Origin of the sequence: Pseudomonas sp. CFII64 (assembly GCF_000416235.1) — a bacterium.
Lineage (GTDB): Bacteria > Pseudomonadota > Gammaproteobacteria > Pseudomonadales > Pseudomonadaceae > Aquipseudomonas.
Genome location: NZ_ATLO01000028.1, coordinates 1 through 56,422 on the forward strand (window position 1 = coordinate 1; position 56,422 = coordinate 56,422).

General features: G+C 56.6%; 56 protein-coding genes and 2 pseudogenes (1 of these 58 cut by a window edge). 22 read left to right on the forward strand and 36 right to left on the reverse strand.

The annotated features are described in order from the left end of the window. From CFII64_RS12930 to CFII64_RS12950, 5 genes and pseudogenes are all read right to left on the reverse strand, one after another. Positions 1–253 (reverse strand): annotated as a pseudogene (locus CFII64_RS12930) (electron transfer flavoprotein subunit beta/FixA family protein); the annotation flags it as partial. Positions 254–313: 60 nt separating this feature from the next. Beyond that, positions 314–1,552 carry a CaiB/BaiF CoA-transferase family protein gene (locus CFII64_RS12935; RefSeq protein ID WP_020291229.1) on the reverse strand — a complete coding sequence of 413 codons (1,239 nt, stop codon included), beginning with the start codon at positions 1,550–1,552 and terminating at the stop codon, positions 314–316. Positions 1,553–1,577: 25 nt separating this feature from the next. Further along, positions 1,578–2,780, reverse strand: a complete 1,203-nt coding sequence (locus CFII64_RS12940; protein ID WP_020291230.1) for a 3-oxoadipyl-CoA thiolase — start codon at positions 2,778–2,780, stop codon at positions 1,578–1,580. A gap of 23 nt (positions 2,781–2,803) precedes the next feature. Beyond that, positions 2,804–4,333 (reverse strand): 3-hydroxyacyl-CoA dehydrogenase, encoded by a 1,530-nt coding sequence (locus tag CFII64_RS12945; RefSeq protein ID WP_020291231.1) that lies wholly within the window; start codon positions 4,331–4,333, stop codon positions 2,804–2,806. A gap of 3 nt (positions 4,334–4,336) precedes the next feature. Further along, the gene (locus CFII64_RS12950; protein ID WP_020291232.1) at positions 4,337–5,122 is read right to left on the reverse strand and encodes an enoyl-CoA hydratase; all 786 of its coding nucleotides are present in this window, start codon (positions 5,120–5,122) and stop codon (positions 4,337–4,339) included. 239 nt (positions 5,123–5,361) lie between these two features. Here CFII64_RS12950 and CFII64_RS12955 point away from each other — a divergent pair, with 239 nt between their 5' ends. The 5 genes from CFII64_RS12955 (at position 5,362) to CFII64_RS12975 (ending at position 12,054) form a co-directional block, all read left to right on the forward strand. Then, on the forward strand, positions 5,362–6,225 hold the full coding sequence (locus tag CFII64_RS12955) for an IclR family transcriptional regulator (protein WP_020291233.1): 864 nt from the start codon (positions 5,362–5,364) through the stop codon (positions 6,223–6,225). 56 nt (positions 6,226–6,281) lie between these two features. Further along, entirely contained in the window at positions 6,282–7,436 is a 1,155-nt protein-coding gene (locus CFII64_RS12960) for an acyl-CoA dehydrogenase family protein (RefSeq protein WP_020291234.1), read from the forward strand. Between the two features lie 50 nt (positions 7,437–7,486). Next, complete coding sequence (locus CFII64_RS12965) at positions 7,487–8,761, forward strand: MFS transporter (protein WP_020291235.1); 1,275 nt, start codon at positions 7,487–7,489, stop codon at positions 8,759–8,761. Positions 8,762–9,038: 277 nt separating this feature from the next. Next, positions 9,039–11,438: a membrane-bound PQQ-dependent dehydrogenase, glucose/quinate/shikimate family gene (locus tag CFII64_RS12970; RefSeq protein ID WP_156883171.1), complete on the forward strand. Its 2,400-nt coding sequence runs from the start codon at positions 9,039–9,041 to the stop codon at positions 11,436–11,438. A gap of 151 nt (positions 11,439–11,589) precedes the next feature. Beyond that, positions 11,590–12,054: a DUF411 domain-containing protein gene (locus CFII64_RS12975; protein WP_020291237.1), complete on the forward strand. Its 465-nt coding sequence runs from the start codon at positions 11,590–11,592 to the stop codon at positions 12,052–12,054. 98 nt (positions 12,055–12,152) lie between these two features. Here CFII64_RS12975 and dmeF read toward each other — a convergent pair whose 3' ends face one another. From dmeF to CFII64_RS13080, 21 genes and pseudogenes are all read right to left on the reverse strand, one after another. Continuing rightward, a complete protein-coding gene (dmeF, locus tag CFII64_RS12980; RefSeq protein WP_020291238.1) occupies positions 12,153–13,079 on the reverse strand; it encodes a CDF family Co(II)/Ni(II) efflux transporter DmeF in 927 nt (308 codons plus the stop codon). Between the two features lie 18 nt (positions 13,080–13,097). Then, positions 13,098–13,373, reverse strand: a complete 276-nt coding sequence (locus tag CFII64_RS12985; RefSeq protein WP_020291239.1) for a metal/formaldehyde-sensitive transcriptional repressor — start codon at positions 13,371–13,373, stop codon at positions 13,098–13,100. A gap of 107 nt (positions 13,374–13,480) precedes the next feature. Beyond that, positions 13,481–14,103, reverse strand: a pseudogene (locus CFII64_RS12990) (NIPSNAP family protein). 138 nt (positions 14,104–14,241) lie between these two features. After that, on the reverse strand, positions 14,242–14,763 hold the full coding sequence (locus CFII64_RS12995; RefSeq protein ID WP_020291240.1) for a flavin reductase: 522 nt from the start codon (positions 14,761–14,763) through the stop codon (positions 14,242–14,244). 18 nt (positions 14,764–14,781) lie between these two features. Then, entirely contained in the window at positions 14,782–15,741 is a 960-nt protein-coding gene (locus tag CFII64_RS13000; RefSeq protein WP_020291241.1) for a PDR/VanB family oxidoreductase, read from the reverse strand. A gap of 100 nt (positions 15,742–15,841) precedes the next feature. Further along, a complete protein-coding gene (locus CFII64_RS13005) occupies positions 15,842–16,582 on the reverse strand; it encodes an SDR family NAD(P)-dependent oxidoreductase (protein WP_020291242.1) in 741 nt (246 codons plus the stop codon). Positions 16,583–16,592: 10 nt separating this feature from the next. Further along, positions 16,593–17,069, reverse strand: coding sequence for an aromatic-ring-hydroxylating dioxygenase subunit beta (locus CFII64_RS13010; protein WP_020291243.1), 477 nt, complete (start codon positions 17,067–17,069; stop codon positions 16,593–16,595). Then, positions 17,070–18,353: a Rieske 2Fe-2S domain-containing protein gene (locus tag CFII64_RS13015; protein WP_020291244.1), complete on the reverse strand. Its 1,284-nt coding sequence runs from the start codon at positions 18,351–18,353 to the stop codon at positions 17,070–17,072. A 48-nt stretch (positions 18,354–18,401) separates the two neighbouring features. Further along, positions 18,402–18,938 (reverse strand): nuclear transport factor 2 family protein, encoded by a 537-nt coding sequence (locus CFII64_RS13020; RefSeq protein WP_020291245.1) that lies wholly within the window; start codon positions 18,936–18,938, stop codon positions 18,402–18,404. Between the two features lie 28 nt (positions 18,939–18,966). Further along, positions 18,967–19,326, reverse strand: coding sequence for a hypothetical protein (locus CFII64_RS13025; protein ID WP_020291246.1), 360 nt, complete (start codon positions 19,324–19,326; stop codon positions 18,967–18,969). Positions 19,327–19,348: 22 nt separating this feature from the next. Then, positions 19,349–20,521 carry an indole-3-acetate monooxygenase gene (gene iacA, locus CFII64_RS13030; protein WP_020291247.1) on the reverse strand — a complete coding sequence of 391 codons (1,173 nt, stop codon included), beginning with the start codon at positions 20,519–20,521 and terminating at the stop codon, positions 19,349–19,351. Beyond that, the gene (locus tag CFII64_RS13035) at positions 20,518–21,651 is read right to left on the reverse strand and encodes an amidase (RefSeq protein ID WP_020291248.1); all 1,134 of its coding nucleotides are present in this window, start codon (positions 21,649–21,651) and stop codon (positions 20,518–20,520) included. Before CFII64_RS13035 ends, iacA begins: the two co-directional genes overlap by 4 nt. Continuing rightward, entirely contained in the window at positions 21,648–22,424 is a 777-nt protein-coding gene (locus CFII64_RS13040; protein ID WP_020291249.1) for a class II aldolase/adducin family protein, read from the reverse strand. The genes CFII64_RS13035 and CFII64_RS13040 overlap by 4 nt, the downstream gene beginning before the upstream one ends. A 16-nt stretch (positions 22,425–22,440) precedes the next feature. Further along, positions 22,441–23,436, reverse strand: a complete 996-nt coding sequence (locus tag CFII64_RS13045) for a ketopantoate reductase family protein (RefSeq protein ID WP_020291250.1) — start codon at positions 23,434–23,436, stop codon at positions 22,441–22,443. A gap of 29 nt (positions 23,437–23,465) precedes the next feature. Continuing rightward, positions 23,466–24,650 (reverse strand): aromatic amino acid transaminase, encoded by a 1,185-nt coding sequence (locus CFII64_RS13050; protein WP_044901345.1) that lies wholly within the window; start codon positions 24,648–24,650, stop codon positions 23,466–23,468. Between the two features lie 130 nt (positions 24,651–24,780). Further along, positions 24,781–25,215: a Rid family hydrolase gene (locus tag CFII64_RS29010; protein WP_020291252.1), complete on the reverse strand. Its 435-nt coding sequence runs from the start codon at positions 25,213–25,215 to the stop codon at positions 24,781–24,783. Positions 25,216–25,244: 29 nt separating this feature from the next. Beyond that, positions 25,245–26,567: an NAD(P)/FAD-dependent oxidoreductase gene (locus CFII64_RS13060; protein WP_020291253.1), complete on the reverse strand. Its 1,323-nt coding sequence runs from the start codon at positions 26,565–26,567 to the stop codon at positions 25,245–25,247. Between the two features lie 7 nt (positions 26,568–26,574). Then, positions 26,575–27,996 carry an aldehyde dehydrogenase family protein gene (locus tag CFII64_RS13065; RefSeq protein ID WP_020291254.1) on the reverse strand — a complete coding sequence of 474 codons (1,422 nt, stop codon included), beginning with the start codon at positions 27,994–27,996 and terminating at the stop codon, positions 26,575–26,577. Between the two features lie 47 nt (positions 27,997–28,043). Continuing rightward, positions 28,044–28,616 (reverse strand): UbiX family flavin prenyltransferase, encoded by a 573-nt coding sequence (locus tag CFII64_RS13070; RefSeq protein ID WP_020291255.1) that lies wholly within the window; start codon positions 28,614–28,616, stop codon positions 28,044–28,046. After that, positions 28,613–29,923, reverse strand: a complete 1,311-nt coding sequence (locus CFII64_RS13075) for a UbiD family decarboxylase (protein WP_044901346.1) — start codon at positions 29,921–29,923, stop codon at positions 28,613–28,615. The genes CFII64_RS13070 and CFII64_RS13075 overlap by 4 nt, the downstream gene beginning before the upstream one ends. 151 nt (positions 29,924–30,074) lie before the next feature. Beyond that, positions 30,075–31,346 carry an OprD family porin gene (locus tag CFII64_RS13080; protein ID WP_044901347.1) on the reverse strand — a complete coding sequence of 424 codons (1,272 nt, stop codon included), beginning with the start codon at positions 31,344–31,346 and terminating at the stop codon, positions 30,075–30,077. A 549-nt stretch (positions 31,347–31,895) separates the two neighbouring features. Here CFII64_RS13080 and CFII64_RS13085 point away from each other — a divergent pair. Beyond that, on the forward strand, positions 31,896–33,260 hold the full coding sequence (locus CFII64_RS13085; protein ID WP_020291258.1) for a sodium-dependent transporter: 1,365 nt from the start codon (positions 31,896–31,898) through the stop codon (positions 33,258–33,260). 34 nt (positions 33,261–33,294) lie between these two features. Continuing rightward, positions 33,295–34,365: an AraC family transcriptional regulator gene (locus CFII64_RS13090; protein WP_177325418.1), complete on the forward strand. Its 1,071-nt coding sequence runs from the start codon at positions 33,295–33,297 to the stop codon at positions 34,363–34,365. A gap of 55 nt (positions 34,366–34,420) precedes the next feature. Here CFII64_RS13090 and CFII64_RS13095 read toward each other — a convergent pair whose 3' ends face one another. Both CFII64_RS13095 and CFII64_RS13100 read right to left on the reverse strand, forming a co-directional pair. Further along, positions 34,421–34,975 (reverse strand): cytochrome b, encoded by a 555-nt coding sequence (locus CFII64_RS13095; protein ID WP_044901361.1) that lies wholly within the window; start codon positions 34,973–34,975, stop codon positions 34,421–34,423. Between the two features lie 180 nt (positions 34,976–35,155). Further along, on the reverse strand, positions 35,156–36,058 hold the full coding sequence (locus CFII64_RS13100; protein ID WP_020291261.1) for a LysR family transcriptional regulator: 903 nt from the start codon (positions 36,056–36,058) through the stop codon (positions 35,156–35,158). Between the two features lie 141 nt (positions 36,059–36,199). Between CFII64_RS13100 and CFII64_RS13105 the strand changes: the two genes are divergently transcribed. Together CFII64_RS13105 and CFII64_RS13110 are read left to right on the forward strand one after the other, a co-directional pair. Further along, a complete protein-coding gene (locus CFII64_RS13105; protein WP_020291262.1) occupies positions 36,200–36,397 on the forward strand; it encodes a 4-oxalocrotonate tautomerase family protein in 198 nt (65 codons plus the stop codon). Between the two features lie 87 nt (positions 36,398–36,484). Next, positions 36,485–36,838: a putative quinol monooxygenase gene (locus tag CFII64_RS13110; protein ID WP_020291263.1), complete on the forward strand. Its 354-nt coding sequence runs from the start codon at positions 36,485–36,487 to the stop codon at positions 36,836–36,838. Positions 36,839–37,005: 167 nt separating this feature from the next. Here the strand turns inward: CFII64_RS13110 and CFII64_RS13115 are convergent, their stop codons facing one another. Next, a complete protein-coding gene (locus tag CFII64_RS13115; RefSeq protein WP_020291264.1) occupies positions 37,006–37,881 on the reverse strand; it encodes a LysR family transcriptional regulator in 876 nt (291 codons plus the stop codon). Positions 37,882–37,987: 106 nt separating this feature from the next. On the opposite strand from CFII64_RS13115, the gene CFII64_RS13120 reads away from it, so the two are divergent. The 3 genes from CFII64_RS13120 (at position 37,988) to CFII64_RS13130 (ending at position 42,181) form a co-directional block, all read left to right on the forward strand. Continuing rightward, positions 37,988–39,367, forward strand: coding sequence for an MFS transporter (locus CFII64_RS13120; protein ID WP_020291265.1), 1,380 nt, complete (start codon positions 37,988–37,990; stop codon positions 39,365–39,367). A gap of 48 nt (positions 39,368–39,415) precedes the next feature. Continuing rightward, a complete protein-coding gene (locus CFII64_RS13125) occupies positions 39,416–40,000 on the forward strand; it encodes a carboxymuconolactone decarboxylase family protein (RefSeq protein ID WP_020291266.1) in 585 nt (194 codons plus the stop codon). A gap of 624 nt (positions 40,001–40,624) precedes the next feature. Beyond that, a complete protein-coding gene (locus CFII64_RS13130) occupies positions 40,625–42,181 on the forward strand; it encodes a methyl-accepting chemotaxis protein (protein WP_044901348.1) in 1,557 nt (518 codons plus the stop codon). Between the two features lie 52 nt (positions 42,182–42,233). Here the strand turns inward: CFII64_RS13130 and CFII64_RS13135 are convergent, their stop codons facing one another. Further along, on the reverse strand, positions 42,234–43,136 hold the full coding sequence (locus CFII64_RS13135; RefSeq protein ID WP_020291268.1) for a LysR family transcriptional regulator: 903 nt from the start codon (positions 43,134–43,136) through the stop codon (positions 42,234–42,236). A gap of 107 nt (positions 43,137–43,243) precedes the next feature. Here CFII64_RS13135 and CFII64_RS13140 point away from each other — a divergent pair, with 107 nt between their 5' ends. The 3 genes from CFII64_RS13140 (at position 43,244) to grxB (ending at position 44,966) form a co-directional block, all read left to right on the forward strand. Further along, a complete protein-coding gene (locus CFII64_RS13140; protein WP_020291269.1) occupies positions 43,244–43,858 on the forward strand; it encodes a nitroreductase family protein in 615 nt (204 codons plus the stop codon). Positions 43,859–43,883: 25 nt separating this feature from the next. Continuing rightward, entirely contained in the window at positions 43,884–44,168 is a 285-nt protein-coding gene (locus tag CFII64_RS13145) for a putative quinol monooxygenase (RefSeq protein ID WP_020291270.1), read from the forward strand. 153 nt (positions 44,169–44,321) lie between these two features. Continuing rightward, positions 44,322–44,966 (forward strand): glutaredoxin 2, encoded by a 645-nt coding sequence (gene grxB / locus CFII64_RS13150; protein ID WP_020291271.1) that lies wholly within the window; start codon positions 44,322–44,324, stop codon positions 44,964–44,966. Positions 44,967–45,132: 166 nt separating this feature from the next. Here grxB and CFII64_RS13155 read toward each other — a convergent pair whose 3' ends face one another. From CFII64_RS13155 to CFII64_RS13165, 3 genes are all read right to left on the reverse strand, one after another. Continuing rightward, positions 45,133–45,837, reverse strand: coding sequence for a hypothetical protein (locus CFII64_RS13155; protein ID WP_020291272.1), 705 nt, complete (start codon positions 45,835–45,837; stop codon positions 45,133–45,135). A 90-nt stretch (positions 45,838–45,927) separates the two neighbouring features. After that, positions 45,928–46,722 (reverse strand): SDR family NAD(P)-dependent oxidoreductase, encoded by a 795-nt coding sequence (locus CFII64_RS13160; protein WP_020291273.1) that lies wholly within the window; start codon positions 46,720–46,722, stop codon positions 45,928–45,930. A 140-nt stretch (positions 46,723–46,862) separates the two neighbouring features. Next, positions 46,863–47,771: a LysR family transcriptional regulator gene (locus CFII64_RS13165; RefSeq protein ID WP_044901349.1), complete on the reverse strand. Its 909-nt coding sequence runs from the start codon at positions 47,769–47,771 to the stop codon at positions 46,863–46,865. 191 nt (positions 47,772–47,962) lie between these two features. Between CFII64_RS13165 and CFII64_RS13170 the strand changes: the two genes are divergently transcribed. Beyond that, positions 47,963–48,904, forward strand: coding sequence for an alpha/beta fold hydrolase (locus CFII64_RS13170; protein ID WP_020291275.1), 942 nt, complete (start codon positions 47,963–47,965; stop codon positions 48,902–48,904). 124 nt (positions 48,905–49,028) lie between these two features. On the opposite strand, the gene CFII64_RS13175 is transcribed toward CFII64_RS13170, so the two are convergent. Further along, positions 49,029–49,928: a LysR family transcriptional regulator gene (locus CFII64_RS13175; protein WP_020291276.1), complete on the reverse strand. Its 900-nt coding sequence runs from the start codon at positions 49,926–49,928 to the stop codon at positions 49,029–49,031. Positions 49,929–50,043: 115 nt separating this feature from the next. Here CFII64_RS13175 and CFII64_RS13180 point away from each other — a divergent pair, with 115 nt between their 5' ends. From CFII64_RS13180 to CFII64_RS13195, 4 genes are read left to right on the forward strand one after another with little or no spacing between them, the layout of a single operon-like run. Continuing rightward, positions 50,044–50,673 (forward strand): NADPH-dependent F420 reductase, encoded by a 630-nt coding sequence (locus CFII64_RS13180; protein ID WP_020291277.1) that lies wholly within the window; start codon positions 50,044–50,046, stop codon positions 50,671–50,673. 30 nt (positions 50,674–50,703) lie between these two features. Beyond that, on the forward strand, positions 50,704–51,537 hold the full coding sequence (locus CFII64_RS13185; RefSeq protein ID WP_020291278.1) for a class III extradiol ring-cleavage dioxygenase: 834 nt from the start codon (positions 50,704–50,706) through the stop codon (positions 51,535–51,537). Positions 51,538–51,541: 4 nt separating this feature from the next. Then, positions 51,542–52,213: an alpha/beta hydrolase gene (locus tag CFII64_RS13190; protein WP_020291279.1), complete on the forward strand. Its 672-nt coding sequence runs from the start codon at positions 51,542–51,544 to the stop codon at positions 52,211–52,213. A gap of 26 nt (positions 52,214–52,239) precedes the next feature. After that, complete coding sequence (locus tag CFII64_RS13195; protein WP_020291280.1) at positions 52,240–52,638, forward strand: DoxX family protein; 399 nt, start codon at positions 52,240–52,242, stop codon at positions 52,636–52,638. A gap of 58 nt (positions 52,639–52,696) precedes the next feature. Here the strand turns inward: CFII64_RS13195 and CFII64_RS29015 are convergent, their stop codons facing one another. Together CFII64_RS29015 and CFII64_RS13205 are read right to left on the reverse strand one after the other, a co-directional pair. Further along, positions 52,697–53,416 (reverse strand): SDR family NAD(P)-dependent oxidoreductase, encoded by a 720-nt coding sequence (locus tag CFII64_RS29015; protein WP_020291281.1) that lies wholly within the window; start codon positions 53,414–53,416, stop codon positions 52,697–52,699. A gap of 172 nt (positions 53,417–53,588) precedes the next feature. Beyond that, complete coding sequence (locus tag CFII64_RS13205) at positions 53,589–54,470, reverse strand: LysR family transcriptional regulator (protein WP_020291282.1); 882 nt, start codon at positions 54,468–54,470, stop codon at positions 53,589–53,591. A 156-nt stretch (positions 54,471–54,626) separates the two neighbouring features. Between CFII64_RS13205 and CFII64_RS13210 the strand changes: the two genes are divergently transcribed. Next, on the forward strand, positions 54,627–55,640 hold the full coding sequence (locus CFII64_RS13210) for an LLM class oxidoreductase (protein WP_044901351.1): 1,014 nt from the start codon (positions 54,627–54,629) through the stop codon (positions 55,638–55,640). After that, positions 55,637–56,422, forward strand: partial view of a TIM barrel protein gene (locus CFII64_RS13215; protein WP_020291284.1) — the 5' portion only. The gene runs 15 nt beyond the window's last position; the window shows 786 of its 801 coding nt (coding positions 1–786); its start codon is at positions 55,637–55,639; its stop codon lies beyond the right edge, outside the window. The genes CFII64_RS13210 and CFII64_RS13215 overlap by 4 nt, the downstream gene beginning before the upstream one ends.

The following is a 56,422-nucleotide window of genomic DNA, read 5'->3' on the forward strand; positions in this document are numbered from 1 at the left end:
GGATGGCGCGATCGGCACCCAGTGCCAATGCGGTACGCAGTTGCTCCTGAGCGGTGGTCGGGCCGATGGAAACGACGACGATCTCGGTCGCGACACCTTTTTCTTTCAGGCGTACGGCTTCTTCCATTGCGATTTCGCAGAAAGGGTTCATCGACATTTTGACGTTCGCGAGATCGACGCCGGAGTTGTCCGCTATGACGCGAACCTTGACGTTGTAGTCGACCACGCGCTTGATGGCTACGAGGACTTTCATGGCAGGCTCCAATGGTAAAATTGCCCTGAGAGCACCTGACGATGCTCGTGTTTTTTTAGTTCAACGGTCGCCAAGCTGCTCGATCACGCCTTTGGCTTTCAATTCGGCCAGACGTTCATCACCCAGCCCCAATTGGCGCTTGAGCACTTCATCCGTGTGCTCACCCAGCATCGGTGCCCCGCGCGGGTAGTCAACCGGTGTCCCGGACAGTTTTATTGGGCTGCCCACGGTCATGAAGTCAGGGTTGAGTGAGTGGGGAATGTTCACGAGCATGTCACGCGCTTTGACCTGCGGTTCATCCAGTGCCTGGGCGATGCTGTTGATGGCTCCAACCGGCACTCCCTGAGGGTGAATCCGCTGCACCCATTCATCGGCGCAGGCGGTCAGGAAATGCTCCGACAGAGTTTTGATGACCTCTATCCGGTTGGTCACCCGATCGGCGTTGCGGGCAAATCTAGGGTCCCTGGACAGTTCCGGCAAACCAATGGCGTTACACAGGGCGATGAATTGGCTGTCATTGCCGCATGCAATGATGAAATCCCGGTCATTGGCCCGGAACACCTGGTACGGCACGATGTTGGCGTGGGCATTGCCATAACGGCCCGGTGGTTTCCCGGAGGCCAAGTAGTTCTGACTCTGGTTGCACAACGTGGCGATTTGCACGTCAAGCAGCGCCATGTCGACGTGCTGACCCAAGCCGGTTTTTTCACGACTGAGCAGCGCAGCCTGAATGGCTACCGTCGAATAAAGCCCGGTCATCAGATCGGAAAACGCCACGCCAACTTTCTGCGGACCGCCTCCCGGCAGATCATCGCGTTCGCCAGTGATGCTCATCAGGCCGCCAATGCCCTGGATGATGAAGTCATAACCCGGCTCGGCTGCGCGAGGCCCGGTCTGGCCGAAACCCGTGACCGAGCAATAGACCAGCCGAGGATTGATTTCGGACAGGCTCGCATAGTCCAGCCCGTACTTGGCCAGTGAGCCCGCCTTGTAGTTTTCAATCAGCACATCACAGCTGGCGGCCAGCGCACGCACCATCTCCTGCCCCTCGACGGACGCAAGGTTCAGTGCAACCGATAGCTTGCCGCGATTGGTAGACTGGTAATAAGAAGCTTCCCGGGTGGGTTCATCGTTCTCGTCCCCCATCCAAGGCGGTCCCCAGCCACGGGTGTCATCACCCGCGCCAGGTCGTTCGATCTTGATCACTTCGGCCCCGAGATCAGCCAGGGTCTGGCCACACCAGGGGCCGGCCAGTACACGACTCAGGTCGAGCACACGGTATCCAGTTAAAGCACCCATTTCATTTCACCTTTCTCTACGGCGCTTATACGCGCTCGATGACCATCGCCAGCCCTTGGCCAACCCCAATGCACAGACTCACCACTGCATGGCGCTTACCGCTTTTTTGCAGCGCCCTGGCAGTGCTGAGCGCCAGGCGCGCACCTGATGCACCCAGAGGATGGCCGACCGCAATGGCGCCGCCATTGGGATTGACACGCGGATCATCGAAAGCTACATCTAGTCCTTTGAGGCAGCCCAATACCTGGGAGGCGAAGGCTTCATTGATTTCGATAATGTCCATGGCCGCCAGAGTCAAACCGGCGCGATCCAGCGCCTTGTTGATCGCCTCGACCGGGCCGACGCCCATGATCCGGGGTGCAACGCCCACGGCCGCAGCAGACAGAATACGTACCATAGGCACTAGGCCGTGACGTTCGCCAGCAGCTTTGGAGCCGATGAGCAACGCGGCCGCACCGTCGTTGACGCCCGATGCGTTACCGGCAGTGACCACGCCGCCCTCGGACAACGGCTTGAGCCGAGCGAGGGCCGCCAGATCAGATTGCGGGCGCGGATGCTCGTCCTGATCAACAAGAGTCGGCGGCGTCTTGTGACCCGTAGGGACGCTCACAGCGAGCAGTTCGTCAGTGAAGAAACCGGCCTGGCGTGCAGCTTCGTAACGGGCCTGGGAGCCCGCGGCAAAGAGGTCCGCTTGCTCACGACTTATACCAAAATCAGAAGCGACGTTATCGCCGGTCTGGGGCATGGTGTCATTGCCATACTTGGCAGTGATTTTCGGATTGGGAAAGCGCGCGCCGATGGTGCTGTCAACTACGGTGAAATCGCGACTGTAGGCAGCCTCAGCCTTGGCCATGACAAAGGGCGCCCGGGACATGCTTTCCACACCGCCTGCCACGAACAGATCACCTTCCCCGCACGTCACCGCACGCGCAGCATCAATCACTGCGGCCAGACCACTGGCACACAGGCGGTTTATCGTTTGCCCAGGGACCGTCACCGGCAAGCCTGCCAGTAGCGCCGCATGCCGGGCGATGTTACGGCTGTCCTCACCGGCCTGATTGGTGTTGCCGAGGATCACATCCTCAATGGTTTCGCCAGGGATGTCGTGGCGAGTGAGTAATTGGCGGATAACGTGGGCAGCGAGATCGTCCGGGCGAATGGGCGCGAGGGCTCCACCGTGGCGACCGAATGGCGTTCGCAGCCCCGCAAAGATATAAGCGTCAAGCATGGAAAACTCCTGGAATGCTGAGATCAGTTAAGCGCCGGTTCACTGTGGCGCAGGGATAAGCCAAGCGCCGCTCGACGACGCAACCACGGGCCCGGGCGATAGCGCGGATCCCCGGTCAGTTCGGTCATGCGCTGCATGATCGTGAGCAGACGTTCGGCACCCACCTCATCGCCCCACGCCAGAGGGCCCTGTGGGTAGCCCAGGCCGCGGCGCACGCCTTCGTCGAGATCGTCGACACTGGCGATGCCTTGTTGAACGATGTCGCCCGCCAGGTTGACGATCATTCCCAGCACGCGCTGGGCGACAAAGCCCACGCTATCGCGGATCACGCTGACTCCGACCCCGTCGCGGGCCAACAGCGCATGAGCCGCATCGCGCATATCAATGCGGGTGGCCGGTGTTGGCATCAACGTGCGATAGCGGCCTAGGTCCAGCAGCGGGTCGATGCAAACGGTGCGCGTCGGGTCAGTGGCAAACTTTCCGGCGGCAGCCGTAGCATCCAGACCATAGGGCGCAAGCAGACAGAGGGCTTCACTGGATGGCTTCGCGCCCTGCTCGACTTGCGAGCCCAGCGTCTGCAGCAAGGCCGTCAAGGCAGCACGATCCGCTTCGCTCTCAGTGCCGAGCCAGACCGGCGGCAGCGCGCTCACGGTCGGCACCACCTGGGGCTGGGCTGCATCGATCTTCTGGCCGTCGGCGTAGTGGTAAAACCCGCGTCCGACCTTGCGGCCCACGTACCCGGCGTCCAGCATCTGGCGAGTAAGCGCCGCCGGCCGGTAACGAGGTTCTTGATAAAACTGGTTATAGATCGACTCGATAACCGGGTGGGAAACGTCCAACGCCGTCAAGTCGAACAATTCCAGCGGCCCCATGCGAAAGCCCAGGCCATCGCGCAGAATGCGGTCGATCTCGGCGGGCTCGGCCACGCCCTCCTTGAGGATCTGCAGCGCTTCGGTGCTGTAAGCGCGCCCGGCATGGTTGATGATAAAGCCCGGGGTGTCCTTGGCTCGAATACCCCGGTGACCCATGCGCGACGCCAACGCCTGTAGGCAGTCGCCAATCATTGGATCAGTGGCCAGACCGTCGATGACTTCCACAACTTTCATCAGGGGCACAGGGTTGAAAAAGTGGAAGCCGGCGACACGCTCCGGGCGCCGACAGCCGCGTGCAATGCTGGTCACCGACAGTGAAGAGGTGTTGGAGGTCAGAATGCAGTCATCGGCCACAACGGCTTCCAGCTCGGCCAGCAAGGCCTGTTTGGCATCGAGACGTTCGATGATGGCCTCGACCACCAGGTCAACGCTCTTCAAGTCAGCCAGAGAAGTGGCGACTTCAAGCTGCCCGAGGATCAGTTGCGCATCGCTGCTGGTGATTTTTCCCTTGCTCACCAGTTTGCCCAAGGTCCGCTCCAGGTTATCCCTGGCCCCCTGAGCTGCGCCTTCACGATTGTCGAACAGGGTCACTCGAATACCCGCCTGGGCGGCGATCTGGGCAATACCCGTGCCCATCACGCCGGCACCGACGATGGCCATGTGATTAATCACGCGTGTCATGGGTCATTCTCCTGCGAAGCTGGCTTTACGCTTTTCCAGAAAGGCGCGAGCGCCTTCTTTCTGGTCCTTGGAATCAAACAGCAACTGGAACGCCTTGCGCTCAAGCACCAGCGCGCTGTCCAGCGGCAAATCCGCACCCGCCAACATCACTTCTTTAATCTGCGCCACGGCCAACGGTGGCAAGGCAGCGATCTGGGCAGCCAGTTCCAGTGCGCGGGAGATTGTCTGGTCGTCATTCACCACCTCGCTGACCATCCCCATGGCCAACGCCTCGGGGGCCGGAACCAGGCAACCTGTCAGGGCAATGCGCATCGCCTGGAATTTACCGACAGCGCGGACCAGACGCTGGGTTCCCCCCGCCCCGGGCATCAGGCCGAGCTTGACCTCCGGCTGTCCAAATCGAGCGGACTCACCGGCGACGATAATGTCGCAGTGCATCGCCAGCTCACAGCCACCGCCCAGCGCGAATCCGTTCACCGCTGCGATCACCGGTTTCGGGCAACGGCCAATGGCTTCCCACAGGTATTCGGTATGGCGCAGGTACATCTCGACGGGGGTCGCGTCAGCGAACTCGCGAATGTCGGCACCAGCGACAAAGCACTGCTCGCCCCCGGTCAGAACAATGGCACGCACCTTTTTATCAGCGGCCAGCGTGCGAAACTGCTCGGCGAGTTGTTCGCGTACGGCGCTGTTCAGGGCGTTTTTGGCTTCTGGGCGTGAGATACGCAAGAGTGCGACAGCGTCGTCGCCTATTTCAAGGATGACAACTGGCTCATTTGGGGAGTTCATATTTTCTCTCTTATTGTGTTTCGCTAAGCGAAACTAGATACCGAAATACTGATTTATCATAGAGACGGTCTTCAGACGCTGTAAACAGTTAATCAATAAAACTTTAGTCTTCCCGCGTAAAACAACACGATACCGACAGAAACAAGCTCTTTTTCATGTTTGATCGACAATAGGACTTTTGTTTCGCTCTGCGAAACTGTATTTTATTTTCTTGCATTTCCAAGAATTGGGGTTTTAACATGGCTCGCAACAAGGCAGATTCGTCCGCAGTGGACACCAGTGACTCAACTGATTTCGGCTTGCTGAGCATGGGCAAGCTGGATCCGGCAAGTGGGATGAATGAAGAGGAAGGCAGTGGCCAGTTTGTGACGGCCCTGGCTCGTGGCCTTGAGCTGCTGAGATGTTTCACGCCGCGGGCGAACGTATTGGGTAATCAGGACTTGGCCAGAATGACCGGGCTGCCCAAGCCGACCGTGACGCGCCTGACCAATACCTTAATGCGCCTGGGATGTCTCAAGCGCGAAGTGCACTCGGGCAAATACCAACTGGATGTCGGTGTGCTTGGCTTCGGATACTCAATGCTGTCGAATCTGTCGATTCGCGCCGTCGCCCATCCACTGATGGAAGACCTGGCCAATCACGCTCAGGCAGCGGTTGCGATGGCCGCCCGTGACCGGCTTCAGATGGTGTACCTGGATGTGGTTCAGGGTCAGGGCAACATGACCATGCGCCGCCAGATAGGCAGTTATCTGCCACTGGCACAGAGTTCGATGGGCCGGGCTTGCCTGGCGGCAATGCCGGAAACAGAGCGGGAGTTTTTGCTGGACCACATCCGCCAGCGTGAAACGGTCCAGTGGCCCGCTCTGCGCAAAGGGCTGGACCGTGCCTTCAGGGACTATGCCGATTACGGGTACTGCCTGTCGGTGGGTGAATGGCACCGGGATGTTAACTCGGTTGCCGTGCCGCTGGTGCACCCGCAGTACGGATTGCTGGCGTTCAACTGCGGTGGCCCGAGCTTTCAGTTGCCACGCGAGAAGCTTGAGGACGAGATTGCCCCACGTCTGATCGACATGGTTAACAACATTGGCGCCGCTGCTCGCTGACGCAACGGTATCGGCGCCCTAATAAATGGCCCGTTCAAGGGCCTTGAGGAGCGCACATGATCCGTGACACCGAAACCCTTCAGATCCTCCTGGATTCCCTACGCCAGTTTGTCAACGAAGCCTTGATTCCACGGGAAAACGAGGTGGCCGAGACGGACAACATCCCGGAGGATATCGTCGGCCAGTTGCAAGAGATGGGGCTGTTCGGGCTGACCATTCCCGAAGAGTTCGGCGGCATGGGCGTCACCATGGAAGAAGAGGTGAACATCGCCTTCGAACTGGGGCGCACCTCTCCGGCTTTTCGCTCCTACATTGGCACTAACAACGGCATCGGTTCGATTGGCATTCTGCTTGACGGCAGCCAGGAACAAAAACTCAAATACCTGCCAAAACTAGCCTCGGGCGAACTTCTGAGTGCCTTCTGTCTCACCGAGCCAGATTCGGGTTCAGATGCTGCGTCGCTAAAAACCACTGCGGTACGCGACGGCGATCATTACATCATCAACGGCACCAAACGCTTCATCACCAACGCGCCCCATGCCGGCATCTTCACGGTCATGGCTCGCACAAATGCCGAGATCAAGGGCTCGGGGGGTATCAGTGCCTTCATCGTAGAGCGCGACACGCCGGGCATATTCCTCGGCAAACCTGATCACAAGATGGGTCAGAAAGGCGCTCACACCAGCGATGTCATCTTCGAGAATGTCCGGGTTCCCGCCAGCCAACTCATCGGTGGTGTAGAAGGTGTCGGGTTCAAAACCGCCATGAAAGTGCTGGATAAAGGTCGCCTGCATATTGCTGCTCTGAGCGTGGGTGCCGCAGAACGCATGCTGTCTGACTCGTTGAACTACGCAATCGAGCGTAAACAGTTCGGCAAGCCGATTGCCGAGTTTCAACTGATCCAAGCAATGCTCGCCGACAGTAAGGCGGAAATCTATGCCGCGCGCTGCATGGTGCTCGATGCCGCACAAAAACGTGACCTGGGTCTGAACATAGGCACCGAGGCCTCCTGCGCCAAGATGTTCGCCACCGAGATGTGCGGCCGGGTAGCTGACCGTGGCGTACAGATCCACGGCGGTGCCGGCTATGTCAGCGAATACAGCATCGAGCGGTTCTATCGCGACGTACGACTTTTCCGGATCTACGAAGGTACGACCCAGATTCAACAGCTGGTCATTGCCCGCAACATGATTCGCGCCGCCCAGAGCTGACCGCTCGGACTCAAGCCCCCTGCTCCCTATAAATACAACAAGGTGACGTGATGGAAGCTGTAGCTCAGGTCAATGCCCAGGCATTGGCCAAAAAGAACACGTGGGTATTGGTATTCGTTTTCTGCTTTCTTGGGTTGTTGATTGATGGCGCTGATCTGATGCTTCTCTCCTACAGCCTCAGTAGCCTGAAGGCTGAATTCGGCCTGACCAACGTCGAAGCCGGTAGCCTGGGAAGTTTCACCCTGGCAGGCATGGCGATTGGCGGTATTTACGGAGGCTGGGCCTGCGATCGTTTCGGACGGGTAAAAACTGTCGTCTGGAGCATCATCCTCTTCTCCATCGGCACAGCCGTGCTCGGTCTCACGCAGAACTACTGGCAGTTTGCAATTACCCGTTTCCTGGCGTCACTGGGCATCGGTGCCTTATATGTGGCCTGCAACACCCTGATGGCGGAATACGTACCCACGCGCTTTCGCACCACAGTGTTGGGTACGTTACAAGCCGGCTGGTCGGTGGGCTATATCGTCGCGACGTTACTGGCCGGATGGATCCTGCCGATCCATGGCTGGCGCTGGCTGTTCTACATCGCGATTATTCCAGTCATCCTTGCCGTGTTCATGCAACGTTTCGTGCCGGAGCCACAAGCCTGGGTCAACGCACAGGCAGAACGTGCGAAGCAGAAAATCAACGGTGGTTTGCAGCACGCGACGGTCAAGCGCGAGAGCATGTACAAACAGATTTTCGGGGATCCCAAGGCTCGCCTAATGTTCACCTGCTGGGCGCTGACGGCGGGCTTTCTGCAGTTTGGCTACTACGGCGTGAACAACTGGATGCCAACCTATCTGGAAAGTGAATTGGGCATGAACCTCAAGTCCATGACCGGCTATATGGTTGGCACTTACACAGCCATGATCCTCGGTAAAATCATTGCCGGGTTCGCCGCCGATCGAATCGGTCGCCGCGCCGTCTTCGCTTTTGGTGCCTTGGGAACTGCGGTGTTTCTACCGATCATCGTGTTGTTCCAGAGCCCGGAAAATATCCTGTGGATGCTGGTGGTATTCGGGTTCCTGTACGGCATTCCTTACGGAGTAAATGCCACCTACATGACCGAAAGTTTCGAAGCCAAGTTTCGCGGCTCTGCCGTCGGCGGCGCTTACAACATAGGACGTCTGGGTGCGGCGATTGCTCCAGCGGCTATTGGGTTCCTGGCGTCCCATGGCTCGATCGGGGTCGGCTTCCTAGTGATGGGCGCAGCCTATTTCATCTGTGGTGTGATTCCCGCGTTGTTTATCCGTGACAAGCAGTTCGACCCCCAGAAACAATAAAACATCAATAGTTTGATGATCAAACAGCTGCCTGCCGACATTGTTATCCGGCAGGCGGTTAGCTATGAACTGAGCTAAATCACATCGGCATTGTTTCCTCCAGATCTACCCTGAGTAGACATGCGGATCGTCTATCAATTGTGCTGTAAGTGATAGCATCCCGCTATGGTGCGACATATTGTCGCCCTTTATTTCAAGCCCACCTACCTACGATCCACGCCCATGAGTTCGGGCGATTTTCAGCGGATGTAGTTCCTAAATTACGAGGATTTCCGACGTGTCATCAGATCATAAACCTGGCCCTTCAAGAGTCTCGCCCTGGCTGCGGGTCTATACGGTCACTGTTGGCGTAATACTTTTGATCACAGGTGGCTACCTGGGTTACGCCGGCGCGCAGTTGATTGGTTTGGGAGGCTCGTTTTACTACCTGCCGGCCGGCATTGCGCTAATCGTCACAGCCGTCATGCTCATGCGACTGGATCTGCGAGCGGTTTACCTCTATAGCGCTTTCTTTGCCGTGACGCTGGTGTGGTCACTGTGGGAGGCCGGGCTGCAATTTTGGCCTCTTGCTGCACGGTTGGGGATGTTCGCTGTATTAGGATTACTGATTGCACTGTGCGCGCCGGCTTTGCCGCAGGCGCGGGGCAGTAAAAAAGTACGACCCGTCTCTTATGGGATTGCGACCGTTATCTTGCTGGCGCTGGTGGCTGCCTTCGTCAATGCCTTGTATCCGATCTGGCTGGTTAAGCCGACGTCTACCCCGCAAGTGGCCTCGGACTACAACCCAGGTTCGGACAAGGCGCAATCCGTCGGTTTCGGCCGTACGCCATCGGGCGAAGGCTTTACGCCGGACGCGCAGATCACCCTGGATAACGTCAAGAATTTGCAGATCGCCTGGACCTTTCGCTCCGGCGACATCACGGCTAACGGCCGCGAAAACCAGAACACGCCCTTGCAGATCGGCAACGTTCTCTACCCTTGCACCCCGACCAACCAGGTCTTTGCCTTACGCGGCGACACTGGGGAACAGCTCTGGCATTTCAATCCGAAAGTTGACCCTGAAGCAGCGGCGAACTGGATGCGCTGCCGCTCGCTGGCCTATTACGAAGTGCCTGGCCTGGCTGACGATGCCCCCGGCAAAAAGCGCATTTACGTCACTACCGGCGACATGCGCCTGATCGCTCTGGATGCAAACACCGGTTTGCCGGTGCCAACCTTCGGGGAAAACGGCACCGTCTTCCTCGCTGCCGGCATGGGTGCGGTGATTCCAGGGTTCTACAACCCGACTTCCGGCCCGCTGCTGGCAGGCAAGAATCTCATCGTTGGCGGCTGGGTGATGGATAATCAGTCAACTGACGAGCCTTCCGGCGTTGTCCGGGCATTCGACGCGGTAACGGGTCAATTCACCTGGGCGTGGGATGTGGGTCGCCCTGGCGAGCCGAATCCACCGGCAGAAGGCAAAAGCTACACACGCAGCACCCCCAATACGTGGGCGACTCCGACCTACGATGCCGAACTGAACATGGTGTACCTGCCGACCGGCAATGGCACCCCTGACCTGTTCGGTGGCATGCGTTCAGCAGCGACTGATCGCGTCAGCACCTCGGTAGTCGCCGTGGACGCCACCACCGGCCAGGAGCGCTGGGTATTCCAGCTCGTGCATCATGATGTCTGGGATTACGACCTGCCGTCCAAGCCTGTGCTTTATGACATGCCTGACGGTAAAGGTGGGCGGATTCCTGCTCTGGTCCAGGCAAGCAAAAACGGCGAGATCTTTATGCTCGATCGCCGCACCGGGGTGCCGATCACCAAGGTCGAAGAGCGTGCGGTGCCTACCAACGGCGTCAAAGGCGAAAACCTTTCCAAGACCCAGCCTTATTCAGTCGGCATGCCGCAGATGCGTGATGCCGTCCTGAACGAAGCCATGATGTGGGGCATTACGCCGATTGACCAGTTGAACTGCCGCGTTCAGTTCAAGGGCCTTTACTACGCGGGCGACTACACGCCGCCGCAGATGGATTGGTACTTGCAGAACCCGTCCTGGTACGGCACCACCAACTGGGGTGGTCAGTCCATCGACAAGCAGCATGACCTCATGATCGTCAACGACATGCGGGTCATGATGAAGGCTCGTCTGCTGACTCGCGAAGACCAGATGGCTCGCGCCGCCCTCACTGGCAAAGGTTCTCACAGCGTGGGTGGTGTGGTGCCAATGAACAATACGCCGTACGGTGCTGAGCGCGGTATGGTCCAGTCGTTCCTTGGCGTGCCATGCACTACCCCGCCATTCGGTACGATGGCCGCCATCGACATGAAAACGCAAAAGGTGCTCTGGCACCGCTCCCTGGGTACACCAGAGCAGTTCGGCCCGCTGGGGATGCGCACGCATCTTCCAATCGAGCTGGGCATGCCTACCCTGGGTGGCTCGACGCCAACCGGTTCGGGGCTGATCTTCTTCTCCGCAACCTCTGACTACTACCTGCGGGCACTGAACAGCCTGACAGGCGAAGTAGTCTGGAAAAGTCCATTGCCAGTTGGCGCGGGCGCCACACCTCTGGTGTTCATCTCGCCCGAGGATGGACGGCAGTTTGTCGTGGTCACCGCCAACGGCGCACGTGCGGCACCAGACCATGGTGACTTCATGATTGCCTTCGCCTTGCCTAAAAAACTAAAGTAATCGTATAAGGGGCAGTCTTCTGTTGCTGCCCCTTATGCATGCCTTCAGCTCTCGCAGCCACGAGACCTAACATAACCGGAGATTAAGTCGTGTAGCCTTGCCACGAGCTGGATCAGTTCATGCGTTCCCTTAATTTCTGTGAGTACAATCAATGCGCCTGCTTTCAGCTAAACGCCAAGCTTTCATCCTCACCGCCGCGACAATAATCGGTTTCGCTTCCGTTCTACAGGCAGCGCCGCAGTTGTCCATTGATGTTCATCGGGATCCCAATTGTGGCTGCTGTAGCAAATGGATCGCCTACCTGCAGGATCACGGCTACACCGTGGTCGATCATCTCGAAGACAACATGAGCCTGGTGAAGGAAAAGCTGGGTGTGCCCGCGCAACTCGGGTCTTGTCATACCGGTGTGGTGAATGGGAAATTTGTGGAAGGTCACGTGCCTGTAGAGCAAATAGCAGAGCTCAGCAGACGAGCGGATTTGATTGGCCTCGCCGCACCCGGCATGCCCATGGGATCGCCTGGCATGGAATCCGGTGGCCGGCGCAGCGGTTACCAGATCATCGGGTTGACCACTGCTGGCACCGAGGAAGTCGTGGCAGACTTTCGCGCCCAATAACTTGCGAGTGAACGCTATAAGCAGAAAACTGTTGCAGCAAGGGCTTTGGTTGGCTGAAGAACTAATGAATCGATCGGCTCCAGAGCCCATCTTAGAAATCAGGTTACAGCAACAGCGCGAAACTCTATGGTCAAGTGGCTCACTTCGTGGACCGGCTTGAGGCGCTCGCGAATCGTATCGGCATTCGTTGTCGAGTTACCCAGAACACTCACGATAGCCGCATGAGCCTCTGGCCCCACGCGCCAGACGTGCAAATCCGTGATAGTCGCATCACCCGCCTGCTCCACCAGCTCACGAATTTCCTGCGCGACATGCTCATCAGTCTGATCCAGCAAGACGCCTGCGGTCGCCGCCATCAAAAGCCATGCCCAGCGGGCAATCACAACTGCACCAACGATACCCATCACCGGATCAAGCCAGATCCAACCCAGATAACGCCCTGCAAGCAGCGCCGCAATGGCAAGCACCGATGTCAGGGCATCAGCAACCACGTGAACGTATGCCGACCTCAAGTTGTTATCGTGGCCATGATGGCTATGCTCGTGACCCGGTTCGTGTGAGTGGCTTTGGCTGTGACCATGACCCAGCAACAATGCGCTGACAATATTGACCAGCAAACCGACAACAGCGATGAGCGTAGCGGTGCCGAACTCGACCTCGGTTGGCTGGAACAGACGGATAACCGACTCCACGCCGATTCCCAAAGAAACCAGCCCGAGTATCAAGGCCGATGCGAAGCCGCCCAGATCTCCGACCTTTCCGGTGCCGAAGCTGTAACGCTGGCTCTTGGCGTTACGCTTTGCATAGGCGTAGGCGGCAGCGGCAATGCCCAGCGCCCCTGCATGGGTGGCCATATGAAACCCATCCGCGAGCAACGCCATGGATCCGGTCATGTATCCGGCAGCTATCTCACCCACCATCATGGCGACAGTGAGCATCACCACCCAGAGAGTGCGTTTGGCATTTTCATCGTGAGCCGAGCCTAGGTAGAAGTGCTCATGGGTATAGCTATTGCTACTGTTCATAAAATCACGCCTGCGGCATCACTTGGAATAGCGTCGGATCGCCTCAAGTAGCTCTTCGACACCCTTGTTACGCTCCTCATCGCTGAGGCTCGGGTTGGCAACATGCTCTCGGGCGTGGTCTTCGATGATTTCGTCCATCAAGCCGTTGATCGCACCGCGAGTAGCTGCGACCAAGTGCAGTGTCTTGGCGCAATCGTCATCAGACTCCAAAGCCCGTTGCACCGCCTGGATCTGCCCGGCAATGCGCTTTACGCGCTTGAGCAGATCGTCTTTGTTAGCAGTCAGGTGACCCATACTATACCCCCCTACCCTATCCTTATCGGCAAACAAGGTATCACGACTTCCCGCTGATGGGGCGCTGGCTGTCTTTAATGATCAGTGCACCGCTGTGTCGACAGCCATCAATTCAGCGGAGAAAAGCCTGCCGGCAGGCAAACGGTTGAACGCATCTCCAGCAATTGAGGCCCGGAGTTTTCCGGGGGCCAAACGCCATCAGCGACCGCACGACCTCGCACATCAAGACGTTGCTCCAGCGTTGCGTACGGCCAGATATGTAGATAGCGCGGTGTGCGGCCATCAGTCGCGTAAAACGCGCCGTAAACCGGCGAGTAGGTTGAAGCCGTTCTTGGCCCTGCCGATTTCTCCCAACCCGCCAGCGTTGGTGTCAGCCCCGAGGGGATCAGGTTGTATTGACGCAACTCGTAGAATGGCCCGTACTTTCCTGGCTTCAAGGGTTTGATAAAGGGAAATATCGTGTAATTTCGACGGTCATGTCGAGCATCAATGCTTCGATTCCGAAGGCGTCAGCCGCCAGCAAATAACGCTCACGCTCGTTCTGCCTCGCGAACTCATCGCTGAAACCACGAAACACCAATACTTGATTCAACGGGCCAATCTCCGATACCCAGCAGCCCATCAATGTGCCGCCCACGCCAGGTAGCGCCAGGGTGCCTTCGAGGATGTCCAGTGCGGATGCGGGTGTACGGACACGTAAGGTGAAGGTGATCAATTCATAGAGTTTCATTTAATGCCCGGGCCTGGCTCACAGCATTAACAAGGCGCTCGCACCTTGCTTAACACTGGATAAAAAAAGCCAGGCTGAGTAGGCCTGACCAAAGGAGTTTTTGCAGATCAGCGCCGCAGCGCAAGTCGGCCTCAGGCGTTATGAGGCGACAGCCTTGTAGGCCTTCTGCGCCGAGGAGGCTTCACTCAAACGGTGATAGGCGCGATTGAAATACACCAACCCTTCTTGAGAAGCACCCATGCACAGGTCGAGAATTTCACAGTAGAAAATCGTGTGTGAACCCACTTCATGGGCCTGGGCAATCCGGCAATCGAAACTGACCAATGCCTGGTCCAGCATCGGCGCACCGCTTTCCATGGTGTGCCATTGGGCGCTGGCGAAACGTTGTTCGGCGTCCATCTCCCGGTTGGCGAACACCCCGGAAATATCTTGGTGCTCGGCAGTCAGCACATTGACGCTGAGCACGCCGTTGGTTTTGAAATGCACATTGGAATGTGACGAACGATTCATGCACACCAGCAAGGTGGGCGGCGAATCGGTGACGCTGCAGACCGCCGAAGCGGTGAACCCGAAACGGCCTGCAGGGCCGTCCGTGGTAATGACCGAAACGGCGCCGCCCAACAGCGCCATCGCGTTACGAAATCCAGTCAAATCGACCATGGTGTTGCCTCCGTTGGATCAGATATCCAAAACCAGCTTTTTTGATTTGGCCCGCGAGCAACACACCAGGATCTGGTCGTTGGCGGCCTTTTCATCGTCGGTGAGGTAAACGTCGCGGTGATCGGGCTCGCCTTCCAGTACGTCGCACAGACAAGTGCCGCAGACGCCCTGCTCACAGGAAATTTCGATTTTGATGCCCACGGCTGACAAGGCATCGACGATGCTCTGGCCTTCGGCGACCTGAACGGTCTTGCCGCTGCGCTCGGCGACCACTTCGAAACCGGCACCGGACCCATCGACTTCCACCTGGAAGTATTCGCGGTGTACATGATCGTCGGCATACCCAGCCTTCAAGGCCTCGGCGATGACCCAGTCCATGAAGCCTGCCGGACCGCAGACATACACATGCACACCAGTGGCCGGAGCGCCCAGTACGGCGGACAGATCCAGTTTTTGCGCCGCGTCTTCATCATCGAAATGGGTGAAGACGTGGCGGGCATAGTCGGCGCTTTCCAGTTCTTCAAGGAAGGCGCTACGGCTACGTGAGCGGCCACAGTAATGCAGCTCAAAATCGCTTTCGATCGACTCCAGCGCATAGGCCATGGCGATCATTGGCGTGATGCCAATCCCGCCACCGATCAGGATCGAACGAGTGGCATCGGTTGCCAGTGGAAACAGATTGCGCGGCGCGCTGATTTCTATTTCCTGACCTTCGTGCAGGAACTCATGTACAGCCAGCGAGCCACCCCGGGAAGCCGGGTCCTTGAGCACGCCCAGGCGATAAACACCCGCATTGGCCGGGTTGCCGCACAACGAGTACTGGCGCACCAGACCGGTCTTGACGTGAATATCCACGTGGGCACCGGCTTCGAAGGCCGGCAACGGATTACCAAAGGGGTCTCTCAGATCGAGGACCACCACACCGTCGCCCTGCTCTTCACGCTTGCGCACCACGACTTTCAACATTTGATCACTCATATCCGAGCATCCCGCATTGTGTTTCATTGTTTCGTTAAGTCCGGACCGCCGTGGCAGCCCGGTATTGCCAAGCCTTAAGCCTTCAGCGCATGAAGAGCCTTCAGCGCATAAACAGCCCGCCGTTCACATCCCAGGTCGCCCCGGTAGTGAAATACGCATCTTCACCGGCCAGTTGCACAACCAGTTTGCCGAGGAAACCAGCGTCCCCCAGACGCTTGACCGGGATGCCTTCGATGAGCTTTTCCAGACGCTCCGGCGGCACGGCTGCACGCACTGCGGGAGATTCGATAGGCCCCGGTGCGATGGCGTTGACGGTCACGCCGCTGGCCGCCAGTTCCTTGGCGAAAATCTTGGTCAGGGTGACGATGGCGCCTTTGGACGCCGCGTAATGCGCGCCTGTCGCGGTGCCGCCGTTCTGCCCGGCCAGTGAGGCCATGTTGATAATCCGGCCGTAACCGGCAGCGGCCATATAGGCACCGATCACCTGACAGCCGACAAATACGCTGCGCAGATTTAGACCAACCACTGCGTCGAACTCTTCCGGGCTGATCTGCATCACGGGCGTGGTTTTGGTGACCGCCGCATTGTTGACCAACACATGCAACGCTCCCCAATGGCCGAGCACCGTGTCCAACGCCATCTCGAAATCGGCCTTGATGCCGACGTCGAGTTGGACGGCCAAGGTACGCTTGCAACCGCCATCCAATGCCTGCGCAGCTGCCTGAGCAGCTTCCAGCGAACGATCGCTGATGACGACCCGATAACCCGCGCTCAGCAGGCATTCGGCGATGGCGTATCCCAACCCCTGCCCCGCGCCAGTGACCAATGCAATATGAGTCATGTTCAGCTCCTCAGAGGATGTAGCCGAGACCGGCAAGCGCATCGTCGGAGTTGATCAGGCGAACCAGCTTGCGCTGGATCTTGAAGCTTTCACCGGCACGCTCCAGTTCGTAAACGATGTCAGCGCTGTAGTGCTTGAGCGAGTCCTTGCGGAACTCACGCAGGTTCTGTGCGCAACGCACGGTGACGTGCTCATCGCTCTCGAACAGCACCCGAAAACGCGACAAGGTGCGCACGGTCCGTGGCTGCGGGCTGGTGGAGATCGACTCACCACCGGTCAGACGCTGCACCCGCAATTTGCGCATGTGATGGTCGTCATAGGCGTAGTTCAGGGTGTTCTCGAAGTCTTCTTCTTTGGGGTCGATAGGGATGATGTAGGTGCCCTTTTCGGTCCACAGGTTCATCCAGGTCTCGAACTCGCCATGGTCGAGCATGTCGCCTTCGGCCCAGATGAAAGCGGTGACTTGGTTCAGTAATTTCAGGTTCATCTACTTGGTCTCCGCCGACATCATCTTTTTCCACTGTTGGTAGGCAGCGCGCATGCCAGTCTCGGCGCTCACGTCGCTGACCAGACCGTCTTCGCTTGGCATCTCGCCAGGCAGGCCACGGTTGAGCATGATCCACAGGTCTTCGCCGGCCTTGGCGCCCTTCTGCACGCGCTCCCACGCCTCGGAATCGTCCGGTGTGCCGAAGCCCATCGGGCCCTGGAAGTGTTCGTGCAGGCGCAGGCGATAGCGGTTGGCTACCGCCGGGCCGCCGTCCATGGTGATCACCGAGTGGTGGATTTCAGTCTCGGTTACGGAGATCGGTTGCAGCACCCGGAAGAACGCCATGGAGCACGCGACGTTGGGGAACAGGTTGAGGTTGAAACCCGAACCACCCACGGCGCGGACGATGCGCCGCACTTGCTGCTCTTCGATGCCTTCATCACGCAACTCCACAGCTAGGGCTTCGAAACGCTCAGGGATCGGCTTGTCGAGATCGGCTTCCAGATCCACCAGATCAGGAATCATCACCATCACGCTGTGGCCGTTGCCCAGGTCTTCGACGTAGCCCGGGCCTTCGACAAAATCGAACAGCTTGAGGGTTTCTTCATCCACCGAAGACAGGAACGACTTGTGCACCAGCGGGAAGTGATAGGCGTCGGTGGTGTTTTCCAGCTGGATCTTCCAGTTGCCCGGGAAACGGAAACGGTGTTCGCCCGGGACCTTGATCGGGTAACCGGCGCCCTGCTTCATGAACAGGTCCATCCACTTTTTGGCCGGGCCGAGGAAATCCACCAACGGTTCGATGTCGTCCTTGAAGGTGGCGAACAACATGCCCGCGTATTCTTCGACGCGCAGGCTCACCAGTGGCAGCTCGGCTTTGTCCAGGCAATCGCCGTAGCTTTCCGGGCTTGGCACGCCGCGCAACGAACCATCCAGCGCGTAGCTCCAGCCGTGGTACGGGCAGACGAAGCTGTTGGTCTTGCCCTTCTTGTGTTCGCAGACCGTGGCGCCACGATGGCGGCAGCGGTTGAGGTGCACATGGACCTGCTTCTTGCGGTCGCGGACCACGATCACCGGCTGCTTGCCGATGTACGTGCTTTTGTAACTGCCCGAATCAGGGATTTCGCTGACGTGCGCGACCCAGACCCAAGTGCTGTAGAAAATCTTTTCCAGCTCGACGTCAAACAGCTTGGCGTCGGTGTACAGCGAGGTATGCACGCGGTCGTGCTTGATCAGCTCGGCGGGGCTGACATCCAGGTTCACGGCGTTGATCAGATGAGTCACGGTGGCTCCTCGTCGGCATTGCTCGCCGACTCTCAGAAATTGTTACTGTCACTGGCCCGACTTATCAGGCACCGGCAGGTGTGCGTTGCTGTTCCATGTGTCTACCGGCCGACTGAACAGGTTCTCGGTGACAAAGTGCGCCATGCGCCACACGCCTGTTTCGGGCTCTTGCTGGAACTCGACGCTCAGCCGGGCACTGTTCAAATGCGAAGCACCACTGGCGAAAGTCGAGGTCTGTAACATCACCCAGCTGCCGCTGGCACGATCACCTTCAACGCGGATCAGCTCGCTGGTCAGGAAGTGCACGTTGAGGGCAAAGTGCGCCGGTTCGACCATGTAGGTCGCGAACATCGCCCTGATCGAATCCCGACCCCGATAGCCACCAAAGGCGTTCTGGTACTTGGCACCCTTGCCTTCCCAGATAGCGTCTTCAGTGAACAGATCAGCCAGTTCATCAAGGGGCGAATCCACTCCCAGCTCGTCACACAGCACCATGTAGCGGTTCATGCAGGCGCGGACGGCGTTTTCGCTTTCCAGCTGCGCAAGGCGCTGTTCAAGCTGCTCGAGGCGAAGTTCGTGGTTCATGGCGACAGGCTCTTTAAACTGGCAGGAATCAGCGCTGGATAATCAGTTCGCGGCCGGTACGGGCCTCGACCTTGGCGTACTTCCAGAGTTTGTAAGGGCCCTCGCCCACCGGCGTGCTGCGGAACAGGTTGCATGCCGCGTTGACGGATTCGATGTCCGGCACATCGGCCAGCAGGTAGGTGGTCCATGGATAGCCAGTAGACGGGCCGACCATGCTCTGATCGTCGTCCATGTTGCCGAATACCTTCACACCCGGCAGGTCGTGAATGCCGTTCCACATGGCGCTAAACGCGGCCCAGACCTCCAGTTGCTCCTCACGTGGGGCGTCGAAAAAGTTCTGATTGATGCCCATGCAAAACAGCACGCGCAACGGTTTTTTATCAGTCATGAAAAACTCCTAGAGAAAGTGCTTAGAGGTAGCCTGGCAAAGGTGGCTTGCCGAAAAAGATCGCGCCGGCGTTCTGGTACGTGACGTCGCCCATGAAGGCATGCTGTGTCACCACGTTGGCATCGTTGACGCAGCGCGCCAGAGGGCTGTCGACAGACACGCCGGTCATGCCAGAAAGCATTTGCGCGGTGCGAGCAACATCGGCCGAAACGCGACTGGCGTGGGTCGAGGACAGGCGCAGAAGATTGGTCACCTCCTGCGGCACCGGGTCGCCAGCCAGCACCTGCAGCCAGGCACGATCAATGGATTCGTAAAAGAAGGCCCGGGCAGCCAACAGCGCAGCCTCGGCCTTGGCGATTTCTACCTGGGCCAGTGGACGGTCAGCCAGGGCTGGCGCGCCAGTCACTGAAATACGTCCGCTGGCCATGCCGCGGAGTTCGTCCAGCGCTGCCCGGGCAACGCCCAACCCGACCACCGAAAGCACTTGGGTCGCAAACGATAGCGAGGGATAGCGGAAGAATGGCTCGTCCAGATTGGATTTTCCGCCCCTTATGAACGTCCATTCTTCGAGAACGGTGACGTCATCAACAACCACATCATGGCTGCCGGTGCCAGCAAGGCCGACGGTGTCCCAGGTCTGCTCGATGCGTGCTGCGCTCCGGGGCATGACGGCCAGCCGTGGCAGGTCGAGTGTTTCGCCGTTACGCGGGATGATGCCGACGCCAATCAACTCGGCGCCCAGGGAGCCACTGGAGTATTTCCAGCGGCCCTTGACCTTGAAACCACCTTCAACCAGATCGGCCGGCTGTGGCGGAAAGATACCGCCCGCGAACACCACGTCTGGGCCGTTGCTGTACACCTTGGCCAAAGTGGCCACAGGCAGCGCTGCCAGATACATCGGGCTCATACCAAAACTGGCGACCCAACCCGCGGAGCCGTCCGCATGACTGATACGCTCGATCATCTGGCAGAACGCTGCCGGCGAGCATTCATTACCACCAAAGCGCTTGGGTACCAGTGCCCGGTAGATGCCTTGGGCTTTGAAGGCGTCGATTACGTCCGGCGAGATGTGTCGCTGGCGGTCAAACTCACCCTGACGGGCGCGGGTACGGATGTCTTCGAGTAACGCCGCGAAGCTCGTCTCATTAATTATTGGTGCGTCGGCCGGGGCCGAAAACGCGTTCAAAGCACTCATAACGAGCTCCATGCGGTGTTGCTGTAAAGGCGATTGATCAGCGTCTCGGCGACGGCCAGCAGGTGTTCGTCTGCACCTTTGGCCGCGACCAATTGCAGCCCGACGGGCAGGCCTTCGGCGCCGGTCAAGGGAATGGTCAGCGCCGGGTGGCCGGACAGATTGAATGGTCGTACAAACGCGGTCATGCCCAGCACCGCACGGGTGTCGCTGGCCTCGGACAGGCGTAGCGGCAAATCAGGCATCGTAGGTAGCAACAGCACTGCACCGTCAGCGACGGCCCTGTCGATCTCCGCGGTGAACAACACTCTCACTTCTTCCGCCGTAGCAAGGGCTGCATCACTGGTCTCTCCCGCAGCCATCAACCGGCCCCGGATATCGGCACCGACGGCACCGGTTTCCAGCAGATGGGCGCAGGCAATCCAGGTTTCGCGGTTGATCACCGTCATCCCCGCGCCATACGCGGCCTGCATGTGAGCCAGCGCCAGCGGTTCAGTGGCGAGATCCATCGCCGCGACTGCACGCTCGAAGACTTCACGCACCTCAGGGCTGCACGTTATCTGCAGTACCTTGAGTCGAGGAATTTCAACCCCTGCCAGGCGTTTGAAGGTTGGATCAATGGACTCCATCGCCGTCACCACCATGGGCAAGCTGGCGGCGATCGGTCCGACACAATCAAGGCTGCTGTGTGCGGGCATTACCCCGGCACGACTGACCCTGCCAAACGTCGGTTTGAAACCAAATACCCCACAGCAGCACGCAGGTATGCGAACCGAGCCACCGGTGTCGGTCCCCAGTGCGAAATCCACCAGGCCTGCGGCGACAGCGGCCGCTGAACCGCTTGAAGAACCGCCCGGTATACGGTCGGGGAAGCGCGGGTTCAGCGCGGTACCGGTCCAGTGGTTGATCCCTGTAGTCCCAAAGGCCAACTCATGCAGGCTGGTTTTCCCGGTCAAACGACACCCGGCGTCCAACACCGACTGCACGACGGTCGCGTGCACGGTAGCGGGTGGAGCATCCTGCAGCGATTGGCTGGATGCACGAGTGGGATACCCCGCGACATCCATGGTGTCTTTAACCATGACTGTCGGGCCTGAGCCGCCGAGCTCCAGCGCCTGTACGACGATGGTCATCGTTCGGCCCTCGCCCCGGCATTCTTCTCCTTCATTTTGCGCACCATGGCGTTGAAGAATTTCTCGGCGAAGCCGCTGTCACGGATCAGCATCGCGGTCAGATCAGCACAGCGCTCGCTGACTGCCGGGGGCAAAGGGGTGTTCTCACCCTGCATGGAAGACGCCAGGGCCTGAATCTCTGCGGCGCGCTGTACGGTCCAGAGCAGGAAGAAGGCGCGCTCGATATCCTTCTCGCCGACTGCAATACCATGGTTCTGCAACACCAGAATGTGCTTGTCACCCAGGCTGTTGAGCATGCGTTCTTTTTCGTCGGCAAACAGGGTGATGCCTTCGAACGGGTGATAGCCAATGCGACCGGTCAGTTGGGCACCATAGAAACTGTCATGGGTGAACCCTGAGCGCTTCTGAGCTACGGCTGACACGGCTGTCGTGTGGGTATGGATCAGGCAATGGATGTCATCGCGGGCGCCATGCACCGCACTGTGCAGCGCGAATCCAGCCGGGTTTGCATCGAATTCAGAGGCCTGCAGCTTATTGCCCTGCAGATCGACCTTGAGCAGATTCTGCGGGGTCACTTCGCTGTAGTTGAGCCCGAACGGGTTCACCAGATAGTGATTATCAGGGCCCGGAAGCCGTGCAGAAATGTGATTGAAGATGGTCTCGGTCCAGCCGAAGAAATCTACCAGGTGGTAACAATGGGCCAGCTTGACCCGAAGTTCCCATTCACCTTCGCTGTAAGAGGCCGAGGATGGATCTTGCAGATGATCAGTCATGGTTATTGACTCGCTTTTAATGGGCAGCCTTGTGGGCAGCCGAGCGGAAACGGGCCAGACTCAGAATGTTCCGAGTGTGTGGCATCGAAAGACCTTGTAGTTCGGCAAGCTCCACAACCGCGTCACCGATAGCAGCCAGTTCCAGCGGTTTGCCCGCATCGAAGTCTTGAAGCATGGAAGTGCGCACAGCGCCCATGCCTTCACCCATGCGCAGAAAAGTCTGCGGATCATGGGAAACCCGTACCCCATACGCAGCAGCCACAAGCAGTGCTTCGTGCAACACGTTCAGGACGCCTGGGACCAGTTCGTCGCGCCCGTAGATCTGCTGCAGGGTCGCGCCAGTGACCACTGACAGAGGATTGGACGTGAGGTTGGCAATAATCTTGGTCCACAACGTGTCACGAATCCGGTCGGTGGCACGGGCCTGGACCCCTGCCACTTCCATCATTGAGCACAGCCCTTGAAGACGCTCGGTGATCTCGTCTCTGGGCTCACCAAAGATCATCAGATGAGGGTTGGTGGATCGAACCACAGCCGGGCGCTCCACCTGGGCGGTGATGAACACCACTGCGCCGATCAGGTGTTGCGCGTCCATTGCCGCGCTGAGTTCACCGGCCGGGTCCACCGCTTCGATGTGCTGACCGGCGAAGCGACCGCTCTGGTAGCTGAAATACCACCACGGCACGCCATTGACTGCCGGGATCACGATGGTGTCCGGGCCCAGCAACGGAGCTAGGGTAGGCAGCAGGTGACGCAGGGCATCGGCCTTGGTGCAAATGAACACCACGTCCTGAATCCCGAGTTCGGCAGGTTCATCGCTGGCGTTGACCTGAACGCAGTGGGTGCCCTCAAGGTCGTGCAGCGTGATGCCCTTTTGCCTGATTGCAGAGAGCGTTTCGCCCCGTGCCAGCACGCTGACGTGTTGACCACCCAGACTCAGCCGTACCGCCAGCGTGGAGCCAATTGCGCCCGCGCCGACGATGCAGACGCGACGTTTGTTTTCTGCGTTCATATCAGAGACCTCCCGCATGTCTGCTTGAATCAAGCGCGAAGTGCATCGCGCAATGCCTGGGCAACCACATCCACGTTGGCCATTGAAAGTCCCGAAACATTCAAACGTCCGGACCCCACGGCATAGACGGCATGTTCCTTTCTCAGGGCCTCGACCAGCGACGTGGCACAGCCGAGGTTGGAAAACATGCCTCGCTGCAAAGGCAACTGAGTGAACGCATCCACCCCCTGGCGATGCAGCGCTTCGATAAGCGCGGCCCGCAGCATGACAATGCGCTGGCGCATGGCTCCGACTTCATCACGCCAAATGCTGGTCAGCTCCACGCTGTGCAGGATCAGGCTGACCACTTCGGCACCGTGAGCCGGTGGCATGGACCAGATGCAACGCGCCAGATCCACCAGATGGGATTTGATGACCGCCATACGGGGTGCATTGCTGCCCGCAATAAACAGCGCCCCGGTACGTTCGCGGTACAGACCAAAATTTTTCGAGCAGGAAACGGCGACCAATACCAACGGCAGTTGCGCAGCAAACAGCCGCACTGCCTCGGCGTCTTCGACAAGACCGTCACCGAAGCCCTGGTACGCCAGGTCAAAGACCGGTACCAGGCCTTGGGCTTGCACCTGGGCGAGGATAGCGCGCCACTGCTCCAGGGTCGGATCGATACCGGTCGGGTTATGACAGGACGCCTGCAGCAGCACCATTTCACCGGGCTTCAAGTCGGACATGCCGGCCAGCAAGGCTTGCAGATTGAAAGCCCCTTGCACGTCAAGGTGGTCATAGCCAGGTGTGGCCACTGACGCACTGGCGAAGATGCTTTGGTGAATCGCCCAGGTTGGCGTACCGATCAACACATTGCGTACGCCGGCACGACGAGCAAACTCTGCGGCCAGTCGAACGGCTCCGGTGCCACCGGGGGTCTGGACGCCTTCGGTAGCCCATTGGCCTGTTGGCGTACCGAAGACCAGCGTTGACAACGCTTCGGTAAAACCCGGAGCGCCTTCGGTTGGCGTGTAGGCTTTGGTCTTCTGGCTCGCCAGCAACCATGCTTCGGCTCTCTTCACTGCAGCCATCACCGGAGCATTGCCGCCGGCGTCTTTGTAGATACCCACACCGAGGTCAATTTTGTCCGCGCGCTCATCACGCAGGTACAAATCGATAAGTCCCAGAATAGGGTCATCAGGCAATAGATTTAATTCGTTGAATATCGTCAACTTTTATACTCCGCCCAGCCGTCGACACGATCGGCGGGCGCAGGGGCTCGCCGATGCAACTCTGCACCGCGTCAACAGTGAAACTTTCAGGTTTTAGCTCAGTAACGACTGCTTATATAAAACAGGGCGACTACTTGGAAACAGCTGTCTTACGGGCGATTACTTCAATCTCGCAAACACCCAGCGGATTGGCCAGACTGCCCGCACCGAGCACACTCCACGCAGGATAAGGAGCCTCGGTGATGTAGCGATCCTTGACCTCAGCCATCGTCGTCAACTCGCTGGAAATATCCAGGTGAAACGAGGTCAGCTTGATCACGTCATCCCACGTGCAGCCGCTCATCGCCAGCACTTCGCCGATCTGCGTGAATGCGCGCTCAAACGCGGGTTTCAGGTCTGCGCCCTCCTCTGCGGTGGGTGCTGCCACGACGCCAGTCAGATAAACCCAGCCATCAACTTCGATCGCCGAAGGGCAATGGGCGAAGGTGTAGGCGTTGGCCATATTCGGGTGTACATAGTCTTTGGCGCGACGACGCGCACCGTTCACTTTCAATGCTTCAGACATAACTAATATTCCAGATGTTCACCGGGCACTCAGGCCCAGTGAGATTTAATTAATTGCGCAGTGTCACCGGCGTTTGCACAAGCACCTCCCACTAACGCGGTACCCAGATAATCCCCCGCGAAATAAACTTTGCGCGGTTGAACAGCCTGCTCGCTACGAAATTTTTTAAGCGTTGCGATATAACCTGGATACGGTACTGGCAACATTGAAGGAATCCACTGATTGACCCAGCGTTGCACGACCGCTCCGGGTGCGGCTTTGCCGATATGCTGTTCCAGGCCCGGGAGCAACTGGCTGTTTTCCAGCCCACCCAGACGGGCGTTGGATTGTTCCGGGCCCGACTCACAGAAAATCTTGGGCGGATCTTCGGCACGGCCCGATCCCGGTACACACTCCATGATCGCCAGACCACAGGGGTGACCTTCCCCATAAAAATCCAGGGTCCTGCCAGGTGCATTTTCCAGCACGGCGTAATTGATATTCAGCGGGTTGTACCGCACGCCGCCCAGGAACTCGGTTACGTAAGGTTGCGGCCCCTTCAACAGATGCAGTGCTGCGTCTCCCTCTGTGGCACACACCACCAGGTCGGCATCAAGCTCCAAGGCTTCACCTGCGGCGCCATTGGCCAGCACGCGCACGCCGGTTGCCGTTTCTTCGATAGTCGAAACCCGCACACCGCTGCGTACCTGTAACCGCTCGGCCAGCTTCTGAGCCAGATAGCCGATGCCCTGTTTGAAGGTAAATGCGTAGTGACCGGCCATGAAGGCCGTGGTCAACAGGAAGAAACTGGGTGAAACGTCTTGGGTATTCCAGTTCCGCGCCCCGCGGAACAAGGGCTGAACCACATTGGAATCGAATTCCTCCAGCCCTTTCTCGCGCAAGTATTCAGCCAGCGTCAAATGATCGAACTCACTGAGCGAAGCCACATCGTCCGGGTTGCCGGAACGCCGGGCCTTAACCAGATCCGGCACCAGCTTGCGCAAGCGCAGCAATGTACGCAGAGACATCGAGCCGCCAAAAAGCAGATCTTTGGAGGGACCGAAGGTGATCGGGTAGCGCTTGGTTGTCGATTCGCACTGGATACTTGCGTGGCCGAGCTTGACCATCTCGTCGGCAATACCCAGCTCGTCGATCAGTGTCATCACGCCACTGTAAAAGCTGTAGAGCATCCGCGCGCCGGCACGTACTGGCACGCCATCGAGGACGATTTCACGACACCGGCCCCCCGGCGTATTGCCGGCGTCCAACACCTGGACATCGAACCCTGCCTTGGACAAATGCCAGGCCGATGTCAGACCTGCGATACCGCCGCCGACTACGATTACTTTCTTCGCGTTACTGGTGCTGGACATGTACGGCTTACTCTTCTGCCAACGCAGTCAGTGGTTTGACTTCGCCGTGGTTACGAATCAATGCTTTCTTGCGCACGTAGCGCAGCATGGTGCCTGCACCATAACGTGAACCGCCGATGCCGGATTGGCCGAACGCATTCTTTTCTGCGTCCAGGGTAATTGCCCGAGGCAGTTCAGTGTCGTTGATGCTGACACCGCCAGCATTCATCAGCGAAGCAATCTCGGTGCCCTTCTCGATGTCCTTGGCGAACACAGCGCCGCTGAGGCCGAATACGGTGTCATTGACCAGCTCAACACCTTCGGCTTCAGTGCTGAAGCGCATGACCGGAATCACTGGACCGAAAGTTTCTTCGGTCATCAGCGCCATGCTGTGATCGACGTTCGCAACGACAGTGGCGCCCATCCAGGTGCCGCCATCGTGAGTGACTAATTCGCCGCCGGTGACAATACGGGCGCCTTTTGACACTGCATCGTTGAGCTGACTGGCAACGATCTGCGCCTGCTGTGGAAAGATGAACGGGCCAATGTCACCACTGGAGACGCTTGGAAAGTTCAGCGTCAACGAATCGCACTTTTCCTGCAGCTTCTGCACCAGCTCATCGTGGACTTTGGCATCGACGTAGACACGCTCGATGGCGTAGCAGACTTGCCCGGTGTTGTAGACCGCACTGCGCACGATGGAGGTCGCGGCGCGGTCGAGGTCAGCACCCTCAAGTACGATGGCAGCATCTTTGCCGCCCAGCTCTAGGAAGCAAGGAATCAGCTGACGGGCTGCTGCTTCAGCAATCTTGCGTCCGGTTGGAATCGAACCGGTAAAGACCACCAGATCAACGTTTTCGATCAGGGCCTGGCCTGTCTCGGCACCACCACGAACCACGGAAATCACACCGGCAAGTTCAGGCACCGACGCGATAGCCTCAACGAGCGGATCGACAAAACGCGGGGTGACTTCGCTGGGCTTGATCACGACAGTGTTACCCGCCAACAAGGCGGGCAACGCATCGATGAACGACAGCACCATCGGGAAGTTCCACGGGCTGATAACGCCGACGACGCCATAGGCAACGTACTGCTGGATGAAATCGACGTCTGCGACATTGCTCGAAGGGCCGCTGACTTCAGCGAGAATCTTCGGCGCGTTGGCTGCATGACCGTGAGTCATGTGGAACACCGCATCGACTTCTTCTGCAGAGATCTTCTTGCGGCCGGTGTCGATGGTCAGTGCTTCGCGAATGCGGTCACCGAAAACCACCAGAGAGTCTGCAAACAGGTTCATCACCCGCACACGGTGCTCAAGGCTGCTGGCAGCCCAGGCTTTCTGGGCGGCGCGGCCTGTCTGCACGACCTGCTTAACCTGAGCGACGCTGGCCGCCTCGAACGAATAGTCGGACACACCGGTCCTTGGGTTGATTGCATTGAGATGTGTCATTCAGCTTGCTTCCTTAAAAAAGTCTGGGAAAAGGTGTAGTCAGGGATTCAAGGTTGGTCACGCCAGCGATGCGCCAGCGTGTTATCGATGTCGAGTAGGTCCAGTACACGACCGACACTGTGGTCAATGATGTCGTCGAGGCTGGTGGGTCGGATGTAAAACGCAGGAACCGGCGGCGCGATGATTGCGCCGATCTCGGAAAGCGTGGTCAAGGTACGCAAATGTCCGGTATGCAAAGGGGTTTCGCGGACCATCATGATTAGTCTGCGCCGCTCCTTGAGCGTCACATCTGCAGCACGGGCCAACAAGGTCGAGGTGGTCCCCGTCGCAACCTCTGCAGCACTGCGGATCGAACAGGGGGCGATCACCATTCCCAGGGCGCGAAATGATCCGCTGGCAATCGACGCACCGATATCGCCGGTCGGGTAGATCTTGGTGGCGACTTCACGAATGCGCAGCAGGCCGTCATCGGTCTCTTCAGCAAGCGTGCGTTTGCCGGCATCAGAGATCACCACATGGGACTCATAACCCAGGGCATGCAGCGCTTCGACCATGCGCACGCCGTAAATGGCACCGGATGCCCCGCTGATACCCACGATTACACGACGACTGGCATTCATACGATGTACGCCGCCAGGTCGATGTCATCCACGCCCGGTACGGACTTCCTGGCGAACTCGTCTTCACGGCCCCAGGGCAAGGTGGCGTCGATGGCCAGACGTCCCCAGTGATCCTTCTTGTCATCGCGATAGAAACCCGGGATGTCGTTCAGAATCATTGCGCGCGTATCAGCGCGGCCACGAGTCATATAGGCCCACATGACGTCTTCGAGGTTATAGATATCAACGTCCTCGTCGACCACGAACACCACTTTGTTGTAATCAAGGTATGACCCCAGCGCCGCCAGCAGCACGTGTTTGCCATGGCCGTCGTAGGACTTCTTGATTTTCACGATGGTGATCATCACGTTGGGACGGCAGCAAACATCCAGCACGCCCGGAACTGTGTTCTTGAGGTGACGATAGATGCGCGCCGCCGTGGTGGCCTCCAAAGGCCTCAGGTCTTCCGGCGAGCCACACACCAGACCATGGAACACGGCACCAGGTCGGTAGGTAACGGCGGTCACTTCGAAGACGTGGTTCAGGCCGGCTTCGACATAGTTGCCCATGAACTCGCCAAAGGGACCTTCTTCACGACGAACGTTGGGCAGAAAACGTCCTTCGACCACGATGTCGGCTTCTTCCGGCACCTCAAGGTCGATGGTGCGGCATCGGCGCATCGGTAGCGGTCGTCCGGCGATCCGGCCGGCCAGATCGAGCTCGCTTTCCTCGATTGGCAAAGACGCACAGGCAGCCAGAAAGACAGCCGGTGGCGCACTGAGAATCAGTGCTGCTTCGAGAGCCTCGCCACGTCCTTCCGCGGCACGCTGATAACGAGCCAGGTCATGGGAAGAACCCAATCGTACCCTTAGCTCCTTATCATCAACATACATCGAGCGATGGAACGACAGATTGGCAACGCCACTGTCGGGGTCCTTGGCCAGGTAAATAGCCGAAGTGAAATACGGACCGGCATCACGCGCATGATAGGTAATGAGTGGAAGGTCACTCAGAACCCCTTCTTCATGCTCGACGAATTCCGGGATCGGTTGCGCCGGGTTGCTGGCGCCCTGCTCGGTCAATGCGAGCCAACGCTCAACGAAGGTCTGAGCTTGCGCACCAACCATTTCGCACAAACGTTCGTGGCTACCGAACACATTGGCCAGCACTGGGAAATCGCTGCCGCGCACATTGTTAAACAATAGAGCGTGCTCATTAACCCGCTGAGAAGCCACAATAACTGCCGCCAACTCATGTTGAGGATCGACTTCACGATCAACTACTGACAAACAATTATTTTCTTTAAGCGTCTCTAGATATGTCTTCATACTGCTCACCTAACTGTGATAACCAGAAGGCTACCACAGCCATTTCTACACAAAGGACAGTGGCGCCGGATAGTGCTAATTTGAAAAAAAATTAAACCGATTACGCAAATCATCGACCATCCAACATGGCCACTATCCAGCCTGACAATTATTAAAATATATTGATCGGGTAATCGGCAAACACTCGCACTTCATTCATATCGGGACTGTAATAACCGTTGACCGCATCATCTGCACGGTATATCGAAGAGCGCAAACGAAGCGCCAGATTTTTTGCTGGACCGCTCTGGACCGTGTACGAAACCTGATTATAGAACTCTCGCTCACGCCCTCCGGTTGCATTGGTCGTGGTGATATTATCACCCCGTACGAAGGCCGTTTTATAAACCAGCCCAGGCATGCCCAAACCGACGAAGTCATATTGATAGCTGAGTTGCCAGGAGCGCTCGTCTTCGAGGTTGAAGTCGGAGAAATATGAGTTGGCCATGTAGATGGTGCCACCATCACCAATGCTGTAGTCGTACCCACGGCTACCGGTGTTCTTCTGGTACGAAACCGAGACCGAGTGGCCCCCCAGGTTGTAAGTGGTTGCCATGCTCCAGATGTTGTTTTTCTGCGAACCGTCTTTGGTGTACTCGCCGTCATAGCGGGTGTCGTACATGTTGAAATCGAAGACAACCGACTGTGTTTTATCCAGCGCATAGACGTAATTGACGTTGACGTATTTCTTCCGTGCCACATCCTCAATATCGGAGAAATACAGCGCCGTGGTCAGGTTTGGGGTGAAATTATAGGTGCCGCCAGCAAAGCTGATACTTTTTAGCCGTACGCTATCGCGACCACTTGCATTCTTGCCGGAGTCGCGCGTAAAACGACCGAAATCAAGGTGTAAGTCCTTGATTTCGTCGCTTTTTACCGACGTCCCTGTGAAGGTCTCCGGCAGCAGACGCGTAGGGTCGTAATGCACCACAGGTAGCGCAGGAAGCTGATCACCGTAGGTCAAAACGGTATTTGACACCCGGAACTTGATGGCCGCGCCGGCTTTCGCGATATCGGACTCAGAACCATCGTTGGTACCCGTTTCAGGGTCATATCCCTTCACTGGAAAGAACGCGATGCCACTGTTATTCCGGCCTCGACCGGTGTCCAGTTTCAATGCATATTGGCCTAGCACGTCAAGGCCTACACCTACTTGCCCCTGGGTAAAACCCGACTGGAACTTGCCCACGAACGACTGTCCCCATTCCGCCTTATCGTGCGCGCCGCCTTTACGATCCCGGCCAAAGTAGGCGTTTCGAGCAAACACGCTGAGCGAGCTGTCCTCCACGAACCCTTTGGCTTCTGACTGGTCAGCTTGTGCACCTGCAGGAACAGCACAAGCAACGGCCAGGGAGAGTAAATAGTGTCTGCGGTCTATCTTCATGTGTTGCATCCCCATCAAATAAGAAAAATACGGCAGAGATCGAAAATAGCTATCACGCTCGGACAGATAACATGACATTAAATTTATAAAAACCTGACTCGCTCTTCGGCGACTCTCACCACTCAAGTTGCGGCGAGTTCAGACTAAGGGATTTTTTGCGATTAGACAGCCGTCTGAGTTTCGTAATCTGCAAAATTACTTTTCAAATAGGTAATTTCGTAGGCAAGGCCTTGCGGCTGCACCTCGGCATAACACATAAAAGAAGGGGGGCGAGAGGTAGATGGAATGAGTTTCGCAATACAAACAACAGTTTAGACTTCAAACCCTGAATCACAGTCGATATAACTTTAAAAAAGCACAATGAAGGTGCATAACTCTAGCTGACGCCCCAACATATAGCAATATGAGGGGGCGATAAACGTCAGCGACAGTATAGTTATGCCCGTCGACATCTGACCGGGCGTAAAGAACCTTAATAACTATGCCAACGGAATGCCTCGCCACTATCAGGCGGGTCACACGCAATCGACAACGCAGAGCGAAAATGACATGAAGCAAGAAGTAAATATCTGGACCTCGCGGTTCGCTTTTCTGATTTCGGCGGCGGCCGCATCCATCGGGCTAGGCAGCCTTTGGCGGTTTCCCTACGTAGCAGGTACCAACGGTGGCGGCGCATTTGTACTGCTCTATATCCTGTTCATCGCACTGCTCTGCGCGCCGATCATCATTGCAGAGATGGTGATCGGCAAAAAAGGCGGCGGCAGTACGGTAGCCAGCCTGAAAAATCTGGTGGCTAGTGAAAATGCAAATGGCAAATGGAGGGCGATCGGGTGGATAAGCCTTCTGATTCCTTTCTTTGGCTTGAGCATGTACAGCGTCATTGCTGGCTGGTGCGTCGAGTACGCACGGCTTTCTATTTTCCAGGGTTTTGATGGTGTCGATGCTGAAAGTTCCAAAGCTATTTTCACCAATTTGGTATCTACGCCCGCCCATCAATTATTGGTCCAGTCCTTGTTCATCGTCGCCGTGGCGTGGGTGGTAGGCAAAGGACTTCACGCTGGTATTGAACGCATTTCGCGTATCAAAATGACCGCGCTGTTCATTGTGCTGCTGGGAATCGTCGCCTACAACGCGCTCTCGGTCGGGCTGATGCCGAGCATCGAGTTCATGTTCAAACCGGACTTTTCAAAAATGACCAGTGTGGGCGTGCTTGCTGCCTTTGGTCAGGCACTTTTCTCGACGGGGATAGGCGTTGGCGTACTGATGACTTACAGCGCCTATCTGCCAAAGGGCATCTCGCTGCCACAGTCAGGCATTCTGTTGTCCATCGCGGTTGTTGCAGTTGCGCTGCTTGCTGGACTTGCGATCTTCCCGACAGTGCTGCACTTCGGCCTGGCGCCAGCTGAAGGCCCAAACCTGATTTTTGTCACTATGCCTATTGCTTTTGCGCAAATGCCTGGCGGCCATTTCATCGCTATCGTGTTCTTCTGTCTGTTTGCCTTGGCGGCGTTCACCAGTGCTGTTGGTTTGCTGGAACCAGTGGTTGCCTGGGTTATGGAACGCACACAGTGGAGCCGACGCCGCGCGGCTTTCAGAGCAGCCTTGGCAGTATGGCTGGTCAGCCTGCCTTCTCTGCTGTCATTCAACGTACTTAAGGATGTATTCCCACTGAACTTCATTCCGTTCCTCAAGGGCAAGACTGTTTTCGATATCCTCGACTTTGGCATCGCAAACGTCATGTTGCCGTTGAACGGCTTGTTAATCGCGCTGTTTGCTGGCTGGGTCATCAACAAAGCCAGCACCAGAGCCGAATTCAGCTCTACCAGTCGCATCTACCCACTGTGGCGATTCGCGCTATGCTACGCCTCACCACTGGCCATCGCGGGCTTGATGTGGTCGCTTATCCGCTCATGATGACAACGGTTCACTGATGAGGAGCCCCGGAAATATGCTTGCCCCAACAACGGCGATACCTGGTTTGTTTAGAAGTGCCGTGGGTGGCAAGGGTTCGACACTTACAAACGCCTTCGCCAATCTGGAGTCAGTGCATATTTCCGGGTGTACCAACATCATCCGCAAGGGTGATTTGCTCTGTGTTGAAGTGCCCGTACCTGGAGAGCAAGAAGATCAATTCTGGGAAATGTGTACCTTCGGTCCTGGTCTGCACATGGTCGTGACCAACTGCGTCTATGGCCAGGCGCATGAAGAAGTGGTTCCAGGGGAAAGCTTCCTGGAATTTCACTACAACATCGGTGGCGAGACTCGCTTGAGCATCGATGAAACCAACAGCGATGACATCGAGCTAGGCGAATCCCTAATGTTATTGTGCCGTCAGGATCGCGGCACCAATTACAGCGTTTTTTGCCCGCCTGGACCGCGACGGCTGGTGAGCATCTACATTCACCCCGCTATCCTGCTCAGCCAGTTCGATATTGATTTTGAAAAACTGGACGAGCAACAAAAAGCTCTCTTCGTAACCCAGGCTGATCAAATCGTATTCCAACAAATATCCATGCACGTGGACATCTTCAACGCAGTCAAACTGATCCTCGAAAATCAGTTCAAACAAGGCTCGCGCCTGCGCTTCTACCATGCGAAATGTTGGGAGCTGCTTTGCCTGTCCACACAGGAGATCATAAAGTCTTCGAACTTCAAGGATGTCGATCTGCGCTTCAATGCGCGCGATCTGAAGATGTTCGATCAGGCCCGACAGATCCTGGAGTCGCAATTCAATCCGGCACCCACCGTTGACATGCTGTCACGCGCGGTCGGTACCAACACGAACAAACTCAAATCAGGATTCAAAGCCATCTATGGCATGACTGTTTTCGACTATGGGCTAAGGCAACGAATGGCGCATGCCATGAGCCTGCTGACCAAGGACGGGGTTTCAGCCGCTGAAGTCGCCAAGGCCATTGGCTACAGCAACCAAGCCAGCTTCTCGACAGCGTTCAAGAAATATTATGGCCATCCACCCCGCGAAGCGCGTCGTAGCACAAGTAAGTTTCTGACCCCTTGAGCCTGAGCAGGTCATCAGGAAGGCCGGTCTAAACGAGCACGCGCCATCCAGCGAACTACTTCCCGTTACCCGGCAACATGCCGATCAGAGTCTCGTCCTTGTCAATGAAGTGGTGCTTCAAAGCAACCAGCGCATGCCCGCCCACCAGCGCGCCGCAGCACCAGGCTGTCCAAGTATGGATGTATTTCGCCAGGTCGTAGAGTTCAGGATCAGGTGTAACCAGAGGCGGCAAAAGAAACAGCCCGGCGACGAGAATGGCTTTGTCTGCAACTGAACTCCAGTACCAGCCGGACATAGGCAGCGCGATGAGAGCGACGACGTAAAGCAGCAGGTGGCCAATCATTGCGCCGCGCTTCATCAACGGACTCATGCTTGCTGGCAACTCAGGAGGACGATTCATTAACCGCCAGGTCACGCGCAGAACGATCAGAAAAAGCAGCGTGCTGGCCACCGCCTTATGCAGGATAGTCAGTTGATGATGTGGGTTCAGCTCGTCGCGCCAGTGGGTGGCCAAGATGCCCACTCCCCAACTGCAAATCCAGAGCAACGCCATGCCCCAATGCAGCCACTTGGCGGGGCTGGTGTAACCGGAAATGGTCGTGTTTTTCATGGCGGTCTTCTTCGCTGACTTATCGGACTGCGCCAACTGCCTACCTTGAATGAAATCTGGCATCAGGCCGCGCTCCACAATCCTATAGTGGAAGCGCGGCTCGATAAATAATCCCGAAAGATCAAGTGTGTAAACTTTATATCTACAGAAGAAGCTGGGCGTTGTGTGTCCTCGCTAACGCTACTGCCAGTGCTCACACAACCGTACCAACTCATCAACCACGTACCTCACTTTGGGCCGCAGATGCGATACCTTGGGCCATACAGCATGGACCTCAACCGGCTCAGGCTCGTAGTCTCCCAGCACCTCTACCAGCCCGCCTGCATCAATATCATCCTTGAAGAGGCAGCGCGGCATCTGGCAGAGACCAATGCCCGCCACTGCTGCGAGGATCATTGCCTCTCCGTCGCCTATCTGGTGAGTAAAAGGTGGCGCGTAGCGAACGGTGTTTTGCCCCTCCCTGACTCGCCAAGAGAGTGGCTGGCCCCGTCGATGCCCAACGATGCAGTGGTGACGATTTAGATCTTCCAGCGTGCCAGGTACGCCGAAACGATCCAGGTAACTCGGCGCGGCACAGATAGCCCAACGTTGTCGTGCGAGACGGCGGGCCACGAGGCCACTGGTGTCTTTGAGTTCTCCAAAGCGAACCAGTAGGTCGATGCCCTCTTCGATTGGATCGACCAGATGGTCAGAAAAAGTCATGTTCAATTGCAACGCGGGATACTTATTAGCGATTTCAAATAACAAGGGCGCGACAACCCTGCGGCCGAATGCGACGGGTATGTCTACGCGCAATCGGCCAGAGGGCTCGCGGGTTCCCGGACCCAGTCCGCTCTCTGCAGCGCCGATTTCTTCGAGTGCGTTTGAGCACGCGATGAAATACGCATCTCCATCAGCAGTCAGGGAGATCCGTCGCGTGGATCGATGAAACAGTTGCACCCCCAAGCGTTCCTCAAGGCGTGCAATGGACTTACCGACGGCTGATTTAGAGATCCCCAATCGCGCGGCCGCCTCGGTAAAGCTATTGGAGCGCGCCGCCATGACGAAGGTGAGAACACCTTGAAACGAATCGATGGGAATCATAAACGCCTTTGACTGTAGATATAAACGCTACCCACTTTATAGTTTTAGGCTGTTTATCGCTAGGCTCTTCTACTCTAGGATTGTTGTATGTCACGGCCTGATCACTTCAGACCGCGTTATTTATCCCATGAGGAATACATCATGCCCGTAGTACGCGTTAGCTGGTTCGAAGGTAAAGAGCACGCTCAGAAAGCCACCGTTGCTGCTGAGATTACCGAAAGCATCGTTAAAAACACCGGCACCCCTGCCGAATACATCTACGTTATTTTTGAAGACGTAGCGCCATCGGATTGGGCAGGTTCGGGCAAGTTGTTCGGCGAAGCACCCGAGAAGTCCTGAACCTGAACACTGCATCGAATGCATCGGCTGAGTCAGCGATGCATCCTCCCCTGACGTCTTCTGACGCCGCCGATGGAAGAGATCCTCATGCATCCCCATATTTCCTGCCTGTTCACCCTTGCAATCAAACCCGGCGACTTTCCAGAGTTTAAAGCGCTGATTGCTCAGATCGTTCCTGCGACCAAGCTTGAACCGGGCACACTGGTTTACGAGTACAGCGTCAACGAAGACCAAAGCGTTGCGCATATTCTAGAGCGTTACAACGTCGAATCCGTAGTCAGCCACGTGGACGAGACATTTGCTCCGTTCGGCAAGCGCTTCCTGGAACTGTGCACCATCACCAGCCTGGTCGTGTACGGCACTCCAGATGCAGAGATTCGCAAACGTCTGGATCCGTTCGGTGCTGTCTACATGACGCCGTTCGATGGCTTCAGCCGCTGATCGAGTAAGTCTGCGCAGACTCGACAGCAAGAAATTGAGGCTGCGCTTATGCTCCCTGTCCGAGACTGGCAACCATTAGGTGGTGGGCAGGTGCCGTGCCTATCGAGAACAATCCGATAGAGAACCAGGTGCTGTCACGGGCAATTGGGGCCTCGATACAGCCGGGTTCAACTGGCATTTGAGGGCAACCCCAACCCATTGGGTTCAAGCAACTGCAAGATTTCATCGGCGGTTTTGCGCACCACCTTGTCGTTGCGACGATCAGGATGCATTGCGACCCAAATGTCGAGGCTGAGCATAGGAAGATTGTTGTCGAGCTTGACCAGGCGATCGTCACGATCACCGATGAAGCAAGGCAGTCCCGCGACGCCAACGCCTGTACAAGCTGCTTCGTATTGGTGGCTCAAATCAGTGACCTCGCAGGCAACCCGCCTCGTAGCGATGACTTCGTAAAGCCAACGCTTGTGCGCAAAGTCGCCTTGCCGGTCGGTGTAACCGACGAACTCCCATTTTTGTTCATCCAGCGTATTCACATAGTCTCGTTGCGCATAGAGAGCGAACTGCATCTTGCCCACCTTTTTGACGATGTCCGTATCTTCAATAGGTGGCGAAAGACGCAATGCCAGGTCTGCCTCCAGACGCGACAGGGAGACGAAATGAGGTTCACTCAGAATTGAAAGCTGCACCATCGGAGACATTCTGGCCAGCTCAGCCAGGTTTGGGGTCAGGAAGTGCCTGGCAAGAATAGGAGGCGCGGTGATGGTGACCTTCGCCCTCATGGCCGACCTGGACGACAAACACTTACGCTCAACGGCGAAAGCCTTTTCTTCAATGTCCAAAACATCCTGCATGATCTGCTGGCCAATGGCAGTCAGACGCGACTCACGCGGGAGTCGATCGATCAGGCGGACATTGAGTTGGGCCTCAAGTGCGGCCAGCCGTCGGCTCACCGTGGCTTGATTGACGTCGAGCGCACGTGCAGCCCCCGACAGGCTGCCTGCCGTAGCAATTGCCAAAAAGAATCTTAGATCTTCCCAGTCCATGAGCTATGCGTTTATGCAGTGAATGTGTGCAAATTCTAGTATTTACGCATAAGTTGTCAACCGTTACCGTCTACATCATTGATCTAACACTTGCGACCCCAAAATCATGTCCAACGCCCCGCCCAAAACCACATCACTAGCCGCAATCCAGATCGCGGCATGCTTAGGTTTTCTAGTCGTCCAACTTGATGTCAGCGTCGTCAACGTCGGGCTCGGCGCTTTGAAAACCGCATTCGATACTAACCTGACTGGTCTGCAGTGGGTCATCAACAGCTATGCACTGGCGTTCTCGGCGCTGTTAATCCTAGGGGGCGCGGGGGGTGACAAGTTTGGTGCCAGAACCGTATTCGCGTCGGGGTTTGCCCTATTTACGTTGGCTTCCATAGGCTGCGGCCTGTCTAACAGCATGAGCATGCTGATCGGTATGCGGGTTGTTCAAGGTGTGGGTGCAGCCCTCTTGGTGCCTACCTCCCTGACATTGATAAGACTGGCATTCGACGATCCTGCCAAACGGCGATCAGCCGTGGCAATGTGGGGCGCTTGTGGAGGAATCGCCTTGGCGGCGGGACCAGTCATGGGTGGCCTGCTCATTGAGTGGCTCGGATGGCAGAGTGTTTTTCTACTCAACGTCCCCATAGGCATTCTCGCGATTGGGTTGATCGTGCGTTATGCACCGCCCTCCCCACGCATTGATAAAAAATTCGACTTACCGGGGCAAATCAGTATTGGTATCTGCTTGGCGTCATTGACCTACGCGCTGACCGAATCAAGTTCCAAAGGCTGGGTAACTGAAACCATCTCGACTATGGCCGTCGCGGTGTTTTGCGCAATTGCGTTCGTCTTGATTGAGCGCCGGGTAAAGAACCCCATGCTCCCCAGTCGCTTGGCCCAGAACAAGACCCTGGCAACCACTGCATTGGCTGGCGCGGCCATCAATCTCACCTTCTACGGTACCGTGTTTGTATTCAGCATCTACTTCCAGTCGTTTCTGCACTACGACGCTTTTAGAACCGGCCTGGCGTTCATACCGCTAACGGCAGTCCTGACGATCTCCACAATGGTCTCCTCCCGGATTGCCAAGCACATCAGTGCAAAACGTATCATAACCACTGGCTTCTTGATTCAGGCAGTTGGCTTCATGGCGCTGGCCCGCGTCACGCCAGAAACATCGCTCTGGTACCTGAATATCGCCTTGATGGTAGTGGGTATCGGCAGTGCGTCGTCCGTGCCCTCGATTACTAATTCGATGCTGTCGTCGGTGTCTTCTCAGGACGCCGGCATGGCGTCGGGGTTGATGGCATCAGCTCGGCAATTGGGGGGTGTGATTGGTGTTGCTGTGTTTGGGGCCCTGATTACCAGCACCGAACCAGCCGCTTTTTCCCAGGGCTTATCGACTGCAATGATCGTCTCGGCGTTGGTTTTACTGGTCTGTATCGCAGTGAATCATTGGGTCAGCCGCACATTCCGGCTACCCGTCAGCACCTGATTTTAGATCAACCTTTCAGCCATCAACCTTAGTTAACAGGAGTGCCTTGTGGCCAACCCAAGCGGTTCCAATGACAAAATCAGTTCAAAGGTAGAAATCGATTACCCGGATTTTACGAATCTGCCTGATCACGTGTCAGACAAGTTCGAAAAGCTACCGACGAAGGTCAACTTCTTCCGGATGCTGGGTTACAGCCCTGGAGCATTCAATCCGATGATTGATCTGACCAATGCGATATTCAGGGATCTGACCATCTCCGACTATCATAAGGAGCTGATGGTTTTACTCTTGGCTGCACATGAAAATGTCGCCTACGAATGGGAGCAGCACGTCTCCATCGCGCAGGCTGCGGGCGTCCGCCCGGACCAGTTTGTCGCCATCGCCGAGGGTCGCCTGGAGGATACCCAAGCATTTAAAGAAGACGAACGCGTGCTGCTGCGGTTTGGCCAAGCCATCCTCGACAAAGGTAAGGCACCGGGTGTGCTGTTCAAACATGCCCAAGAGCACTTTTCGCTTCAGGAATTGAGCGATGCAATTATCGTAATTGGTTACTATCGGATGTTATCGGGCTACATCCAGACCTTCGACATCACCATTGATGCACAAGTGGATGGGAACTGGATCAAGGGATGAGATTGATCGGTGCGTTGTTCCTCGGAGCCGTTAGTGAAACATCAGTACCTGCATGAAAGGTTGGCGCGTGCACGAATCTGTCTGGGCTTCATGCCTTTCCATGCCTACGGGCTGGGTGGGTATTGAGCCTTCTGGAACATGCCCAATAGACGGTTTCGAAATCAGCGACTGTTTACAGAGAGCGTCAATTTGGTGCGCCTCCTATTTTCAGCATTAAATTTGAGCACCTCTCTAGCCAAAGTTACCCGATCAAGCCGAACGCCATGCAAGATCTCATTGCATCTATGAAACATCAGTCCATGACCACCTTAAAACCCAATCATACTTACAGCTTTGAGATATTGCTAACTTTCGAAATCGGAACTTTTATTTTTCATTAAAGCTGACCGATAATTTAAGAAAGTTCATCAGCCTGCTCGCAGCTTCGCTCGCACCCCCGTATTTAAAGGATGATACGGAGTCATCACACTATCACTATCGTGCCTCCACGCTAACTAATCGTGGTCACTGCTGTGACCAGCAGTGGCACAGCAAATGCAAACATAGCTCAGGTCGAACACTGGCAGCGTTTTGCTGCATAAGAAAGATACAGCGCCTTTGGCCTGGTCACCCTGGAGCAACTCTATGCATGCTGCTGCACTACCTGAAGCCTTTCAGGAGCCGCCGATTTCCCTACTTACCCCCACGGGAAAACTTATCGAGTGCAACCCGGCTTACTTGCAGATGAGTGGCTATCAAGAGCATGAACTCAAGGACAAATCATTCGAGCTGATCAATCATGCGCTAATGCCCAAACCAGTGATTCAAGGAATGTGGCGCACCTTGGCTAAAGGATTGCCCTGGACAGCTCCGCTGCAGGGTCGGCACAAAGATGGCAGAGAGTACTGGAACCTGCTCTATGTCATGCCCCTGCTGGATGAACAGAAACGTCTTTCAGCTTTGGGCACTCTCTATTTTCCGTTGCACGGGGACGCGCTAGTTCGCGCACGCCAGCTTTATCAACGGCTGAACAAAGGCAGCTCACCTTGGCCGTTGACCGTGCGAGTGAGTGAGCACCTGCAGGCACATGGAGTCTCATTGGCGTTTGCGGCAGCCGGGTTTGCCGCTGCGTCACTGAGTTGGCTGAGCCTGGGCACCGCCACCTTGCTTGCCGGTGTCGCACTGGCATCCAGCGCACAACCGCATTGGCGACAACAGCGACTCAACCGCAAACTGCTGGCACTTCAAAACACCGCATTCGCCGACCCATTATTGACACCGCTATTCAGCGGCAAGCCCGGTTCGGCTGCACTGCTGGCCATGGCCTTTGATAGCCAACGTGTGCGTATGAACGCCGTCATGACAAGGCTCTGCATCAACAGTGAGATACTGCGCCAGCAATCCGAAGCCGCAACCGATGTGGTGCACGACAATGTTACCCAGCTGAATGGCCAGGCCGCCAAGACCGAACAGTCGGCGGCCGCCATAAATCAGATGAGCGCTACGCTGCAGGACTTGTCTCGCGACCTTCAGCAGACCGCTGAAGCTGCTACCCGCACTGATAGCCTGGCGCGCGAAGGTCAACGATTGTCAGAGCAGTGTCAGGTCTCTATGGACAGCACCGGGCTTGAAGTCCGCAGCATCGGTGAAGCGGTAAATCGTCTGGCTAGCGCTATTGAATCGATTAGCGGTATCGCCCAGGTTATCCAGAGCATTGCCGAACAAACCAACTTGCTGGCACTCAATGCGGCGATTGAAGCCGCTCGCGCCGGGGAGTCGGGTCGCGGCTTTGCCGTCGTGGCCGATGAGGTGCGAAGCCTCGCCTCGCGCACCGCCGGCTCGACCCGCCAGATCCAACAATCGATCAATGGGTTGCGCGCTGATAGTCAACAGGCTATCGACACTGTCGAACGCGGCCAGCAAGCGGCCAAGCGTTCCCAGACCGACGTCGCACAAGCGGGTATGGCTCTGCTGCGCATTTGTGACGAGGTAGGACAGATTAGCGCCATGAGCCAACAGATGGCGACAGCCATCGAAGAGCAGGGCCAGGTCACTGAGCAGGTTAATCAGCAGATTGTCGAGATTGCCGGGCTGACCGCCACCAGCCGCAGCCATGCCGGACAAAGCGAGGAAATTAGCAATACCCTGAGTGGGCTAGCGCGCTCTCAACTGAGTCTGGCTCAGCGGTTCATTGCAGACTAGGCCGCTATTCGACGCAGGCGGAAACTGCATCGACAATTGCGATAACTGATGCCTACGCGGCTCTGGTGACAGCAGTACAAGCCTCTACCAGCCAAGGAATACGTCGGCTGCAATACTCCAGGTAAGTGTGAACAACCGCAGAGCGGTGCCGATGCGCGGGATATAAAAGACTCAAGGAAGATTCTGGCAATGGGCAATCTGGCAGCAAAGGCACAAGCAGGCCGCTCTGGATCGCATCCTTGACGATAAAGGGGGGAAGTTCCGTCATAACCTCCCCCGCTAATGCACTGTGCAAAAGATGCATGCTGTCATTTGTCGACAACACGGTGTTGGGCATCACTGACACTTCCGGGAACCGCCAGACACCGCTGGTATTGGTGCCGAGGCTCCATGTTGCACAGGGAAAATCACTTAAATCATTTGGATGACTAGGCATACCGTGAGATGCAAGATATTGAGGGCTGGCGACCAAGATATGTCGATAATCGAGCAGGTGCCTGGCGATCAAGGCTTCGTGCTCCAGCTTGCCGACGCGAAGCGCCACGTCTATGCCGTCCTCGACAGGGTGAACACGACGCTCCGTCGAAAGCAGATGAACGCGGATGTCGGGATGATCCTTCTGAAAGTCCGAAATCAACTGCCACCATGGCGAGAATGATGGGGGAACTGAAAGACGCAACTTACCTTTAACGTGGGCTTGGTCACTCACGACTGCGTCCTGGGCTTCTTGCAAGAGCTCCAGGCCACGGCTGGCATGCTCAAACAGGCGTGCACCGGCTTCGGTCAGTTTCACGCCCCTGGCTGAGCGCTCCAGCAATTCGACCTTCAGCGCCTGCTCAAGGGCTCGTATCCTTCGACTTGCGGTGGGCAGCGGGACCCCCAGACGTTCAGCGCCAGCGGTCATGCTTCCGGCCTGGACGATCGTTACCAGCATCTGCACCGCATTGAGATCCATGCTCACCCCTCTCATTTATGAAACGCATAGTCTCATTGGCGGGCATTCCCTTTCAATCATGCACAACCTAAAGTGGGCTTAATGTTTCTATAGACAAGGGAATAAACATGCCAACGGTCACTGAAGCCATCCAGTCACGTTTCTCGGCTCATAGCTATGATCCAACTCACGCCCTATCGACGCAGGAAATTGCTGACCTGATCGATCTGGCCCGCCACGCACCCTCCGCCTTTAATTTGCAAAACTGGCGCTTTATTGCCGTGCACACGAACGAAGCAAAAACGAAGCTATTGCCTCTGGCCTACGGACAGCAAAAGGTGGTCGATGCAGCAGTAACCTTTATCGTCTGTGGGGCACTTGATCCCCATAAGACCATTTCCGCTTCGTTGCGCCCGGCGGTAGACGCGGGAATTCTGGACGAAGCGACCTTCACAGGCTGGGTGGGCGCGGTGGAAGGAATGTATGCGCAAAATCCTGCGATGCAACGTGACGAGGCCGTTCGGTCGGCATCTCTGGCTGCAATGACACTGATGATGGTTGCAACTGAACGTGGCCTGGCCTCTACGCCAATGATTGGCTTCGACCAGCCGGGCGTCGCTGCGGCGTTCAATCTGGAAGATCGTGAGATTCCGGTGATGATGATCACGGTGGGTCGGGCGGGCACGACTAACTGGCCACAAAAGCCACGTAAGGCAACAAGCGACATCCTGTCAATCGTTTGATTTCTTTTGTGAATGGAGATCCAGAATGTCGGTATCTACCTTTGTCGTGATCGCCAGGATCGTATTGCATCCTGGGGCGCGCGCTGCCTTCCTTCCCGTAGCAGCCGCAGACGCACGTGATTCTCTAGCCAAGGAAGCGGGATGTATCGCTTTCAATATCCTGGTTCCAGAAGATGATGAGAGCTATCGCGACCGCGCAGCGTTTGACTTACATCTCACGCAACCTCATTTCCACGCCTTCGAGCGCGACGCCGAACATTTAATGGTGGGTAAGCCCGAGATTAACTTCTTTGGTGCTTACTCAAGCTGAAGAAATGAAAGTACGCGTTATCACATTCGCCTGATGCCTGCTCCTTACCACCAACAGGCCACTTCAAATACCCTGCGTAGCCCATTAAATAGAGGGCTCAGCGCACACCGCGCAAGACAATCCGCAGCAGCACTTTTTTGGAATTAAAGTCCTATGAAACTCTACGTCTACGATCACTGCCCCTTCTGTGTAAAAGCGCGGACGATTTTTGGCTTCAAGAACATCGCTTTCGATCTCGTCATTCTCCTGAACGACGATGAAGCCACCCCAACCCGCATGATCGGCAAGAAAATGGCGCCCATCCTGGAGCACGACGGAAGCTACCTGGCCGAGAGTATGGATATCGTCGGTTATATCGATGGCCTTTCCGGCGAGAGGATCTTGTCCGGCCCTCTCAATCCGGCCGTGGCACAGTGGAACAGTGACGTATCTGGTCCTCTATTTTCGCTGGCACTTCCACGCTGGGCGGCGGCAGATCTCGAAGAGTTCTCCACGACTTCCGCACGTGCATACTTCACCCGCAACAAGGAGCGCATGATCGGTAGCTTCGAGGAGCATATGGCGGCCAGCCCCGACTATATCGCTAAGCTGAACCGTCATCTGCTGGCCCTTGAACCGTTGATCAAATCGTCCGCTGCGGTGAACGGCGAACTGTCCGAAGATGACGTCCACCTGTTCGCGAACTTGCGCAGCATGTCCATCGTGCGTGGCATCGAGTACCCGCCTGCTGTCGAGGCGTATCGTCAGCGGATGGCGGAGCGAAGCAGCATTGATCTGCACGATTCAATAGCGATTTAAGGCCTCTCCTTCACTGGCACCCACCGCGACCGATCCACTGTAAACTAGGACCCGGACGAACCGCGGCCATATGACTGTCGCCACTCCAGTCACAACAACATGGCCGCCAAAACTCGCAGCACTGTTTGAGTTCTTCAGGAAGGAGCACTACAGCGCAGCCACGATCCTACAAGCTATTGCCGTGGGTCACTTTCAAGTTCTTGAAATGCGCGACCGTCCCGGACTCGATCCAGATACCAATGCCCCCATGCTGCCCTGCCCCATACTTGAGATCGTTCACCAGAAATGCTGGCTTCGCAGCGTGATCAAGATACAAGCGGGCTTTTGCCCCCTCGACGACCACTTTCATATGAATCCAGCGCCCTAGTTCGAGATCAGCGTAGGTTTCATATTGCTCGGGGCTCTCTTTGCGCAGTTGATCAAATCTGAAATCAGGATAGCCCGCGTATTGAACGCTGTGGTTGCGTCGCTCCTGATCATCCGCCTGACTATTGGTCGGACGCAGGTAGATGCTTTCGAAGCGCGACTGGGCGTCAATTCGGAACGATACCCCTATGAAACCGCGAGCATAATCGGGAGCGTCGGACGCTAGATCACTCGCAACGTCCACTTCAATCGTCCCGTCCGTGAAATCCATAGGCAGCCAGGCCATGAAATCCCTATCGAGTAAACGCTCACGGCCTTGATCCTGATAGGAGGATGATGGCATTTTTATTTCGAGTGCAGACTCCCCCTTATAACGCCCTTCAACCAACGAAACGCCAGAAAGCCGAAACTCTTCAGGGGTCGAGTATTTCGCGGGGCTCTCTGCAGCGGCAAGCCCAGACGCCGCTGACAAGGTGGCTAGAGCAAGCAATGGCTTCAGTTTCATGTCGATTTCCTGAACGCGAATTCGTAAGCATGCACCAGGATCGATGGCAACTCTGCCATTGACCCTGGTTCGCCATTTCAACCGATGAGGTTAAACGATGTCATCGACCACGCCGCCATCAACCCTGAGCGCCGCGCCCGTGGTGGCTGACGCTTGAGGCGAGCAAACGTAAACGATCATGTTGGCGACTTCTTCAACAGTTGCAGCCCGCTGGATGATCGAGCTTGGGCGATGCTCTGCGATGAAAGCCTTGGCAACTTCCTCAAGGGATTTGCCCGTACGCTCGACTTCGCTTTGCATCATGCCAGCCACGCCATCGGACAAGGTCGGCCCTGGCAGGACGCTATTGACGGTCACGCCGCTACCGGCAACGCGCTTGGCCAGGCCACGGGCCAATGCCAACTGGGCGGTTTTGGAGACACCATAGTGGATCATGTCTGCCGGGATATTGCGTGCAGACTCGGAAGCCACGAACACTACCCTGCCCCAGTTCTTCTCCACCATGGCTGGCAACAGTGCGCGGCTCAGGCGCACACCTGACATGACATTGGTCTGCCAATAGCTGTCCCAGACGTCGTCTTCGGTTTCAAAGAAATCCTGGGTGCCATATATCCCGGCATTGTTTACTAGCACATCGATATGCCCGGCACCCTGGAGCAGAGTTTCAACGCCGTGTGCGGAGCTCAGGTCTGCGGCTACGCCGGTAATGGTTACACCGGGTACTGCGCTTGAGAGTCTGGCGACGGCATCTTTTACAGAGCCTTCGCTGCGCCCATTGATCACCACGTCTGCGCCGGCCTCGGCGAGCCCTTTGGCAATCGCGAAACCTATACCGCCAGTCGAAGCGGTGACCAGCGCCCGTTTGGTATTCAACTGAATTTTCATCTTCACTCCATCATGATCGGGTAGGCGTAACCCACCCTATTTGGAGCTTCCACAGCATCTATAGAAGCAATCAACCACCTTAGAGGGTTGAAGCCGCTGGATAAATGTCCGTTCTGGAGATGCATTCAAAACGCAGCGTTTCAAAACACCAGAGGATTCACGGCTTCAGGACCAAATGTCATCAGTGCAAAATCCAAAAAGCTGCGCAGCTTGGGCGTCAATCGGCGGTCAGGCGCATACAAGACATGCAATGGCCGCGAAGGAATAGGATACGTTGGTAGCAGCGGAACAAGGTCCCCCACCAGCAGTGACTGACGCACCAGTTCTACTGGCTGCAGCAATATCCCCAACCCCGCCAGCGCAGCGCACAGAAGCGGCTCACCGTGATCAGCCATCAGTCGGCTATTTACGGGGACGATTACCTTGCCTTCGGGCCCATCGAACGTCCAATGAGTCCGTAATTCTGTGTGAGAAAAGCCAAGGCATTCGTGATCCTGAAGGTCCCAAGGGGTCTTGATGGGCGGCTTGTCACGCAGATAAGAAGGCGACGCGCACAGCACCAGTTGATAAGGCGCCAGAGGACGAGCCACCAGGCCACTGTCGGAAAGCTGGCCGACCCTGAACACCACGTCAAAACCTTCATCGATAACGTCAACGGCACGGTTAGCCAAGGTCAGCTCAACACTGATCATGGGGTTGGCTTTCATGAACCCTGGCAATTTGGGGGCGAGGGACTGCATCCCAAAACTGACTGGCGCGTTCACACGGAGTCGCCCGGTAGGCGTCGCTTGTGTCTCAGCCGCCATGTTTTCAGCGGTTTCAACTTCCGCAAGGATGATCTTGCAACGCTCATAAAACTCGCGTCCGAAGTCGGTGAGGCTCTGTCGCCGGGTGGTTCGATTCAACAACCGCACGCCCAGATGCTGTTCCAGATGATGCACATGCTTGCCAATCAACTGCGCAGACATCTGCATGGAGTCCCCGGCCGCACTGAACGAGCCCATCTCAACTGCCTTGACGAACGCCGCCATACTGCTTAGCCGATCCATTAAAAATGATCCGTTTCGAATGTCGCCCCATTTTGAGTATTTATCCTAATAGAGTTCAAGCCCTATTCTGGCCCCCTATCATTGACTCTCGCAGGCGAAGGTCTGGAGCACACTGCTTGGCAAGGCCAAAGTAGTGCCAGTCATGTCAATCGCCGTCTAAATTTTGCAGGCGCCCCTTCTTGAAATACCCAATGAAAGCTTTACCGCTCAACACACTGCTTGATGAAGATTTTTACTTCCCCCATGAGATCATTGGCCAGCCCTTTCGCACCTCTGACTTTGCTGATCTGAAGATAAGCAGCTTCATCACCAGCGATGCCGTCAACCTCAGCTATTGGGAAGCAGGCGCTGGACAACCGTTGATTTTCATCCCCGGCTGGTCTGCCAACGGTGCAATGTACTTCCACCTGATGCACATCTTGAGCAAGCACTACCATGTGTACGTGCTGGACGTCAGGAATCAGGGTCTTTCCGAACGGGTAACCTTCGGTAATCGTATTGCCCGCTTCGCCATGGACGTGAAGGAGTTTGCCGACCATTTAGGCGTGTCCCAGGCCAACTACTGCGGCTGGTCCATGGGCGCATCGGTGATGTGGGCCTACATTGACCTGTTCGGCACCCAAGGCATTCGCACACTGACCATCATTGATCAGGCGCCATCGATTTACTGCCACGCCGACTGGACGGAGCAAGAGCGGTTGGAGGCCGGCGCCTTTACGACGTCACCCGAGCGAATGATTGCGTCCTATGCGCAAGGCACCGCCACCAACCTGCTGGTTTCAGGCAGCCGGGTTGTCGAGCGGGCAATGGCGATGGACTCGCCCTACTTCCATAACGTCATCAGCCTTGTGCAAGAGGTGGTCAAAGATGACATGGCATTCACCGCACAAGTGCTTTTCGATCACGCCACCAACGACTGGCGTGATGTGATCCGGTCAAAGATCAATGTTCCGACGGCGATCTTCACCGGTGAGTACAGCGACTGGCTGGAGAGCCAGCGCTGGATGAGTTCGGTTATCCAGGACTCGGCGCTTCATGTGTACTCAAAAGCCGAGCAAGGCGACCATTTCCTGGCATTCAAGAACCCGGAGCAGTTCGCAACAGATCTGCGCAGTTTTTTGCAAGAACACTAGGTATGGGCTAAACGCTCGCCTGGATAGCTTTGCTGAGCCATATGGTTCGTAACACAGCGCTCCGTTTTATCCGGCTGATGACTTCAACTCCCCTTTTATCAGCCGGTTTTTTGATGAGGGTGTGTCACCCCTCCCAGGACGGATGGGCGAATCGCTCCACCAGAAAGCTGATCAGCGTCCGGACCTTCGTCGGCAGATGTTTGCGGGTTGGATAGACCACGTAAATACCCAGTTCGACCGATCGGTACTCAGGCAGTATCTCCACCAAATCGCCTCGGCGTAAATCCTGCGCCACCATGAAACTCGGCTGCAACGAAACACCCCCACCGGCTAGCGTGATGGCTCGACAGGTATCCCCGTTATTACAGCGAACCACCGAGCGGGTATGAATGCTTTCGCTACCCTGTGGCCCTTCGAACTGCCATTCGTCCCCACTGGCAAAGTTGCTGTATGCAACCACACCATGCTCCGCCACATCAGACAATTTACGAATAGGTGCATGACTAGCCAAGTACGCTGGTGATGCGCACAGGCACATCCGCGTACTGGCCAGGCGTCGCCCCACCAACGACGAGTTTTCCATGCGTGCAATGCGCACGGCGACATCAATCCCTTCGTCCACCAGGTCTACCAAGCGATCACTCAAGCTGATCTCCAGCTCAACCTTGGGGTAGGCGCTCATGAAATCGGCCCAGATAGGTGCCAGGTGCAGCACGCCAAAACTGACCGGGGCATTCACCCGAAGGACTCCGCTCGCCTCGGGTGACGCGGATGACACGGCCTCCTCTGCCTCATCCATCATCGCCAGCACTTCACGGGCCTGGTGATAGAACTGACGCCCCTCATCCGTCAGGGAAAGCCGCCGAGTGGTGCGGTGCAGTAACCGGGCCCCCAACCGCTCCTCCAGCCCACTCACGTAGCGCGATATGGCAGCTTTTGACATATCGAGTGGCTCGGCCGCTCCGACGAAACTGCCTTTATCGACAACGGTGCAGAAGACCTGCATTTCCAGAGCACGATCCATGATTGTCTCACCTAGTGGAACTATTCATCACATTTAGCCCGGTTTATCCCTACGAGGCAATCTATAAACTGAGCCCATCGAAACGCAACTCAACTCAACTCAAGAAGAGGTAGTTATGAAAATCACAGTAATTGGTACCGGCAATATGGGTTCAGCTTTTGCGAAACAGCTTTCCGCCGCAGGGCACAGCGTCCGCATCACGGGCCGCGACATTAGCAAGGCCCAAGCCCTGGCTGACCAGTACACGAATGTCAGCGCTTACGCGGCAGCCGAAGCCTTGGGCGACAGTGACGCGATCGTGGTAGCTACCGCCTACGACGATGCAGCCACAGCGCTGAAAAGCCTGGGTGATCTGACCGGCAAAGTGGTCATCGACATCACCAACCCGCTGAGCGCCGACTACATGTCGCTGACTATTGGCCACGTGACCAGCGCCTCAGAAGAAATCGCCAAGGCTGTACCACAAGCCAATGTGGTGAAAGCGTTCAATACCCTGTTCGCTCAAGTGCTCGCTGATGGTCCTAAGTTCGCCAACGACCAGACCGGCAGCGTATTTGTTGCCAGCGACAGTGAGCGCGCCAAGCAAACTGCAATTGCACTGGCTCGCAGCCTGGGCTGGAACACCGTCGATGCTGGCGGTCTGGTGAATGCTCGCTACCTGGAGCCGCTGGCTGGTTTCAACATCTACCTTGGCTACGGCGCAGGTCTGGGCACTTCGGTCGCTCCGGTCTGGCTGAGCAAGTAATCAATCAGTAATCACACAGGAATAGTCACCATGAACACTTCATTCCCCCTGCTGTTTGTGTCTCATGGTGCTCCTACGTTCGCAATCGAGCCTGGTCAGGCTGGTCCAAAACTGGCCGAGCTCGGTCGCGAACTGCCAAAACCTGACGCCATCGTGGTCCTCTCGCCGCACTGGATGACCCGTGGCGAAGTCAGTGTTACGGCGAGCACCGCACCTAAAACCATTCATGACTTTGGCGGTTTTCCGGACGCTTTGTATCAAGTGTCCTACCCGGCTCCGGGCGCGCCAGAGTTAGCCAGTCATATTGTCGGCCTGCTGCAGACGGCGGGCTGGAAATCCCGGCTTGATCCGGTTCGTGGCCTGGATCACGGCGCATGGGTACCGCTTCTGTACCTGGCACCCGAAGCAGATATCCCAGTGGTTCAGGTATCCATGCCTGCAACGCTTGATACACGCAGCGCGTGGCAACTTGGCCTGGCACTCAAGCCACTGCGAGAGATGAATGTGTTGATCGTCGCGTCCGGCAGCCTTACCCATAACCTGTACGAGTTCCGCGGTGCTACGACCCACGGTGCCGACTACGTCAAACAGTTTGCAGCCTGGACCGCCAGGACCCTGCAGGCTGGAAACATTGATCAGTTGCTGGACTATAAGCAGTACGCACCTTCCGCCGAACGCGCCCATCCGACCGATGAGCATTTTTTACCGTTGTTCATTGCGCTGGGCGCAGCCGGTAAAAGCTATCAGACGATGGTCCTGGACGGCGGCATCACCCACGGCGTACTGGCCATGGACAGCTACCTGTTTACCTCGATGGATAACGAAGGGTTCGAGTCAGTTCAACCCGTTGAAGGTGTGAAATAACGTCATGCAAAACATCAATTTTTCTGAACCTGCACGCGAGTCCGAGTCAGGTATTTTTTTCCGTAAGGCGTGCAACACTGCGACCCCCAAAGCACGGCTGCTGCTGCTGCACGGCGTAGGTTCGAACGAAGCGAATCTGGCCAGCCTGGCAGCGTCCCTGCCAGAGGAAATCGAGGTTCTGTTGCTTCGTGGGCCGCTACAGGTTGGCCCTCAAGGCTTCGCTTGGTACCAGGTTAATTTCACCAGCAACGGGCCGTCGTTCAACCAGGAACAGGCTGAGGCCAGCCGCCGGTTGTTGATCCAGTTCATCGAGGCACTCCCGCCGCTTCCGACCGTGATCGCCGGCTTCAGCCAGGGCGGAATCATGAGTTCCAGTGTTGGGGTTACGCAACCTGAGCTTGTGGCAGGTTTTGCGCTGCTGAGCGGCCGGATGCTACGGGAAATCGAACCGCTGATTGCATCACCGGACCAGCTGAAAAGCGTCTCAGCATTCATTGCTCATGGTCGCCACGACAACGTGCTGCCCATCGACTGGGCACATGAAGCAGACGCCTGGCTCAGCCGGATCGGTGTGGAACACCAGGCTCATTTTTACGACATGGCCCACGAGATCATCCCTGAAGAACTGGCTGATTTCTCGCAATGGCTGGACCAGACACTTTCGCTTTCTAACTAAAAACTGATTTAACAAAGGAATTCACAATGATTGATTCTCGCACCGCTCCTTACGCCGCACTCGTTATGCGTCTGGCACTGGGCATCATGTTCATCGCCCATGGCCTGACCAAAGTGTTGGTCTTCACTCCGGCAGGTACCGCTGGCTTTTTCGAGTCCATCGGGTTTCCAGGCTTCCTGGCGTATCCGGTCATGGCCTTCGAAGTGATTGGCGGTTTGATGCTGGTTCTGGGCGTCTACGCTCGCTGGGTGGCTGCACTCGCGGTAGTGCAATTGTTTGTTGCGGCGACCGTGCACTTCGGTAATGGCTGGAGCTTTACCAATGCTAATGGCGGTTGGGAATATCCAATCTATTTGTCCGTAACGGCTTTGGTTGTCGCTTTGCTGGGTGATGGCGCTTTCGCTGTCAAGCCATCCAGAGCGTAATCAACGCTAGCCTGACAGATGAAAAAGCTCTGGATCTCGATCCAGGGCTTTTTGCGTTTCAGGTCAGACAGGCATCCGTGATGAGGTGGGTCAGCACCGCAATGTCGCGGGCTGCCTTCTGAATACCAAGCGGTCGATGATCGCGCGCCATTTGCGCCGCTACTTCCTTCAATGAATCACCGGTTCGCATCACCTCGGATTTCATGACGTCCGCGACGGGTTCCAGGATGAGGCTTGCAATGTGTAAACGGAAAGCCTTTACACCGATGCCCGAGCCTGGAGCTGCAAGTTTATAGGGCAGTAACCGGGGAGCTTGTTCAGAGGGTTCAGCCGAGGTAAAACCCGCTTCGGCAGCTACCGAGGTGACCAGAAATATCCGGCCCCAGCCCCGCCCGCTCATGGCCTGGGCGAACAGTCCTGCCAGCGCCTCACTGTCCCGTGAAGAAGCTGATTGCCCGCCCTCTTTTTGAGCCTCGGACACATGAGCGAAATCGGTGGCACCTTGCCCAACTGCGTCACTGACCACGATGTCTATCGAGCCAGCCGAGTCCAGCAGTTGCTGCCTTCCCGATTCAGTCGCCAGATCACCGGTGATGGCGGTCGCCGTCACACCGGGAATTGCCAATTTCAAGCGTTCAACCGCCACCCCTGCAACAGCAGGGCTGCGATCATGAACGATAAGCTCTGCCTGCTGCTGAGCCAGCGCAACGGCAATGGCAAATCCAAGCCCGTCGCCTGAGTGGGTAATCAACGCTTTTTTGCCCGCAAGGGTCGACATGCTGATCCTCCATACTGAGTGAGTGTCAGAGATGTCGCGCAACACGTTGCCGCGCACACAGCCGTGAGTACCACCATAGGGATCAGGTCCGGATAGATAAACCCTGAATCATTTGCTCAGTCACAACAGAACGGCGCCAATCCGGATAAAAGGACCAGCCCAGATAGCAGATCTACGACAAGCGCATAGCCATGAACTCAACGAACGCCTTGATCTTGGGTAGCTGCTGACGGCTTGATGGCCAAAGAAGGCTGATGGTGCGATGGTCGTGAACGTAACGCTCCAAAACAGGGATCAAACGTCCTTGGGCGACGGCCTCTTCTACAAAAAAATCGGGTAGGCAGGCAATGCCCAATCCGGCCTCGGCCATCCCCAGCAGCGCCTCGATCGCATTTGCTGTTGCCGAAGTGGGTACGTCCACGCTGACGGGGTCGCCTTTCAGAACAAGCGGCCAAGGATCGAGTTTTCCGCTGGTGGGGTATCGATAGCGCAGGCAAGAATGCATGGGGAGTTCCGACGGCCGGGCTGGAGTGCCTCGTTCCGAAAGGTATGACGGGGAAGCCACCAACCGATGGCTGTAGCCATTGAGCCTGCGCCTGGTGAGTCGCGAATCCTCCACCTCACCGATGCGCATGACCGCATCAAATCCTTCTTCGATGACATTGACCAGCCTGTCACTGAATTCCAGCTCAAGTTCAACCTCAGGATAAGTCTGCTGAAAAGCAATCAAGTGCCCCATCAGGCTCATGCCCAATTGCGGCAGGCCCACTCTCAATTTACCCTGGGGTTTGCCAGCGGCCTGAGTGAGCTCACGCTTGGCAACTTCGAACTCGGCAAAAATCCGGTTGCAGCGTTCCAGAAACAGACTGCCCTCGGCAGTCAGGGTGATCGCCCGAGTTGAGCGATGAAACAGCCTCACCCCCAGGTCCTGCTCCAAGCGTGCGACAGCTTTTCCTACTGCCGATGACGACACGCCCGTCCGACGACCCGCCTCGGTGAAACTGCGTGTTTGTGCAGCCTGAACGAATGCGCTGAGTGCGCCAAAGTGATCCATGTTCAACCTATATCTATGCGAGCATTTAATTCCGGAATGATCGGAATTCTATCCTGTTTTTCTTTGCAGTCATCCCACTTATAGTCCTCGTCATAGCGAATTAGCGCCGTTGAATCTGGATGCATCACCGCATCCTTTTATGCGAGACCTTTTTGAATGACATCCACAAACCCGCTCGACAGACTTACCCAGGAACTTGAGCAACACCGCGGCTACTCTCGGGTATTCCAGCCCGGTCATTTGACCTTCGGTTTTATCGCCCCGCTGGAAAGCTATCCCAATACCCCCGGTCCAAACTTGCAGGATCACCTTGCAATGGCCAGAAAAGTCGACGAGGCCGGATTCGCGGCCATCTGGCTGCGTGATGTGCCATTTTGGGACCCCACCTTCGGTGATGTCGGCCAAATTCTCGATCCGCTGATTTATGCCGGTTTTCTTGCTGGCGTCACTCGACAAATCACTATCGGTACTGCCGGTATTGTTCTTCCATTGCGAGATCCACTGATCGTTGCCAAGCAGGCAGCCAGTATTGATCAGTTGCTGGGTGGCCGTTTTATTCTTGGCCTGGCTACCGGGGATCGCCCTATCGAATATCCGGCATTCGGCATTGAGTTCGAAAGCCGCGCCGCCCGCTTTCGCGATGCGCTGGCGCTGATTCGCGCGGCGACTGAGCAGCACTGGGCAAAGCATGCATCGCAGTTTTATGGGGCGCTTGATGGATCCATCGACCTGATCCCCAAACCGGTCGGCCCACGAATTCCCAACATTGTCATCGGTCAGTCGGGGCAGACCCTGGAGTGGATTGCCGAACACACCGACGGCATTTTGTCCTACATCTCAAACCCGGCACTCATGCCTCAGACCATTGAGCGCTGGCGTACTGCGTGCGGGGCAAACGGCTACAAGCCCTATGGCTACGGCACCCTGTTCGACCTTGATCGTGATCCTGATTGCCCCGTCCAGCCAGGGAGGGTATTGCGCGCAGGTCGCAACGCATTGATCGATCTCTGGAAACGCCAGCAGGACCAGGGTGTTGGACACGTTGCCCTGCATTTCAAGCCTCAGCGGCGCCACGCTTCAGAGGTCATCGACGAGTTAGGCGAATACCTCTTGCCACACTTCCCAAGCCTGTCGATACCCAATTCATCAAACCCGGAGATGCACCGATGAAACGGCCCCTCCATCACATGGATTTCATTTTTCAGACAGCCCTGGGCACTTATCCGCTGGCGGCTCAATGCGAGATGCTGGCTGAACTCGACTACCAGGGCCTGACCATGTCGGCGTGGAGCGAGAATCTGAAATCGATCCCGCTGATCAAGCCCCAATGGGGGCTGGATGTGGGCGCGGTCTACCTGATTTATCGCCCAGGGCTTGAGTCTTTCGTGACTAATGTCTTTGAAACCCTTGAAGGCTGCTCGACCATTGAACTGGCGCTGCACTCAGGTGAAGAAGTCACCGACCGGGACCGCAGGATGCTGGAACACTTGCTGCCCATTTGCGAACGGCGCGGACTGAACATCGCCCTGTACCACCATGCGCGATACGGCATGCAAACCACCTCTGAAGCCGTCGCGCTGTGTGAAGAGTTCAAGCACCCGCGCCTGAGTATCGTGTTCAACGGTTATCACTGGTACGCCAATCAGGAAAAAGACCTGGAGCAACGACTCGACGCGCTTTGGCCATGGCTCAATCAGGTGAATATCGCCGGCTGCAGACGCTCGCCTTTGGGCTGGGGTGGCCTGGCAACCATCGAACCGCTGGATGAGGGGGAAATGGATAACTTCTTCTTGCTTGGTGCGTTGGAGCGTCGTGGTTTTGATGGGCGTGTGGGTGTTCTGGGCTGGGAAAGCATGGGCGGCGATGTCTACGGCAACCTGCGCCGATCAAAGATTGCATTCCGGGCCATGGAGCAGCGGCTCGCCGCCCACCCTGAATGGGCAGTCCTGAAT

Excerpts from the sequence above, each read along its gene's own strand:
- CFII64_RS12935 (WP_020291229.1), bottom strand. The coding sequence starts at position 1,552 with ATGGGTGCTTTAACTGGATACCGTGTGCTCGACCTGAGTCGTGTACTG.
- CFII64_RS12940 (WP_020291230.1), bottom strand. The coding sequence starts at position 2,780 with ATGCTTGACGCTTATATCTTTGCGGGGCTGCGAACGCCATTCGGTCGC.
- CFII64_RS12945 (WP_020291231.1), bottom strand. The coding sequence starts at position 4,333 with ATGACACGCGTGATTAATCACATGGCCATCGTCGGTGCCGGCGTGATG.
- CFII64_RS12950 (WP_020291232.1), bottom strand. The coding sequence starts at position 5,122 with ATGAACTCCCCAAATGAGCCAGTTGTCATCCTTGAAATAGGCGACGAC.
- CFII64_RS12955 (WP_020291233.1), top strand. The coding sequence starts at position 5,362 with ATGGCTCGCAACAAGGCAGATTCGTCCGCAGTGGACACCAGTGACTCA.
- CFII64_RS12960 (WP_020291234.1), top strand. The coding sequence starts at position 6,282 with ATGATCCGTGACACCGAAACCCTTCAGATCCTCCTGGATTCCCTACGC.
- CFII64_RS12965 (WP_020291235.1), top strand. The coding sequence starts at position 7,487 with ATGGAAGCTGTAGCTCAGGTCAATGCCCAGGCATTGGCCAAAAAGAAC.
- CFII64_RS12975 (WP_020291237.1), top strand. The coding sequence starts at position 11,590 with ATGCGCCTGCTTTCAGCTAAACGCCAAGCTTTCATCCTCACCGCCGCG.
- dmeF (WP_020291238.1), bottom strand. The coding sequence starts at position 13,079 with ATGAACAGTAGCAATAGCTATACCCATGAGCACTTCTACCTAGGCTCG.
- CFII64_RS12985 (WP_020291239.1), bottom strand. The coding sequence starts at position 13,373 with ATGGGTCACCTGACTGCTAACAAAGACGATCTGCTCAAGCGCGTAAAG.
- CFII64_RS12995 (WP_020291240.1), bottom strand. The coding sequence starts at position 14,763 with ATGGTCGATTTGACTGGATTTCGTAACGCGATGGCGCTGTTGGGCGGC.
- CFII64_RS13000 (WP_020291241.1), bottom strand. The coding sequence starts at position 15,741 with ATGAGTGATCAAATGTTGAAAGTCGTGGTGCGCAAGCGTGAAGAGCAG.
- CFII64_RS13005 (WP_020291242.1), bottom strand. The coding sequence starts at position 16,582 with ATGACTCATATTGCATTGGTCACTGGCGCGGGGCAGGGGTTGGGATAC.
- CFII64_RS13010 (WP_020291243.1), bottom strand. The coding sequence starts at position 17,069 with ATGAACCTGAAATTACTGAACCAAGTCACCGCTTTCATCTGGGCCGAA.
- CFII64_RS13020 (WP_020291245.1), bottom strand. The coding sequence starts at position 18,938 with ATGAACCACGAACTTCGCCTCGAGCAGCTTGAACAGCGCCTTGCGCAG.
- CFII64_RS13025 (WP_020291246.1), bottom strand. The coding sequence starts at position 19,326 with ATGACTGATAAAAAACCGTTGCGCGTGCTGTTTTGCATGGGCATCAAT.
- iacA (WP_020291247.1), bottom strand. The coding sequence starts at position 20,521 with ATGAGTGCTTTGAACGCGTTTTCGGCCCCGGCCGACGCACCAATAATT.
- CFII64_RS13035 (WP_020291248.1), bottom strand. The coding sequence starts at position 21,651 with ATGACCATCGTCGTACAGGCGCTGGAGCTCGGCGGCTCAGGCCCGACA.
- CFII64_RS13040 (WP_020291249.1), bottom strand. The coding sequence starts at position 22,424 with ATGACTGATCATCTGCAAGATCCATCCTCGGCCTCTTACAGCGAAGGT.
- CFII64_RS13045 (WP_020291250.1), bottom strand. The coding sequence starts at position 23,436 with ATGAACGCAGAAAACAAACGTCGCGTCTGCATCGTCGGCGCGGGCGCA.
- CFII64_RS29010 (WP_020291252.1), bottom strand. The coding sequence starts at position 25,215 with ATGTCTGAAGCATTGAAAGTGAACGGTGCGCGTCGTCGCGCCAAAGAC.
- CFII64_RS13060 (WP_020291253.1), bottom strand. The coding sequence starts at position 26,567 with ATGTCCAGCACCAGTAACGCGAAGAAAGTAATCGTAGTCGGCGGCGGT.
- CFII64_RS13065 (WP_020291254.1), bottom strand. The coding sequence starts at position 27,996 with ATGACACATCTCAATGCAATCAACCCAAGGACCGGTGTGTCCGACTAT.
- CFII64_RS13070 (WP_020291255.1), bottom strand. The coding sequence starts at position 28,616 with ATGAATGCCAGTCGTCGTGTAATCGTGGGTATCAGCGGGGCATCCGGT.
- CFII64_RS13075 (WP_044901346.1), bottom strand. The coding sequence starts at position 29,923 with ATGAAGACATATCTAGAGACGCTTAAAGAAAATAATTGTTTGTCAGTA.
- CFII64_RS13080 (WP_044901347.1), bottom strand. The coding sequence starts at position 31,346 with ATGAAGATAGACCGCAGACACTATTTACTCTCCCTGGCCGTTGCTTGT.
- CFII64_RS13085 (WP_020291258.1), top strand. The coding sequence starts at position 31,896 with ATGAAGCAAGAAGTAAATATCTGGACCTCGCGGTTCGCTTTTCTGATT.
- CFII64_RS13090 (WP_177325418.1), top strand. The coding sequence starts at position 33,295 with ATGCTTGCCCCAACAACGGCGATACCTGGTTTGTTTAGAAGTGCCGTG.
- CFII64_RS13095 (WP_044901361.1), bottom strand. The coding sequence starts at position 34,975 with ATGAAAAACACGACCATTTCCGGTTACACCAGCCCCGCCAAGTGGCTG.
- CFII64_RS13100 (WP_020291261.1), bottom strand. The coding sequence starts at position 36,058 with ATGATTCCCATCGATTCGTTTCAAGGTGTTCTCACCTTCGTCATGGCG.
- CFII64_RS13105 (WP_020291262.1), top strand. The coding sequence starts at position 36,200 with ATGCCCGTAGTACGCGTTAGCTGGTTCGAAGGTAAAGAGCACGCTCAG.
- CFII64_RS13110 (WP_020291263.1), top strand. The coding sequence starts at position 36,485 with ATGCATCCCCATATTTCCTGCCTGTTCACCCTTGCAATCAAACCCGGC.
- CFII64_RS13115 (WP_020291264.1), bottom strand. The coding sequence starts at position 37,881 with ATGGACTGGGAAGATCTAAGATTCTTTTTGGCAATTGCTACGGCAGGC.
- CFII64_RS13120 (WP_020291265.1), top strand. The coding sequence starts at position 37,988 with ATGTCCAACGCCCCGCCCAAAACCACATCACTAGCCGCAATCCAGATC.
- CFII64_RS13130 (WP_044901348.1), top strand. The coding sequence starts at position 40,625 with ATGCATGCTGCTGCACTACCTGAAGCCTTTCAGGAGCCGCCGATTTCC.
- CFII64_RS13135 (WP_020291268.1), bottom strand. The coding sequence starts at position 43,136 with ATGGATCTCAATGCGGTGCAGATGCTGGTAACGATCGTCCAGGCCGGA.
- CFII64_RS13140 (WP_020291269.1), top strand. The coding sequence starts at position 43,244 with ATGCCAACGGTCACTGAAGCCATCCAGTCACGTTTCTCGGCTCATAGC.
- CFII64_RS13145 (WP_020291270.1), top strand. The coding sequence starts at position 43,884 with ATGTCGGTATCTACCTTTGTCGTGATCGCCAGGATCGTATTGCATCCT.
- grxB (WP_020291271.1), top strand. The coding sequence starts at position 44,322 with ATGAAACTCTACGTCTACGATCACTGCCCCTTCTGTGTAAAAGCGCGG.
- CFII64_RS13155 (WP_020291272.1), bottom strand. The coding sequence starts at position 45,837 with ATGAAACTGAAGCCATTGCTTGCTCTAGCCACCTTGTCAGCGGCGTCT.
- CFII64_RS13160 (WP_020291273.1), bottom strand. The coding sequence starts at position 46,722 with ATGAAAATTCAGTTGAATACCAAACGGGCGCTGGTCACCGCTTCGACT.
- CFII64_RS13165 (WP_044901349.1), bottom strand. The coding sequence starts at position 47,771 with ATGGATCGGCTAAGCAGTATGGCGGCGTTCGTCAAGGCAGTTGAGATG.
- CFII64_RS13170 (WP_020291275.1), top strand. The coding sequence starts at position 47,963 with ATGAAAGCTTTACCGCTCAACACACTGCTTGATGAAGATTTTTACTTC.
- CFII64_RS13175 (WP_020291276.1), bottom strand. The coding sequence starts at position 49,928 with ATGGATCGTGCTCTGGAAATGCAGGTCTTCTGCACCGTTGTCGATAAA.
- CFII64_RS13180 (WP_020291277.1), top strand. The coding sequence starts at position 50,044 with ATGAAAATCACAGTAATTGGTACCGGCAATATGGGTTCAGCTTTTGCG.
- CFII64_RS13185 (WP_020291278.1), top strand. The coding sequence starts at position 50,704 with ATGAACACTTCATTCCCCCTGCTGTTTGTGTCTCATGGTGCTCCTACG.
- CFII64_RS13190 (WP_020291279.1), top strand. The coding sequence starts at position 51,542 with ATGCAAAACATCAATTTTTCTGAACCTGCACGCGAGTCCGAGTCAGGT.
- CFII64_RS13195 (WP_020291280.1), top strand. The coding sequence starts at position 52,240 with ATGATTGATTCTCGCACCGCTCCTTACGCCGCACTCGTTATGCGTCTG.
- CFII64_RS29015 (WP_020291281.1), bottom strand. The coding sequence starts at position 53,416 with ATGTCGACCCTTGCGGGCAAAAAAGCGTTGATTACCCACTCAGGCGAC.
- CFII64_RS13205 (WP_020291282.1), bottom strand. The coding sequence starts at position 54,470 with ATGGATCACTTTGGCGCACTCAGCGCATTCGTTCAGGCTGCACAAACA.
- CFII64_RS13210 (WP_044901351.1), top strand. The coding sequence starts at position 54,627 with ATGACATCCACAAACCCGCTCGACAGACTTACCCAGGAACTTGAGCAA.